This is a genomic window from Polaromonas sp. P1_F2 (assembly GCF_056405735.1).
Genome location: NZ_JBFUBN010000004.1, coordinates 281882 through 337528, shown reverse-complemented (window position 1 = coordinate 337528; position 55647 = coordinate 281882). Strand labels below are relative to the sequence as shown.

The following is a 55647-nucleotide window of genomic DNA, read 5'->3' as shown; positions in this document are numbered from 1 at the left end:
GCACCGTCACCGACAACGTGACCAGCAGCCGGTTGGCGCGCTGCGTGCGGCCACCGCCGTCAAAGTCGCCGGCCGTGTTGACGCTGGTCTGGGCTTTGGTATCGCCGCGGTGGCTCAGATCCGCCGATAGGCTGTTTTTCCTGCGGGTGTCGGTGTCCGCGCTGCTGCTGGCGCTGGAGTTTTCAAAGACCTGGACGGTCAAGACATCGCCCACACGAAAGGCCTTGTTGTCGGCCGTGTAGGGTCGATAGGTTTTTTCGTCGTAGAGGCTCACGCCTTGCGCGTGCGACAGGCCCGCCCACGAGCACAGCATCAGCGCCAGCATCACCCCACGCGCAAACGCGGGGCTGACCCGCAAGTTGTCGCCAGTTTTTGAATTCCGGAAAATCATGGGTACATCTCCACACGGCCCGGGCCTGCGACACGGGCCAGCAAACTGGCGGTGGCATTGACGGGCTTGACTTGAACCATCTGGCCTGCGCGGCCGTCCTGCAACACTTCGGCGCGACTCTGCACATTCAGGCCCGCTTGGCGCGTCTCGAGTACAGCCCAACTCCCGCGAACCACGTCGGGAACAGCTTCGGTATGAGCCGCTGTCAAAGTTTCGCCGGCCCGGATTGGGCGGCGTAGGCGCTGGCCGTCCGAAAATTGACGGGCAGGATTTTTCTGGGAGGGCGCGGCCGCCGCCATGTTTTGTTCGCGTACCTCCACGTCGCCGGGCAAGAGAGACGCGCCGGTCGGGATATCGCGTGCTGCGACCGCCACCGGCCCATAGACCGCGACTTCAAAAACGACAGCCACCGATCTTTGTACCTTGCCGGCGCTGCCGACATCAATCCAGACCGTCATCCGGGGCGCCAGCGACGTACCACTCATGGGGCGGGGGTTGAGTTCCAGCTGTTCATCCGCCACCGCGAGGTCCCGCGGCAAAGTCACCGGCTGCAATTCAATGCGGGTGCCGGCCGGCAGCTGGCCGGCCAGTTGGCGCCGCAAGGCCTTGTCAGCGAGGGTAAGGATGTCGTCGCCCGGTATGTCGCGGCTGCGCAGGCTGATGTCGGTGAATGCCGCGCCCTGCCAGGTGATCTGGTCGCCCTGAAGGCCCGCATGGCTGCGTACCCACCGTGCAAGCACGTCGCGCTCCAGCACAAAGGACTGGCCGGCACGCGGCGCGCGGCCCAGCGGCAAGTCCATCAGGCGGCGCAAGGTCACCGGGTCCGGGCTGGCTAGGCTGGCAACGTCGCCCAGGCGCACATCGCTCTGACTGACCTGCACATGGTCCGGCAGGCTGATGCGCGCCAGGCTCGCAGGCATCTGCGCATGCAGCGGCCGAGCAAGGGTGGCCAGCACCAACAGGCACAGGCCTGCCGTGCCGGCGCCGGAAGGCAAAAAACGGGAACGGAAAACAGGCATGGGCGCGTTCTACCGGCGCAGTGAATTGACCATGCCGAGCATTTCGTCGGAGGCCTGCACCACCTTGACGCTGGCTTCGTAAGCACGCTGCGCGATCATGAGGTTCACCATCTCGTCGACCAGCTTGACGTTGGATCCCTCCAGGAATCCCTGGGCCAGCCGGCCCAGGCCCTCTTCCCCGGGCTTGCCGACAACAGGATCGCCCGCGGCTTCGGTGGGCCGGTAGAGGTTGTCGCCTTGCGCCAGCAGGGCTTGCGGATTTGAAAACCGCACCAGGTCAATTTTTCCGATGTCCACGGGCGTGGCCTGGTTGGCCAGGCGCACGCGCACGGTGCCGTCCGGGTCGACCAGCAAAGCCTGGGCGTTGTCGGGAATGTTCAGCCCGGGCTTGAGCGCGTAGCCCGCCTGGGTGGCCAGCATGCCTTCCTTGTTGACCCTCAGCGTGCCACCGCGCGCATACGCCTGCGACCCGTCGGGCATGGTCACTTCCATGAAACCGTCGCCTTCAATCGCGACGTCGAACGCGGACTCGGTTTTCTTGAGGTCGCCCATGTCGAACAGTTTGGCCATGCCGCCTATGCCGACCCCTGCGCCGACCCGGTTCACCGCGTCCAGCAGGCCGGCCGGCGCGCCGGCATTGGCCGACGGCAGCGGCGTGGCTGAACGCGTGACCAGGTCGGAGAACGTCAACCGGCCTTTTTTAAAACCCGTGGTGTTGACGTTTGCCAGGTTGTTGGCGATCGTGTCCACATTCATCTGCTGGGCCTGCATTCCGGTGGCACCGATATAAAGCGCGTCGAACATAGAACTCCTCTGGTTTGTGTACTAAAAAAACGGCTCAGGCGAGATCGCCGAGTTTTCGGATCGCGGTCCCCATCATTTCGTCGTAACCCGTCGCGACTTTTTGCATGGACTCAAAATGCCGCATGGTTTGCATCAGCTGCACCATTTCCTGCATCGACGAAACATTGGAGTTTTCGAGAAAGCCCTGGCGTACCTGGACATCCACGTCATTCACCATGCCGGCCGGGCTCTCAGAGGCGACCATGCCCTCCCCGATATGCTGAAGCGCCAGCGGCGCTTCGAACTGCATCACCTTGAGCTGGGCAACCGGCTCCTGGCCCGCCGCGCGATTGGCGGCAAAACCGGCCGTGCCGGGCGCGAGGCTCTCAAAAACATAGCCGCGTGAATCAATCGATGGATTGGGCGTCTTCAAGAAGATGGCGCCGGCCTTGCCCATCACCGGATAGCCCTGGGCATTCACCAGCCGCCCCTGGCCGTCCAGGTGAAAGGATCCCTGCCGCGTGTACGCCGGTCCCGATACGGTGGCGACTTCGAAAAAACCATCGCCGGCCAGCGCGAGGTCCAGGTTCTGCCCCGTGGATTTGAGCGTGCCGGGGCGAAAATCCGTTTGTGCCTGCAGCGTGCCGCCGGTCGCGTCCGCCTGCAGGGCCAGCGCATTGACCTGCGCGGTGAAGGACGCGCCCAGCTGTGAATAGGGGGTGGGCTGGACGGAGACCACTTCGCGCTTGTAGCCGGTGGTCAATGCGTTGGCCAGGTTCATGCCGACCTTTTCAAGGCGGACGCTGTCCTGGTGCATGCTTTGCAAGGCGATGGCGAGGATGTTGGTCATGCTGTATCGGTCTGGGTTGGATTGTGGGCGGGAAAGGCTGGATTGTTTAGAAGCTCACCACGCCATACGACTTGAGTTCGATGTTGTGCGGAATCTCGGCCATGGACAGCACACGCAGGTGCGGCATCACCCGCTCGGACAGGGCACGCACATGCCGGCGCAGCTCGGGTGAGCAGAGCAGCACCGGCAGCAGGTTGCTTTTCATCATCTTTTCCGCCTGCTGCACCAGCTTGCCGATGAATTTTTCAGCCATTTGCGGCTCCAGGACAAACTGGCCCGCGGCTTGCCCCGAACCTTCCGCGCGCGAGTTTTGCACGCCCTGGAGGAACCGGCTTTCAATGGCCGGATCGAGTGTGAGAACGTGCAGCGCATTGGCTTCGCCCAGCAAACCCTGGCATATCGCGGATCCCAGCCTGTGGCGCACGATCTCCGTCAGGTAGCCGGTTTCCTTGGACTGCCGCCCGGCGTCCGTGAGGGTCTCCAGGATCGCCTCCATGTGCCGTATCGAAACCTTCTCCCTGAGCAGGTTCTGCAGCACTTTCTGGATGTCGCTGATGGAAAGAACCGTGGGCACAAGCTCTTCAACCAGGCCAGGCTGGTTTTGCCGAACCCGCGCCAGCAGGCGGTCGGTTTCAGCCCGGGTCAGCAGCGTGGAGGATTCACGCCGCAAAACCTCCGTCAGGTGCGTCATGAAAACGCTGGGGGCATCCACCAGCGTGAAGCGCGCGCGGACGGCGGCATCCCGCTGCGACTCCTCTATCCAGATGGCGGGCAGGCCGTACGTGGGATCTTTGGTGACCTCCCCGGCAATGGCCGTCACGTCACCCTGGGGGTGAATCGCAAGCAGCCGGTCCGCGCGCGCCTCGCCCTTGGCGTTGAGGGCACCGTCAAGGTAGATTTCGTAGCGGTCCGGCCCGAGGCGCGGCGCGTCTTTGAAGCGTATGCGCGGCAAGACAAGGCCCAGTTCCTGGGCATGCTGGTGGCGGAAGGCGGCGATTCTTTCGAGAAACGAGCCGCCCTTGTCGTTCACCAGCGGAACCCATCGGGAACCCACCTGGACTTCTATGGGTTCGACCGTCAGGTGCGCGTATGGATCGTCTTTGCCGCCCGCATCAGTCGCCTCCGCCGGCTTGCCTTCCGGTCCCGCCGCCTGCGCAGCGGCGCCGGCCTGCGCACGCGACCCGCGATACACCATCCAGGCGGCCAGCCCCGAGAGGCAAAGCAGTATGAGCGTGGGGATCGCCGGAATGCCGGGCAGCACCAACAGGCCGGCCAGGGCCGCGGCCACCAGCAAAAGCGTTTTGGGGAATGAAGTAATCTGCCGCAAAGCCTCTTTGCTCAGGTGGGCGTCCGAGGCCGACCGGGTGACGATAATCCCGGTCCCCAACGCAATGACCAGCGCGGGCACCTGGGTCACGATTCCATCGCCGATGGTCAGCAAGGTGTAGGTCTTGAGCGCCTCGCTCCACGGCAACCCGCGCTGCATGATGCCGATCAGCAAGCCGCCCACGATGTTGATGAGCAGTATCAGAATGCCCGCAATCGCATCGCCCTTGACGAATTTGCTTGCGCCGTCCATCGCGCCGTAGAAGGCCGCTTCTTTCTCGATGTTCTTGCGGCGGCGCTGTGCTTCAGCCTGGTCGATGAAGCCCATGTTCAGGTCCGCATCCACACTCATCTGGGCGCCGGGCATGCTGTCCAGCGTGAACCGGGCGGCCACTTCAGAGACGCGCTGCGCGCCGCTCGTGATCACCACATACTGGACGACGATCAGGATCAGGAAAATGATCAGGCCGATGACGTAGTTTCCCCCGACGACATAAGAACCCACGGCGGCGATCACCCGGCCGGCGTCGCCGTCCGAAAGGATCAGGCGGGTCGCGGCGACGTTCAGCGACAACCGGAACAGGGTGGCGATCAGCAGCAGCGAAGGGAAGGTCGAAAATTCCACGGGCCGCGCCATATAGAACGTCAGCATCAATATCAAAAATGCGAAGCTGAAGTTCAACAGGATCAGGAAATCCAGCAGCGGACTCGGTATCGGCGCAAACAATACCACCAGGACGCCCAGCACCAGCAGCACCATCACGATGTCGCTGTGTTTGGCCAGGAAACCCTGCAGGGCCTTCACGCGGCGGCCATCCCTTGCCGCCGTTCGCGCATGGCGAAGACCCAGACAATGATCCGGGCCACTTCGGCATACATGGCTTGGGGCACATGCTGTTCCACGGCAAGCTCGCGAAACAGCCTGCGGGCCAGCGCGGGGTTTTGCACAATGGGGATGTTGTTCTCGCTTGCTATTTTTCTCATGGCGCCCGCGGCCTTGCCCGCGCCCTTGGCCACCATTTGCGGAGACGACATTTCCCCATGCCTGTAGCGCAGGGCCACCGCCACATGCGTAGGATTGGTCAGCAGCACATCGGCATTTTTGGTGTTGCGCACCGTCAACGTCCGCTTCAGGGCCTCCCGGCGCAACTCCCTGAGCCGCGCACGAATTCGGGGGTCCCCCTCCCGGCTTTTTGATTCATCCTTGAGCTCCCGGCGGCTCATTTTCATTTTTTTGGAAAATTCGCGCCGCGTGTACATCCAGTCCACGGCGGCGATCATCACCAGAAGCAAGGCCATCTTGATGCTCAGTGACGCCGCATCCTGCAGCAAGGTGCGAAGGTAGGCCAGCGGGGAGAGGCTGGCGACCCCGAAAAAGTGCGGCGCCAGGCTCTTGAGCGAAAAGTAGGAAACCGCGGCAAGAAGAACCAGCTTGACGCAAGCCCTGGCCGCGTCGAACAGGGTTCTCATCGAAAACACCTTCTTGAAGCCATTGACCGGGTTGAGCCTGTCGAAATCCGCCTTGATCGGTTCCGTCGTGAACATCGGGCCCGTTTGCACCACATTGGCGAGAACCGCCGCAAGCATGATGACGGTGAAAAAAGGCAGCAATTGGCTCATCGCTTCCATGGCCATCCGGGATGCGAGCGGCCAAAGCGCCCCGCCATCGGGGTCCAGCCCCGCCATGCGAAGCAACAGGCTCTGGTCGAAGATGAATTGTTCCCTGACGCTGTCCCAGCCCTTCCAGGTCAGATAAACGGCGGCCGCCGTCCATACCAGCGCCGAGATGACTTCCGCGCTTTTGGCGACCTGCCCCTTTTCTTGCGCTTTGAGAAGTTTGAAAGGAGTTGCGGCCTCATTGCGATCGAGATCTTGCTCATCGGCCATGGACAGCCTCCGGCGTCACCGCGCTTCGGGGAACATCCATGGACAGCATGGAATTCCAGGTCGTGTAGATCTCCCGGTAAACCCGGGTCATGACGCCGCCTACGCCGGTAAACCACAGAGACAGCGTGACCAGCCCGACAACGATTTTCACGGGAATGCCGATGGCGAACATATTCATCTGCGGCAGGTTTCTCGCAACGACGCCAAGTGCCATTTCCACCATAAAAAGGCAAAACACAACAGGTGCCACCAGAGCGAATCCCAGCGTGAACAAGGCTCCCACCTGCTTGAGCATGGCGGATAAGCCGTAGGCCGCGGACCATTGGACCGCTACCGGGAAACGTTCAATGCTGAATGCGATGCCCCGTAGCAAGGCATGGTGGCCGGCCAGCAGGAAAAACAGCAGGACGGCGAAAGTGTTGAATGCAGAGGTCAGGATAGGCACCTGGCGCCGGGTAACGGGGTCAAACACCTGTGCGATGCCGAACCCGATCTGGATGTCAAGAAACCGCCCGGCGATGTCAAAAGCCGCAAACGCCAGCAGCACGCCAAGACCCAGAGTTGCACCCAACGCAAGCTCCGCCAGGGCGGACGTCAACATCGAAGCGCTATCAACGGCCTGGCCGCCTGCCGCTGGCGCAAAGCCCAGCGCAATGACGAATGACAGCGACAGGAGCATGAGAACCCGCACCGTCGTCGGGATTGGCATGGCGTAGAAAATCGGCGTCAGGACAAAGACCCCCGCAACCCGTATTGAAAGCAGAATGACTGCCTCCAGGGGCGGCAACGCCCATGCCCGGGAAGCCCAGGACCAGCCAGCTTCAAGTTCGGCAATCACGCTTGTCGGCCCGGCTAGAACATGGCAGGAATGCCAGCCCACAGCTGAGTAAAGTAGGTGCTGAGCTTACGCAGCATCCAGGGACCAAATACGACAAGCGCGATGCCGGCGGTCATCAGCTTGGGGACAAACGTCAGGGACATCTCCTGCACCTGCGTCACCACCTGAACGATGCTGATCAGCAAGCCAATCAGCATGGTCAATCCAAGAACGGGCAGGCACACCAGAAAGCCCATCCAGAAAAGATCGGCCATCATTTTCAAAGCCAGGTCAGCGTGCATTGTTGTTGCGTGCTCTCGCACTCCCCATCGCCATCGTTATTGATATCCCTCGCATCGGCGCGCCCTGATTTTGTGGCGTCTTATTCGCAAATGCGACGAAATGTTAATTGAAATATCCTGCCTGCACCGATGCCTGAAAAAATATCGCGATGCAAGTGCGCTTCCTCCTGCATTTGCAGGAGAAGGCGATCTTCAGCTTGTAGGTCGGAAGTTACAAACACGGCGACAAAGCCGTCATCCATCAAGAATGTCACCGAGGCGACTTCGGCAGTCCGGTTTTCCTCAAGGGTCCGGTGCCGTGGCCGAGGTCCTGCGTGTGGAATCTGATTCGCCAAAAAAAAAAGCCGCTACTGAATTTCAGTAGCGGCTTTCTCGTCGTGATGGTGGTGGAGCTGGGGGGATTTGAACCCCCGTCCGCAAGCCTTGTTCGGGCAGATCTACATGTTTAGCGGTCTGATTTGAGTCTCGCCACCTGTGTCGCGCAGTCGCACGCTACACAGGACGCCAGCACCCTATTTTCTCGCCCCGGGTTAAGGTACCCAGCCCGGAGCCAGCCGATGAAATTATCTTTACAGCCGGGAGCGTTTAACTTGCGTTAAACACCCCTTGCCCAGCCCATCGGCCTGCTGTTGTAAAGCTCACCGGCAATTAAGCAGCGAGTGCGAAACGTTCGTCGTTTGCAGTTAGTTTGTTTGAATCTGTTTTACGAGCACACTCAGCTCGACATGCACCACACCGCGTCCGAACCCACGTCGAAACCAATGCAGCCCCAGGAGGCCTAGTTTACGCCATTCGCAGCAAATTCAAGAGCGCGCCGGGCACGGCGATGGTCGCGTCGGCTTTCCAGCCTCCGGTGTCAGCAGTTTTACCCAGGTAACCGTAAGCGGCTGCCACTGTGGGCATGCCGGCAGCCCGGCCGGCCACGATGTCGCGCTCGTCGTCACCGACGTAAATACAGCGTTCGGGGGCGACATCAAGCTGGCGGGCCGCCTCCAGCAAGGGCGCCGGATGCGGCTTGGCATGCGGCGTGGTGTCGCCGCTGACGATGGTCCGGGCTGTATTGAAGAGCGGCATCGCCTTGGTCAGCGGGACGGTAAAACGGGCTGATTTGTTGGTCACCACGCCCCAGTGGAAGCCAGCCCGGTCGATGTCGGCGATCAATTCGGCCACGCCGTCAAATACCGTGGTGTGCTCGGTCATGCGGGATTCGTAATTGCGGAAGAACTCTTCTCTGAGATCGGCAAAACGGGCATCGTCCGGCGTCAGGCCGAAGGCCACGCCAATCATGCCGCGCGCACCCGCGCCCGCCATGGGTCGGTAAAGCGCCAGGGGTAGCGACTCGAGCCCCCTGTCGGTGCGCATCTTGTCGGCCGCGGCGCCGAGGTCGGGCGCGCTATCTATCAGGGTGCCGTCCAGGTCGAACAGCACGGCAGCGATGTCTTTGAACATGTCGGGATAGTGAATTTTGAGGGGGACAACCGGGATTTCAGCTTTTCCGGGTGGCCAACAGGTAATTGACGCTGGTGTCGGCGCTGAGCCAGTAGTGGCGCGTCAATGGGTTGTACTCCATGCCGCGGGTCTGCTGCAGTGACAGCCCTGAGGCACGGCAGTAGCCGGCCAGTTCGCTGGGTTTGACCAACTTGGCGTACTCGTGGGTGCCGCGCGGCAGCATGTTCAGCACGTATTCCGCGCCTACGATCGCAAACAGAAAGGCTTTGGCATTGCGGTTGATGGTGGAGAAAAACACATATCCGCCAGGTTTGACCAATGCCGCGCAGGCTTTGACGATAGACGAGGGGTCAGGCACGTGCTCCAGCATTTCCATGCAGGTGACAACATCAAAGCTGCCCGGCTGCTCGGCCGCCAGCGCCTCGGCGCTGATTTCCCGGTATTGCACGCCCTCGGTTTGGGCTTCCAGCGCGTGAAGCTGGGCGACCTTCAGCGCTTTGGTTGCTAGGTCTATGCCCAGAACTTCCGCGCCTTTGCGGGCCATGGAGTCCGCCAGAATGCCGCCGCCACAGCCCACGTCCAGCACGCGCAGGCCCTTGAGTGGGACTTGGCTGTCAATCCAGCCGAGGCGTAGCGGATTGATTTGATGCAGGGGGCGAAACTCGCTTTCGGTGTCCCACCAGCGATGGGCGAGATCGGAGAATTTGGCCAGTTCGGCGGGGTCAAAGTTATCGCTTGTAGACATGAGGCATTATCGTTGAGGCATAAAAAAACCGCGCCTGAGCGCGGTTTTTGAAGCGATCCCGAAGGATTACTTGTTGGCGCGAGTACCAACCACTTCGATTTCGACGCGGCGGTTCTTGGCGCGGCCTTCGGCGGTCTTGTTGTCAGCAACTGGCTGTTTCTCGCCCTTGCCTTCAGTGTAGACGCGGTTTTTCTCGATGCCCTTGGACACGAGGTATGCCTTGACGGCTTCCGAACGGCGAACCGACAGCTTCTGGTTGTAAGCATCGCTACCGACGGAGTCGGTGTGACCCACGGCGATGATGACTTCCAGGTTGATGTCCTTGATCTTGCCGACCAGGTCATCCAGCTTGGCTTTGCCTTCTGGCTTGATCACAGACTTGTTGAAGTCAAAGAAAGCGTCAGCAGCGTAGGTAACCTTCGTTGCGGCAGGAGGAGGAGGGGTAGGAGTAGCAGCGGGCTGCGCAGGCTGGCCAGCAACCGGAGGAGCAGCAGGAGCCATCGCAGGGGCAATTGCGCCGTCGCAACCAGGCGCTGCGGTAGCAGGCGTCCAGTTGGCATCACGCCAGCACAGTTCGTTGGTACCGTTTTTCCAGACCAGCTCACGATTGCCGTTCATCCAGTTGTCGATAGTTTGTGCACCAGCGGCGGTAACAAGCGCTGCGGAAGCAAACAACATTGCCACTTTGTTGAGTTTCTTCATGGTTCTCCTCTAGAGAAAAGCCGCAGACTTGCTGCGATTAGTAATTTACACGCCGTGAGTGACCATCACTCAAAGCGTTACATCGATTGTGCCACACCTGTCTCAACCTTCAAGCACGCTATCGGCTTCGTCTGACACGGACATAAGATTCTTGAGCATTTGTTGCTGCCCCGCCACAGGTAGGCGCTTTAAACTCAAGCCTTAAAATCGCTGGCTTTCCTCAAGAATCTCGAAATCCCAACCAGGCCGCTCATGACCCAGTTCGCTAAAGAAACCCTGCCCATCAGTCTTGAAGAGGAAATGCGGCGCAGCTATCTCGATTACGCCATGAGCGTGATCGTGGGCCGGGCCCTCCCCGATGCCAGAGACGGCCTCAAGCCCGTGCACAGGCGCGTGCTGTACGCGATGCACGAGTTGAACAACGACTGGAATCGGCCTTACAAGAAGTCGGCCCGTATCGTCGGCGACGTGATCGGCAAATACCACCCGCACGGGGACCAGTCGGTCTACGACACCATCGTGCGCATGGCCCAGGACTTTTCCCTGCGCCACCTGCTGGTTGACGGCCAGGGTAATTTCGGCTCCGTGGATGGTGACAACGCGGCCGCCATGCGGTATACGGAAATCCGCCTGTCGAAAATCGCCCATGAACTGCTGGCCGACCTGGACAAGGAAACCGTCGACTTCGGCCCCAACTATGACGGCAGCGAGCAAGAGCCGCTGGTCATGCCGACCCGGCTGCCCAACCTGCTGGTCAACGGATCCGGCGGGATCGCGGTGGGCATGGCAACCAACATCCCGCCCCACAACCTCAACGAAGTGGTCGACGCCTGCCTGCACATGCTGAAGAACCCAGAGGCCACCATCGATGAATTGATGGAAATCGTGCCGGCGCCGGACTTCCCCACCGGCGGCATTATTTACGGCATCAACGGCGTCAAGGACGGCTACCGCACCGGCCGCGGCAAGGTGGTGATGCGCGCCAAGTGCCACTTCGAGGACATCGACAAGGGCCAGCGCCAGTCCATCATCGTCGACGAGCTGCCCTACCAGGTCAACAAGAAGACGCTGCAGGAGCGCATGGCCGAGCTGGTGCACGAGAAAAAAATCGAGGGCATCAGCCACATCCAGGACGAGAGCGACAAGTCCGGCATGCGCCTGGTCATCGAGCTCAAGCGCGGCGAAGTGCCCGAGGTGGTGCTGAACAACCTGTACAAGCAGACCCAGCTGCAGGACACCTTCGGCATCAACATGGTGGCGCTGGTCAACGGCCAGCCCAAGCTGTGCAACCTGAAAGACCTGGTCCAGGTCTTCCTCTCGCATCGCCGCGAAGTGGTGACGCGCCGCACGGTGTTCACGCTGCGCAAGGCCCGCGAACGCGGCCACGTGCTCGAAGGCCTGGCAGTCGCCCTGGCCAACATCGACGACTTCATCGCCATCATCCGTAACGCGCCCACGCCGCCCGTGGCCAAGGCCGAACTGATGCTGCGCCCCTGGGACAGCAGCCTGGTGCGCGAAATGCTCACCCGCACGCGGGCCGACGGCGGCATCGTCAACGCCGACGACTACCGCCCCGACGGCCTCGAGAAGGAGTTCGGCATGGGCAACGATGGCCTGTACCGGCTGTCGGAAACCCAGGCCCAGGAAATCCTGCAGATGCGGCTGCAGCGCCTGACCGGCCTGGAGCAGGACAAGATCGTGGCCGAGTACAAGGAAGTGATGGCCGAGATCGACGACCTGCTCGACATCCTTGCCAAGCCCGAGCGCGTGTCCATCATCATCGGCGAGGAGCTCTCCGCGATCAAGCTGGAGTTCGGCCAGACCAAGCTGGGTGCGCGGCGCAGCCATATCGAGCACAGCTCCTTCGACCTCAGCACCGAAGACCTGATCACCCCCACCGACATGGTGGTGACGCTCTCGCACACCGGCTACATCAAGAGCCAGCCGCTGTCGGAATACCGGGCGCAAAAACGCGGCGGCCGCGGCAAGCAGGCCACCGCCACCAAGGACGACGACTGGGTCGACCAGCTCTTCATCGCCAACACGCACGACTACATTCTGTGCTTCTCCAATCGCGGCCGGCTCTACTGGCTCAAGGTCTGGGAAGTTCCCGCAGGGTCGCGTGGCTCCCGTGGCCGGCCGATAGTGAACATGTTCCCGCTGCAGGAAGGCGAAAAAATCACCGTGGTCCTGCCGCTGACAGGTGAAAAGCGCAGCTTCCCGGCCGACCAGTACGTCTTCATGGCCACCTCCATGGGCACCGTGAAAAAGACCGCCCTCAACGAGTTCAGCAACCCGCGCAAGGCCGGCATCATCGCCGTGGACCTGGATCCGGGCGACTACCTGATAGGCGCGTCGCTGACCGACGGCAAGCACGACGTGATGCTGTTCAGCGACGGCGGCAAGGCCGTGCGTTTCGATGAGAACGATGTGCGCCCCATGGGCCGCAACGCGCGCGGCGTGCGCGGCATGATGCTCGAAGACGGCCAGGGCGTGATCGCCATGCTGGTGGCCGAGGACGAGCAGCAAAGCGTGCTGACGGCCACCCAGAACGGCTTCGGCAAACGCACCTCCATCACAGAGTACACGCGCCACGGCCGCGGCACCAAGGGCATGATCGCTATCCAGCAGAGCGAGCGCAACGGCAAGGTCGTGGCCGCCACGCTGGTCCACGTCGACGACGAGATCATGCTGATCACCGACAAGGGGGTGCTGGTGCGCACGCGCGTCAGTGAAATCCGTGAGATGGGCAGGGCTACACAGGGTGTTACTCTGATCGGCCTGGATGAGGGCTCACAATTAAGCGGCCTGCAGCGCATCGTCGAAAACGATGCCACGCTGGACGATATCGACACCGAAAACGACACCGGCACAGACGCCTCCAACACGGAAAGCAATTGATGAAAAAACTGATCACCACCCTCGCGATCGCCGGCCTGGCTTGCAGCGCCGCAGTCCACGCCCAGACCGACCCCAAAACCGAACTGGCCAAAAAAGTGGTCGCCCTGCAGCAAGGCCCCGAGCTCGACCGCCTGGTCGGCCAGTTGGCCGGCAGCACGGCCCAGGAGTTGATCATGAAATGGGGCCCTCAGCTGGAGGCCAACGTCCCAAAGGCCAAGCAGAAAAAAGCCTCGGAAGACCTCAACGCCGAGCTCAAGAAGTACGCCGACGACGCCAGCCAGCTGATCGGCAAGCAGGTCGGCAAGGTCAGCACCGAATCGCTGGTGCCCGCCTATGCGGAGCGTTTCACCCTGGAAGAACTGCAGCAGATCGCCGCCTTCTTTGAATCTCCCGCCATCAAAAAATACCAGGCCACGGCGCCTGAACTCGGCAATGTTTTCGTGCAAAAACTGGTCGAGGCCTCGCGCACCGACGTGGTGGCGCGTATCAAGCAGTTCGACGAAACCGCGGTGAAGATCGTCGGTACCGGCCCTGCCCCCGGAGCAGCCAAGCCACCCGCGAAGAAATGACCCGTCCCTTCAATTTTTCCGCCGGCCCTGCCAACCTCCCCGAGGAGGTCTTGCAGCAGGCGGCGGGCGAAATGCTGGACTGGCGAGGCAGCGGCATGAGCGTGATGGAGATGAGCCATCGCGGCAAGGAATTCATCTCCATCTATGAAGCCGCTGAAGCCGATTTCCGCGAACTCATGGCCATTCCGGCCCACTTCAAGATCCTGTTCATGCAGGGTGGCGGCCTGGCCGAAAACGCCATCGTCCCCCTGAACCTTTCGCGCGGGCGTTCCGCCGATTTTGTGGTGACCGGCAGCTGGAGCGACAAGTCGCAAAAAGAAGCACGCAAGTACTGTGACGTGCAGGTCGCCGCCAGCAATGCGGACAACGGGCACACGCTGCTGCCTTCGCCGTCGGGCTGGAAGCTGCGGCCGGATGCGGCCTACGTGCACCTGTGCACCAACGAAACCATCAACGGCGTGGAATTCCAGAGCCTGCCCGACCTCAAGTCGCTGGGAAGCGACGCACCCCTGGTGATTGACTTCTCGTCCCACGTGGCATCCCGGCCCGTCGACTGGTCCCGCGTCGGCCTGGCGTTCGGCGGGGCACAAAAAAACCTCGGCCCCGCCGGCGTGACGCTGGTGGTCATCCGTGAGGACCTGCTCGGCCACGCCTTGCCGGCCTGCCCCAGCGCCTTCGACTACAAGACGGTCGCGGACAACCAGTCGATGTACAACACGCCGCCTACCTACGCCATCTATATCGCGGGCCTGACCTTTCAGTGGCTCAAGCGCCAGAAAGAGGGCTCGGCCACCGGCATCGCGGCCATGGAAAAACGCAACCTTGCCAAGGCGCAACTGCTTTACGACGCGATCGACGGTTCGCAGTTCTATGTGAACAAGGTCGGCAAGGATTGCCGTTCGCGCATGAACGTGCCTTTTTTCCTGCGCGACGAGTCGCGCAACGACGTTTTCCTGGCCGGCGCCAAGGCCGGCGGCCTGTTGCAGCTCAAAGGCCACAAGTCGGTAGGCGGCATGCGCGCCAGCATCTACAACGCCATGCCGCTCGCCGGTGTGGAGGCGTTGGTGGCGTACATGCGAGAATTCGAACAAAAACACGCCTAGGATGAAATACCCCCATGCCCGCCGCGTTCACTGCCCCTGAGGGGCGTTCAGTGCACCTGGCGCGGCCGGACGGCCCCTGATATGACTGCCAACCTCGCTGATTTACGCGTCCAGATCGACGCCCTGGACAGGGAATTGCTTGCCCTGCTGAACCGCCGTGCCCAGGTCGCCGAACAGGTGGGCGAGGTCAAGAAACGCGAAGGCACACCCTTCTTCCGCCCCGACCGGGTCGCCCAGGTGATCGAGCAGATCCAGAAGGCCAACCAGGGCCCCCTCAAGAACGAGCACGTCGCCGCCGTCTGGCGCGAAATCATGTCGGCGTGCCTGGCCCTGGAGTCCCCGGTGCGCGTCGCCTACCTGGGCCCCGCCGGCACCTTCAGCGAGCAGGCGGCGCTGCAATTTTTCGGCGCCAGCATCGAGCACGTGCCTTGCGTCAGCATCGACGAGGTTTTTCGCGCCACCGCGGCCGGTAGCGCCAGCTATGGTGTCGTGCCGGTGGAAAACTCCACCGAAGGCGTGGTGTCTCGCTCGCTCGACCTGTTCCTGAACTCTCCCCTGCACATCGTCGGCGAAATCAGCCTGATGGTGCGCCACAATTTACTGCGGCTTTCGGAATCCCTGGACGGCATAGAAGCCGTGTATGCCCACCCCCAGGCGCTGGCCCAATGCCAGGGCTGGCTGACGACCCACCTGCCCAATGTGGATCGCCGCACAGCCTCCAGCAACGCCGAAGGCGCGCGGCTGGCCACCACCAACCCGGCCTGGGCCGGCATCGCCGGCGAGCGCGCCGCCACCCAGTTCGGCCTTTACACGGCAGCCCACGCCATCCAGGACGATGCCTTCAACCGCACGCGTTTTGCCGTGGTGTGCCTGCCCCAGACATTGCCCTCCCCGCCCGCTTCTGGCAAGGATTGCGTCAGCCTGGTGGTGTCCGTGCCCAATCGCCCCGGCGCCGTCCACGACATCCTGATGCCGCTGAAGGCCCACGGCGTCTCCATGACCCGTTTTGAATCGCGCCCGGCGCGGTCCGGCCAGTGGGAATACTACTTTTATATTGACCTGCAAGGTCACCCGTCCCAGGACCATGTCAAAGCCGCGCTGGCCGATCTGCAGCAGCTGTGCGCCTTTTACAAGGTCCTCGGAACCTATCCCATCGGCGATTAATGCAACGACTCACAAACCTCCTGGTGCCACGACATGTTTGAACAATTAGGTCTCATTGGATGCGGCCTGATGGGTGGCTCTTTCGCGCTGGCGCTCAAACGCGCCGGCCTGGTCAAGCGCGTCGTCGGCTACAGCAAATCCCCTTCCACCACGGAGCGGGCGCGCCAGATGGGCGTGATCGACGTCGAGGCGCCCTCGGCGCTTCTGGCGGTCTCGGGCGCCGACATCGTGCTGCTGGCCGTGCCGGTTTCGGCGACCGAGGCCACCTTCAAGGCGATCCGCCACCTGGTCGGCCCCAACACGCTGATCATGGACGTCGGCTCGACCAAACGCGACGTGGTGGATGCGGCACGGCGCGTCCTGGGCAGCAACGTTGGCTCTTTTGTGCCCTGCCACCCGATCACCGGCAAGGAGGTTTCCGGCGTCGAGCATGCCGACGTCGACCTCTACGCCGGCAAGCAGGTCATCCTGACGCCCATAGAGCGTACTTTCACGGTCCAGCTCCAGAAAGCCACCGACGTCTGGACCGCCCTGGGTTGCCACGTCCTCAAGATGTCGCCCCAGGCGCATGACGCGGCCTATGCCGCCGTCAGCCACCTGCCGCATCTGATCGCTTTCGCCCTGATCAACGGTATCACCGGGCAGGAGCACGGCAAGGACTACATGTCGCTGGCCGGCCCGGGCTTCCGGGACTTCACGCGCATCGCCGCCAGCGACCCGAAAATGTGGCGCGACATCCTGATCGCCAACCGCGAAGAACTGCTGGCCCAATCCAAAATTTTCCAGGAGACCCTGCAGTCGCTCGAGCAGCTGATTTCCAGCAGCAGCGGCGACGCCCTGGAAGCCATGATCGAGCAGGCCAGCGAGACCCGGGCCAACTGGCGCATCTCTTCGCAAAAATCGCACAAATAATCCGCGGTCCATGTTCGATACCGAGTTCCTGGACATTCCGCCTCTGGGCAGCGCGGGCGGCACCGTCCGCCTGCCCGGCTCCAAAAGCATTTCCAACCGCGTGCTGCTGCTGGCCGCCTTGAGCCACGGCGACACCACGGTCCACGACCTGCTCGCGTCCGACGACACCGCCGTGATGCTGGCCGCGCTGAGGCAGCTCGGCTGCAGCGTCAAGCAAGACGGCAACACCGCCATCATCAGCGGCCTGGGCGGCAAACCCGTCCAGACCCCGGCCAAACTGTTCATGGGCAACGCCGGCACGGCCATGCGTCCCCTGACGGCGGCCCTGGCCCTGCTGGGCGGGGAGTTCGAATTGTCCGGCGTGCCGCGCATGCACGAGAGGCCCATAGGCGACCTGGTCGACGCGCTCAGGCAACTGGGCTGCGCCATCGACTACCTCGGCAACGAAGGTTTTCCGCCGCTGCGCCTGCGCCCCGGGCAACTCCAACTGCAAGAACCGATACGGGTGCGCGGCGACGTGTCCAGCCAGTTCCTGACGGCCCTGCTGATGGCCCTGCCGCTGGTCGCCAAACAGGACATTCGCATTGAAGTCGTCGGCGAGCTGATTTCCCGGCCCTATATTGAAATCACGCTCAAGCTGCTCCAGCGCTTCGGCATCGACGTCCGCCGCGAAGGCTGGGAACGCTTCACCATCCCCGCCGGCAGCCGCTACCAGTCTCCGGGCGAGATCCATGTCGAGGGCGATGCCTCGTCGGCCAGCTATTTCATCGCGCTGGGCGCCATCGCGGCCGCGTCTCCGGGCCACGCCGGCATCGAAATCCTGGGCGTGGGCGCGGCCTCCATCCAGGGCGACATCCGCTTCGTCGAAGCCGCAGAAATGATGGGCGCGCGGGTCGCCAGCACGCCCAACTCCCTGCGCATCTCGCGCGGTGCCTGGCCGCTCAAGGCCATAGACCTGGACTGCAACCACATCCCCGACGCCGCCATGACGCTGGCCGTGATGGCCTTGTACGCCGACGGCACCACCACCTTGCGCAATATCGCCAGCTGGCGCGTCAAGGAAACCGACCGAATCGCCGCCATGGCCTGCGAGCTGCAAAAGTTCGGCGCGATGGTCGAGGAAGGCGCCGACTACCTCAAGATCACCCCGCCCGCCCGGTGGACGACAGGCGCGATCCATACCTACGACGACCACCGCGTGGCCATGTGCTTTTCGCTCGCGGCCTTCAATCCGGGGCAGTTGCCGGTGCGTATCCTGGATCCCAAGTGCGTCGCCAAGACCTTTCCCGACTACTTCGAAGCCCTGTTCGATGTGGCCCAAGCCGGCGCCGCGCACATTCCCGTCATCTGCATTGACGGCCCGACCGCATCCGGCAAAGGCACGCTGGCGGCCCTGGCGGCTCATCGGCTGGGCTACCACTACCTGGATTCCGGCGCGCTCTATCGCCTGAGCGCCCATGCCGCGGCGCTGGCCGGTGTATCCCTGGACGACGGACCCGGCGTGGCCCGCGTGGCGCGCACCATGCCGGTGCACTTCCAGGGCGACCGCATTTTCCTCGGGCCACAGGACGTGTCCGACGCCATCCGCACCGAAGCCGCCGGCATGGCCGCCTCCCGCGTGTCAGCCCATCCCGAGGTCCGCACCGCCCTGCTGGAGCTCCAGCACAGCTTTCGCAAGCTGCCCGGCCTGGTCGCCGACGGCCGGGACATGGGAACCGTCATCTTCCCCGACGCCCCGCTCAAGGTTTTCCTGACGGCCAGCGCCCTGCACAGGGCCGAACGTCGGCATAAGCAGTTGATTTCAAAGGGAAATTCGGTTACAATCGCCGAGATTCAGCAGGATTTGGAGGCACGCGATGCGCGCGATTCGTCGCGAAAAGCCGCTCCTTTGAAACCCGCTGATGACGCCAAACCGCTGGACAATTCCTATCTGTCGATTGAAAAATCGGTGGACCAGGTGATTGAATGGTGGCAAGGCACCCGGCCCTTCTGACCCCCGACGCGCAGCCTGCGCTTGGGTCAGCAGGTTCATCAACGTAACCCGCGGCCTTACCAGACGTCTGGCCGCAAAACACCGCCGCAAGCAGCTATAAAAACAATGGCAATCCCGCTATTGGAACCCTGTTGTGTGGACTAGGAAAATCATGTCTGAATCTTTTGCCGACCTATTTAACGAATCGCTCCAACGCTCTGAAATGCGTACCGGTGAAGTCATCACCGCTGAAGTCGTTCGCATCGACCACAACCACGTCGTCGTCAACGCCGGACTGAAGTCCGAGGCCTATGTGCCGCTCGAAGAATTCAAGAACGACCAGGGCGAACTCGAAGTCCAGGTCGGCGATTTCGTCTCCGTGGCCATCGACTCCGTCGAAAACGGCTATGGCGACACCCTGCTGTCCCGCGACAAGGCCAAGCGCCTGGCTTCGTGGATGAGCCTGGAAAAAGCCCTGGAATCCGGCGAATTCGTCACCGGCCAGACCAGCGGCAAAGTCAAGGGCGGCCTCACCGTCCTCGTCAACGGCATCCGCGCCTTCCTGCCCGGCTCGCTCATCGACACCCGCCCCATCAAGGACTTGTCTCCGTACGAGAACAAGACCATGGAATTCAAGGTCATCAAGCTCGATCGCAAGCGCAACAACGTGGTGCTGAGCCGCCGCGCCGTGGTCGAAGCCAGCATGGGCGAAGAACGCGCCAAGCTGATGGAAACCCTGAAAGAAGGCACTGCCGTCAAGGGCGTCGTCAAGAACATCACCGAATACGGTGCCTTCGTTGACCTCGGCGGCATCGACGGCCTGCTGCACATCACCGACATGGCATGGCGCCGCGTGCGTCACCCAAGCGAAGTGGTGACGGCTGGCCAAGAGATTGTTGCCAAGATCCTGAAGTTCGACACCGAAAAGAACCGTGTCTCGCTGGGCCTCAAGCAAATGGGCGACGACCCATGGATGGGCGTGAACCGCCGCTACCCGCAAGGCACGCGCCTGTTCGGCAAGATCACCAACATCGCCGACTACGGCGCGTTCGTTGAACTCGAACCCGGCATCGAAGGCCTGGTCCACGTGTCCGAAATGGACTGGACCAACAAGAACGTGGCCCCGAGCAAGCTCGTGGCCCTGGGCGACGAAGTCGAAGTCATGGTCCTCGAGATCGACGAAGACAAGCGCCGCATCAGCCTGGGCATGAAGCAGTGCAAGGCCAACCCATGGCAAGAGTTCGCGCAGGAAACCAAGCGCGGCGACCGCGTCAAGGGCCCGATCAAGTCGATCACCGACTTCGGCGTCTTCGTGGGCCTGGCTGCCGGCATCGACGGCCTGGTGCACCTGTCCGACCTCTCGTGGAACGAACCCGGCGAAGCCGCCGTTCGCAACTACAAAAAGGGCCAGGAAGTGGAAGCCATCGTGCTGGCAGTCGACGTCGACCGCGAGCGCATCTCCCTGGGCATCAAGCAGCTGGATTCCGATCCGTTCACCACGTTCGTGTCGATCAACGACAAGGGCGCGATCGTGACCGGCAAGGTCAAGACGGTTGACGCCAAGGGCGCTGAAATCGACCTCGGCGAAGACATCATCGGCTATCTGCGCGCCAGCGAAATCAGCCGTGACCGCGTTGAAGACGCGCGCAACGTGCTGAAGGAAGGCGACGAAGTCTCCGCAGTCGTGGTGAACGTGGATCGCAAGACCCGCAACATCCAGCTGTCGGTCAAGGCCAAGGACAACGCCGACCAGCAGGAAGCCATGGCCAACCTGAGCCAGCAGTCTTCCCGCGAAAACGCCGGCACGACCAGCCTGGGCGCCCTGCTGCGCGCCAAGCTGGACAACAACGAAAAGTAAGGCAACCGTGCAGCGGTGTGATGCGCCCCCGGGCGGGTCGCATCGCTGTGCAGCTACTTGATCCATGACCCGAAGCGACCTTGTCGAAGAACTGGCGGCCCGATTCAGCCAGCTGACGCACCGCGACGCCGAATATGCCGTCAAGACGATTCTTGATGCCATGAGCGACGCGCTGGTGCGCGGCCACCGCATTGAAATCCGGGGTTTCGGCAGCTTCTCCATCAACCGGCGCCCGCCCCGCATGGGGCGCAACCCGCGCTCCGGCGAGAGCGTGGCCATCCCGGAAAAACGGGTGCCGCACTTCAAACCCGGGAAGGCATTGCGCGAAGCCGTCGATGCCCGCACCCAGGAATTGCTGGCGGTCACGGAACCCAAGTAAGGTCTTGCTGGTTTCCCTCGGTGGTCTGGCTACAATCGTCAGACCACCCGGGGGATTACCAAGTGAAATACCTCATGTGGCTGCTTAAAGCAGCCATTTTTTTTACGCTCTTCGCTTTCGCACTGAATAACCAGCAGACGGTTTCGGTGTATTTCTTTTTTGGCACCATATGGCAAGCACCCCTGGTGCTGGTTGTGCTGACTGCCTTCGCCTGCGGGCTGGCGCTCGGCATTTTTGTCATGATGCCGCGCTGGTGGAAAAAACGCCGGTCGGGCAGATACGCCTCCTCTACTGTCGGCCCCCACACCGTAAGCGAAGACCCGTCCACGATGCACCATGGAATTTGACTTCACCTGGGTCTTGCTCGGGTTCCCTATTGCCTTCACGCTCGGCTGGCTGGCCTCACGGCTGGACTTGCGGCAACTGCGCATCGAAAACCGCCAGGCCCCCAAGGCCTATTTCAAGGGCCTGAACTTCCTGCTCAACGAGCAGCAGGACCAGGCCATCGACGCCTTCATCGAGGCGGTGCAGAACGACCCGGACACCTCCGAGCTCCACTTCGCCCTGGGCAACCTGTTCCGCCGCCGCGGCGAATACGAGCGCGCCGTGCGCGTGCACGAACACCTGATGTCGCGCGGCGACCTCACGCAGCCCGAGCGCGACCGCGCCCAGCACGCCCTGGCGCTGGACTTCCTCAAGGCCGGCCTGCTGGACCGCGCCGAAGCCGCCTTGCGCAGGCTTGAGGGCACGCCCTTTGAAGAAGAAGCCCGCCTGGCCTTGCTGTCGATCTACGAGCGATCACGCGACTGGGGCAATGCCACTGAAATCGCCGCCCGCCTCGGCAGCTCCAGCCACGGCAGCTTCAGCGCCCGCCAGGCGCACTACCTGTGCGAGCAGGCCGGCGCCTCCGTGGCCGCCGGCGACACCACCCAGGCGCTCAGCGCCCTGCAGCAAGCCATCGCCATGGCGCCGGCCCTGGCCCGCCCCCTGATCGATCTGGCGAAACTGCAAAACCAGCTGGGCCGCACGCAAGACGCCCTGCAAACCCTGCTCAAGCTCGAAAAAACCGCGCCGCAAGGCTTGCCGCTCGCCGCCGGCCTGCTGGCCAACATCGCGCAGGCCGGCGGCCAGGAAGCCACCGCGCTGGAGCTGCTCAAGGCCAGCTATGCCAACATGCCGTCCATCGACGTGATCGAGGCCATCGTCAAGCTCGAGAAAGACCCGGCCACGGCGCGGCAATGGTATGTGAAGCACCTGGAGCGCCAGGCCTCCCTGGTCGCGGCAGGCAAGTGGATTGCAGGCGAAAAACTGCAGGACGAACAGCACCACACCCTGGTCCAGCGTGCCCTCGACCAGGCCACCAAGCCCCTGATGCGCTATCGCTGCGCCGCCTGCGGTTTTGAGGCCACCCAGCACTTCTGGCACTGCCCCGGTTGCCAGGCCTGGGACAGCTACCCGACGCGCCGCATCGAAGAACTATGAACACCCCCGTGGCTACGCTTCGCTCCGCCTCCCCCCTTGCAGGGGGCGGCACTGGCGGCCCGGCAAAGCCGGTTCCGCGGTGCCCGCTTGGCAAGAAAAGCGCTCACTGAGCGTTGAGCCGTTTTAGAGCAGACATACATGACAGTTCCAAATCTATCTCCTGAAAAGATTTCCAAAGCCCGCGTTCTCGTGGTCGGCGACGCCATGCTGGACCGCTACTGGTACGGCGCGGTGGACCGCATCTCACCGGAAGCGCCGGTTCCCGTGGTGCGCGTCACGCGCACCGAAGAGCGCATAGGCGCCGCGGCCAACGTGGCCTACAACATCGTCACGCTGGGCGCACAGGCTTCGCTGCTGAGCGTGGTGGGCGACGACGAAGCCAGCCACCAGCTCGAGGCGCTGGTTGCCAAGACCGGTATCACGCCCTATTTCGGCCGCGACGCCCAGCTCAAGACCACCGTCAAGCTGCGTGTCATCGGCCGCCAGCAGCAGCTCATACGCCTGGATTTCGAGAACACGCCGGAAAACGAAGTACTGGCCTCGCAGTCCGCCACCTTTGAAAAACTGCACACCGAACATGACGCCGTGCTCTTCTCCGACTACGGCAAGGGCGGCCTCGCGCACATCGTGCTGATGATCGCCCAGGCCCGCGCCGCCGGCAAGGTGGTACTGGTCGACCCCAAGGGCTCCGACTACGCGCGCTACAAAAACGCCAGCGTCATCACGCCCAACCGCGCCGAACTCGAACATGTGATCGGCGCCTGGAGCAGCGAAGCCGACCTGCGCGCCAAGGCCCACAACCTGCGCGCCGCGCTCAATCTCGAAGCCCTGCTGCTCACGCGCAGCGAAGAGGGCATGACCCTGTTCGATGCCGAGGGCGAGCTCAACGTTCCCGCCGTGGCGCGCGAGGTGTTCGACGTCACCGGCGCCGGCGACACCGTGATCGCCACGCTGGCCGCCATGACCGCCACCGGCATGCGCCTGCGCGACGCCGTGCCGATCGCCAACCGCGCGGGCGGCATCGTGGTCGGCAAGTTCGGCACCGCCACCGTCAACTATGGCGAGCTGTTCGCCAAGGATTCGTCATGAAAATCGCAGTCACCGGCGCCGCCGGCTTCATCGGCAGCAACATCATCAAGGGCCTCAATGCCCGCGGCGTCGACGAAATCATCGCCGTCGACGACCTGACTCACGGCGACAAGTTCCGCAACCTGGCCGACCTGAAGATCGCCGACTATGTCGACGCCGACGATTTTTACGACCTGTTTTCCGAAGGCGCCTACGGTCAGGTCGAGGCCGTGTTCCATGAAGGCGCCTGCAGCGACACCATGGAAGCCGACGGCAAGTACATGATGGACAACAACTACACGCTGTCCTGCGAGTTGTTCCATGCCTGCCAGGACCAGGGCACGCGCCTGCTCTACGCTTCCTCGGCCGCCACCTACGGCGGCTCCGCCACTTTCACCGAGTCGCCCGAGTTCGAGCGCCCGCTCAACGTTTACGGCTACTCCAAGCTGCTGTTCGACCAGCGCATGCGGCGCGAGCTCGGCGCCCGCTTTGAGAACGCCGCCACCCAGGTCGCGGGCTTTCGCTACTTCAACGTCTACGGCCCGCGCGAGCAGCACAAGGGCCGCATGGCCAGCGTCGCCTTCCACCAGTTCAACCAGTTCCAGGCCGAGGGCAAGGTCAAACTCTTCGGCGAGTACGGCGGCTACGGCGCCGGTGGCCAGATGCGCGACTTCATCTTCATCGACGACGTGGTGGCCGTGAACCTCTGGTTCTTCGACAACCCAGGCAAGTCCGGCATCTTCAATCTCGGCACCGGCCGGGCCCAGCCTTTCAACGACGTGGCCCTGGCCGTCGTGAACACCCTGCGCAAAGGGCAGAACGCCGCGGCGCTAAGCCTCGAAGAAGCCGTGCGCGGCGGCCTGATCGACTACATCGCCTTCCCGCCCGCGCTGGTCGGCAAATACCAGAGCTACACCCAGGCCGACCCGCGCGCCCTGCGCGCGGCCGGTTGCGACCATGTCTTCGCCGATGTGCAAACCGGTGTGACGGCTTACATGCAGGCCCTGAGCGCCGCCGCGGGCTGAGGCCAAACCCCCTGGTGCCTCACTAGGGTTTTCCTGGCCTGAAAGGCTGCAGCGGCCGTCAACGCCGCCTCCCACAGGCCGTTATGAAGAAGACATCCTTCTTCACAAGGATGGATCACGTGCTTTCACATCAATCCAATCTTTGAGGAGTTTTCTCATGTTCAAAAAAATACTGGCCTTCGTCGCCGCCATGTACATGGCCGTGTCGTTCGCCGCCGTTGACGTCAACAAGGCCACCGCGGCCGAACTCGACGGCATCAAAGGCATAGGCCCCGGCATCTCGGGCAAGATCCTGGACGAGCGCAAAAAAGGCAGCTTCAAGGACTGGAGCGATTTCATCGAACGCGTCAAGGGCGTGGGCGAAGGCAATGCCGCCAAGTTTTCCGCCGAAGGCCTGACAGTGGGCGGCTCCAGCTTCAAGGGCGTGGCTGCAACCCCGGCCGCCAAGAAAGACGAAAAACCCGCAGCCGCCGCGAAGAAGGATGACAAGCCCGCCGCCAAGGCTGAAGAAAAGAAAGCCGAAGCCAAGCCGGCCGCGCCTGTCGCCGCCGCGCCGGCTCCCGTAGCAGCCGCCGAGAAGAAAGACCCCAAGGCCGAGGCCAAAGCCAAGGCCGACGAAGCCAAGGCCAAGAAGGAAGCCGACAAGAAGGCCAAGGCTGACGAGAAGAAAAAGAAGGCTGATGAAGCCAAGGCCAAGGCCGACGCTGAAAAAACCGCCAAAGCCGATGCCAAAAAAGCCAAGGACACCAAGCCTGCAGCCAAGGATGAGAAGAAAGACGCCAAGGCCGACGCCGCCAAGCCAGCCGCCAGCGCCGCAAAAAAATAAAGGCCCAAGCTCCGAGCCTCGCAAAACCCGCCATCCGGCGGGTTTTTTTATGCCTTCGCGTGTTCCATCAATGCGCAGCAGCCTGCGCCCGGCCCGCTCACACCAGCGCGATCAGGTCGGTCACTCCCACCGTGCCGCCGGCCTGCGTGACCAGCGTGCTGGCCTGGCCCCTGTGGTGCGTCTGGTGGTTGAAGAAATGCGTGATCCCCATCCAGGCCGCATGCTCGCGCGGCACGCCTTTTGAATTGGCGTAACGCATGGTGAGTTGCGGATAGGCGTCCGGCATGTCGGCGGCCCACTGCTCGATCGCGGCATCCAGTTGCACACGTTTCGCCTTCAGCTCCGCCCAGCCCTCAAACAGCACCATGTCCAGCGTGTAGGCCTCGGGCATGTCCAGCACGTCCGGGCCCAGCGACGTGAAAGCCATACCGTTGTCGGCCCCGCATTGCACGAAGCGCCTGAGCCAGACCTGGTCGGCCAGCACCACGTGGCCCAGCGTGTGGTGGATGGAGCCGAAAAAGGCGCCGCGCTGCTGCTTGCGCGCTTCGTCCGTCAACGCCGCACAGGCTTCGTACAGGCGCTCGTTGATCCAGCGGTTGTAACGGGCCAGGAGGCGGTAGTTGTTGCAAAATTCATGGGTCATCGAAGGCGCTCCAGGGAGAAGTGGCGGCCGGCATGCGTCACCGGGCTCCCGGTATTTTGCATCTGCTTTCAGCAAGGGCGTGGCAGCGCCAATCCCGGCGGGTAGGATGGTGGCGCCATGAAAGAACGCCTGTTCCTGCGCCTGGCCGACGACACCATCTGCGGCCCGGAGACCACAGTACCCGCCGCCACGCTGCGGGCCTTCCCCGTGAGCCCGCCGCTGCGCGGCCACGTCTCCCAGGTCCTCGCCTACCGCGAGACGCTGCCCGTGGGCGAAACCGTGACGGAGCGCGTACTGCCGGACGGCGCGGTGCGCCTGATGTTCGACTTTGCCGATCCCCCGTCGAACGGGCCTTCGGTGCGCGTAGCCGGGGCCTCGACGTCGCCCACCGTCCTGCGGCTCAGCGGGCGCGTGGAAGGCCTGTCCGTGGCCTTGCACCCCGGCGCGGCGGCCGCGGTGCTGGGCCTGCCGGCCGGCGAGCTCCAGGGCCATGCCTTGCCCCTGCAGGCGCTCTGGGGCGCGCAGGCCGTCACACTGGCGGCGCAAATGGCCGAAACTGCGGACGACGCGGCGCGGGCCGCGCTGCTCATGGCGGCGCTGCAGCGCCGCTTTGCGACGGGTGCATCTCTACACCAGCAAAGAGCCCGCCATGCCGCGCGCCTGCTGGCCGGCGCACAGGGGCGGCTGTCTCTGCGGCAGACGGCTGCCGCCGTCAATGTCGGCGAGCGCCGACTGCAGCAGTTGTTCTTCGAGCATGTGGGCCTTTCCTTCCGTGCCTGGGCCCGGCTGTCGCGGCTGCACGCCTGCCTGCGCCTGATCCGGCAGCAAGCCGCGCCCGCCTGGGCCGAGGTCGCGGTGGACGCCGGTTTTTACGACCAGGCGCACCTGGCCAATGAATTCCGCGCGCTGTGCGGGCTGTCACCGACCTTGTTCCTGCAGCGCGGCATTGCGCAATCTTCCAAGACAGGCGATTGACGCACGGCTATCTTCTGGCCTGAGTGCAACAGACAAGCAAAGGCAAGCCATGGAACAAGACAGCAAGTACAGCCCGCCCCAGCTCAAAGACTGCGTGGCGGTGGTGACCGGCGCCAGCCGGGGCGCGGGCCGCGCCATCGCGGTGGAACTCGGCGCCGCGGGCGCAACGGTCTACGTCACGGGGCGCAGCACACGCGGCCACCCAGCCCGGTCCTATGGCAAGCTGCTGGCGCTGTCCAGCCTGCCGGCCGTGCCCGGCACCATAGACGACACGGCCGACGAGGTAAACCGCATGGGCGGCAAAGGCATCGCGGTGCCCTGCGACCATACGGATGAGAAAGACGTCGCGAGCCTCTTCGCGCGCATCCAGGGCGAGCGGGGGCGGCTGGACCTGCTGGTCAACAACGCCTGGGGCGGCCATGAAACATTCGACGCCGTGTTCGACGCCCCCTTCTGGGAACGCGGCATGGAGCACTGGGACAGCATGATGGACCGCGGCCTGCGCAACCACCTGCTGTCCAGCCGCCTGGCCGCTCCCCTGATGCTGCGGCAAGGCAAAGGCCTGCTGGTCACGACGACGTTCTGGGACCGCGGCCATTACCTCAAAGGCAACCTGTTCTATGACATGGCCAAGGCCGCCATGACACGCCTGGCCTTCGGCATGGCCGAAGAGCTGCGCCCGCACGGCATCGCCTCGCTTGCCGTGTCACCGGGCTGGATGCGCACCGAATTCGTCCTGACCGGGCACCAGACCGACGAAACGCACTGGCACGAACGGTCCGAGCTGGCGCGCACAGAGTCGCCGCGCTACCTGGGCCGGGCCGTGGCAGCTCTTGCGGCCGACCCGGCCGTGATGGCGAAAAGCGGCGGCGTCCACCTGGTGGCCGACCTGGCGCGCGAATACGGTTTCACCGACATAGACGGCCGGCAGCCAGCAGCTTTCGAGATGTAGCTCCGAGCGACCACAACCAGTAGGGGCCGCGGAACTGGCTTTGCCAGGCCGCAGGCGCCGCCCCCTGCAAGGGGGGAGGAGGCTACACGAAGTGAGCCTCAACGGGGGTGTTCTATATCTTCCCGAATCCGCCGCCGCCCGGGGTATGAATCTCAAACACGTCACCGGGTTGCATGTCTGCCTGACCTATGTGGTCCAGCGCCTCGACCTGCCCCTGGGCACGCACTACCAGGTTGCGCCCGACCTGGCCCGGCTCGCCGCCGGCCATGCCGAAGGCCCCGTGCTTGCGGCCGTTGGACAAAATGCTGGCCGTCATGGCCTCCAGGAAGCGCACGCGCCGCACGCCGCCGTTGCCGCCGTGCCAGCGGCCCGCGCCGCCGGAATTCTCGCGAATCTCATAACTCTCCAGCCGCACCGGGAAGCGGAACTCCAGCACCTCGGGGTCGGTCAGCCGTGAGTTGGTCATATGGGTCTGGACCACGCTGGTGCCGTCAAAACCCGACACCAGCTTGCCCGCCTCGTCGAGCTTGCCGCCCGCGCCTGAGCCGCCCGAGATGGTTTCGTAATACTGGTGGCGCGCATTGCCGAAAGTGAAGTTGTTCATGGTGCACTGGCTGGCCGCCATCACGCCCAGCGCGCCATAGAGCGCATTGGTGATGCAGGTGGAGGTCTCCACATTGCCCGCCACCACCGAGGCCGGCGGGTTCGGGTTGAGCATGGATCCCGCCGGGATGATGACCTTGAGCGGCTTCAGGCAGCCCGCATTCAACGGGATGTCGTCATCCACCAGCGTACGGAAGACATACAGCACCGCCGCCATGCACACCGCCGTCGGCGCGTTGAAGTTGTTGCTCTGCTGCGCCGAGGTGCCGGTGAAATCGATCTCGGCGCTGCGGCCTTTGGCGTTGACGCGAATCGCCACCTTGATCTGCGCACCGTTGTCCAGCGGCAGCGTGAATTCACCATCCTTGAGGCGCGTGATCACGCGGCGCACCGACTCTTCCGCGTTGTCCTGCACGTGGCGCATATAGGCCAGCACCACCTCCAGGTTGAAGGTGTCGACCATCTTGCGCAGTTCCTGCACGCCTTTTTCATTCGCGGCAATCTGCGCTTTCAGGTCGGCCATATTCTGCTGCGGGTTGCGGCTCGGGTATTTGCCGCTCTTGAGCAGCGCGATCATCTCGGCCTCGCGCAGCACGCCGCGCTCGACGAGTTTGACGTTGTTGATCTGCACGCCCTCCTCCTCGATGAGCGTCGAGAACGGCGGCATGGAGCCCGGCGTGGTGCCGCCAATATCCGCATGGTGACCGCGCGAGCCCACATAAAACGTCGGTTGCGTGGCCGTACCCAGGTAGACCGGCGTGATGACGGTGATGTCGGGCAAATGCGTGCCGCCGTGGTAGGGGTCGTTCAGCACGTAAACGTCGCCCGGCTGCATGCTGCCGGCATTCTCGCGGATCACCGTCTTGATGCTCTCGCCCATGGAGCCCAGGTGCACCGGCATGTGTGGCGCGTTGGCGATCAGGTTGCCTTCGGTGTCGAAGAGCGCGCAGCTGAAGTCCAGGCGCTCCTTGATGTTGACCGAGTAGGCGGTGTTCTGTAGCTGAAGGCCCATCTGCTCGGCGATGTTCATGAAGAGGTTGTTGAACACCTCCAGCAGCACCGGGTCCACCGTGGTGCCGGCCGCGAAGGTCACGGCGCGCTCGGCCCGGCGGTCCAGCACCAGGTGGTCCAGCGCCGTCAGCGCTGCTTCCCAGCCCGGCTCAACCACCGTGGTGGCATTTTTTTCGGCAATGATGGCCGGGCCTGAAATGATGTCACCCGGCCGCAGGTCCTCGCGCACCACCAGGGCCGCGTCGTGCCACTGGCCGCCCGAATACATGCGCACGGTTTCGCGGCGCGGCACTTCGCGCGGCTCGTGCGTGGCATGGCGCGGCTCGGCCGGTGCATCGCCGGCCACCACGGCCTCGACGGACACCGCTTCCACCACCAGGCCCTTGCCCTGCATCAGGAAGGCGAAGCGCTGGCGGTAGGCGGCCTCAAAGCCGGCCGCTATCTGGTCCAGCGTGCCGAAAGGAACAATCAGCGCGGAATCGCTGCCCTCGTAGCGCACGTGCACGCGCCGGTGCGTGGTGATGCTTCCGGTGCTGACCTGCTGGCGCTGCAGCTCGGCCTGGGCATGGGCTGCCAACTCCTCGAGCTTGCCGGCGATCTCGGGCAGCGCAGCGGCGGAGAGTTTCAATTCCACCGCCTGCTCGCGGATCACGTTCTGGTCGGCCAGGCCCATGCCGTAGGCGCTCAGCACGCCGGCCAGCGGGTGCACAAAAACCTTGGTCATGCCCAGCGCGTCGGCCACCAGGCAGGCATGCTGGCCGCCCGCGCCGCCGAAGCACTGCAGCGTGTAGCGCGTCACGTCGTAGCCGCGTGCCACCGAAATCTTCTTGATCGCGTTGGCCATCTGCTGCACCGCGATGTTGATAAAGCCCTCGGCCACCACTTCGGCGCTGCGGCCGGTCTGGCCGGCCAGTTCGTTGAACTGCGCCTCGACGGCCTCGTAGCTCAGCGGCTCATCGGCATTGGGGCCGAACACCTTGGGAAAGTAGCGCGGCTGGACCTTGCCGACCATCACATTGGCGTCCGTCACTGCGAGGCGCCCGCCGCGCCGGTAGCTGGCCGGGCCGGGGTTGGCGCCCGCGCTCTGCGGGCCGACGCGGAAGCGCTCGCCGTCGAACTTCAGGATGGAGCCGCCGCCCGCCGCCACGGTGTGGATGCTCATCATGGGCGCGCGCATGCGCACGCCGGCCACCTGGGTCTCGAACTCGCGCTCGAACTCGCCGGCGTAATGCGAGACGTCGGTGGACGTCCCTCCCATGTCGAAGCCTATGACCTTGGCGTGGCCGGCAATCGCCGCCGTGCGGGCCATACCCACAATGCCGCCGGCCGGGCCGCTCAGGATGGCGTCCTTGCCCTGGAACACATGCGCGTCGGTCAGGCCGCCCGAAGACTGCATGAAGAACAGGCGCACGCCCGGCATCTCGCTGGCGACCTGCTCCACATAACGGCGCAGGATGGGCGACAGGTAGGCATCGACCACGGTGGTGTCGCCGCGGCTCACGAACTTCATCATCGGGCTGGTTTCATGCGAGGTGCTGATCTGCGTAAAACCGACCTCGGCCGCGATGCGCTTGGCGGCCTTTTCGTGTTCGGTAAAGCGGTAGCCGTGCATGAAGACGATGGCCAGGCTGCGCAGGCCCTTTTCGTAGTGCGCCAGCAATTCCTTCTTCAGCAGCGCTTCATCCAGCGCCTGCAGCACCTCGCCCTGCGCGCCTACGCGTTCCTGGGCCTCGACCACGGCGCTGTAAAGCAGCTCGGGCAGCACGATGTGGCGATCGAACAGCCGCGGACGGTTCTGGTAGGCGATGCGCAGCGCATCGCGAAAGCCGCGCGTGGTGACCAGCAGCGTAGGCTCACCCTTGCGCTCGAGCAGCGCATTGGTGGCCACCGTGGTGCCCATCTTCACGCAGTCGACCACGTCGGCGCGTATCGGCTCGCCGGCCTTGAGGCCCAGCAGGTGGCGTATGCCGGCCACGGCCGCATCGCGGTATTGTTCGGGATTTTCCGACAGCAGCTTGTGCGTGACCAGTGAACCGTCGGGCTTCTTGGCCACGATGTCGGTGAAGGTACCGCCGCGGTCTATCCAGAATTGCCAACGGTCGCCGCCCGGTTTGGAAGTGGTGTCTTGCATGGTTTTTGTGATTTCAGAGTTAACGTGTTTTTTGCGGGTGTCTAGGACTTCAGGACTTCAACACTTCAGGATCTTGGGGCCGAAAAACCGGCCGGCTGTTCCCTGCCAATGTACCCAAGTACCGGCGCCAGTTGCCGGATCTCCGGCGCGCTTTGCAGAGCGGCCCCGGCCGGGCACCAGGGATAGGGAAGGCCGGCTGCCCAGCCCATGACCTCGTCCGCGTGCGAGGCCGGCAGGGTCTGCATGGCCTCTATGGTGATCGAAAGGCTTTCCGCCAAGCATGAAGGCGGCGAAAAACACCAATCGTAACGGCCGCAGCCAACCCGCACGGCGCGGCTGTCCTTTTCCGTCATGGCCACCAGCCAGTCGCAGCGAAACACCTCCGCCTTTCCCGCCGGCGGGGAAGCCAGGCAGAAAGTGTAGACATTCTCATAGGCCTGCCCGAAACGGCGCACCAGCACCTCGGCAACGGCCTCCCGCCCCCTGGACACAGGCGGGAACGAAATCGCGCTGGTATGGACGGTCATCTGCAGCAGGGCATCGTCCGTGAAGGCCCGGGCCAGCAGGTGGGGACGGTTGCCGTCCTTGGCATGAAGGTAGGCGGTGATCGCGCCGGAAGGTGTTTTCATACGGTGTCCCGCCTTATTGCGGCATGTAGTAGGGCACAAAAATGTCATTGGCCTCATTGCCCACGGAGCGTATCCACTCGCGCGAGAACTTCTCGCCCATGCGCTTGATCTCGGTGTCCAGTTCGGGCGAAATGCGCTCTATCTTGACGCCGTTGGCGCGCAGTTCCTCGGTGGCGCCGGCGGCCAGTGCCTGGCTGGCCTGCCAGCCGCGGACCTCCGCCTCGCCCGCCGCCTTGAGCACGGCGGCGCGCGCTTCGGGCTTCAGCGCCTCGAAGGCCTTGGTGTTCACAAACACCGCATTTTTCGGGAACCAGGCGTTGATCTCGTAGTAATACTTGATCGGGCCCCACACCTTGTTCTCCACGCCGGTCAGCGCCGAGGTGATCATGTTGTCCATACGGCCTTCGGCCAGCGCCTTGCCCACATCGACCATGGCCACGTCCACCGGTTTGGCGCCCAGCATCTCGGCGATGCGCAGGGTGGTCTGGTTGTAGGTGCGCATCTGGGTGCCGCGAAAGTCCGCCGGGCCCCGCACTGGTTTGTTCGAATGCAGGCCTTGCGGCGGCCACGGCACGGCGTAAAGAAGTTTCATGCCGCGTTCGTTGAAATGCTTTTCCAGGCCGGGGCGCTGCAGTTTCCAGAGGCGTTGCGCGTCCTTGTAGGAAGTGACGACGAAAGGAATGGAGTCCGCGCCGGCCAGCGGGATGTCCTTCACCATGCTGGACATGATGGTCTCGCCGGCCTCGGTTTTGCCCTGCTGCACCGCCGGGCTGATGTCGCCCAGCTTGAACATCGTGTTATTGGGATGCACTTCGATCAACAACTGGCCGGCCGTGGCCTTTTCCACCTCGCGCGCAAACTGGTAGATGTTCTGCGTATGGAAGGATTCCGCCCGGTAGCCCGTGGCCAGCTTCCAGGTCGTCTGGGCGTGCGCTGCCCCCGCCGCGACGAGCGCGGCTATCAAAACTGCTTTCATGGAGAACTCCTTGGGAGTTGAGGATCAGCCCGGCGGCGGGTGCATGGAACTCACCCTTTCAGGTCGGTCACAAACATCTTGCCCGGCGCATGGGTGATGCACATCGACAAACGGCTTTTCTGGGCAACCCACTGCGGCGTGACACCGCAACCCCAGAACACCGGGACTTCGTCGTCCCTGATGTCGACCGCATCACCGTAATCCGGGCGCGACAGGTCGGTGATACCGATGGCCTCCGGATTGCCGATGTGAACGGGCGCCCCGTGCGCGACGTCAAACCGGCCAGAAATTTCCACCACCTTCGCCACGTCGCGGCTCTTGATGGGCCGCATGGTGACGACCATTTCGCCGCTGAATACACCGGCGGGCTGGCACTGGAGGCTGGTACGGAACATAGCGACATTGCGGCCCTGCTCGACGTGCCTCAAAGAAATGCCGGCCTGCATGACGGCGGCCTCGAAGGAAAAGCTGCAGCCGATCAGGAATGCCACATGGTCGTCCCGCCAGATCGAGCGGATCTCGGCACGCTCTTCCACAAATTCACCGTCGCGATAAACGCGGTAGCCCGGAATGTCGGTCGTGATGTCCGCGCCGGGGGCGCACAGGGGCTCCGTGGCGCCGGCTTTCAGCACCTCCACCAGCGGGCAGGGCTTGGGGTTGCGCTGGCAAAACAGCAGGAAGTCAAAGGCTTGCGCCTGCGGCACGATCATGAGGTTGGCCTGGATGTGGCCGTCAGCGTGCCCCGCGGTGGGCAAGGAAAACTCGCCGCGGCGGCTGGCCATGCGGAGGTCGGCGGGACGATCGAAAATCTTGTTCATGGTGTTGGGGTAAAGCTTGATGGCAATAAATGGGTGGCCAGGTCGGATTTAAAGACCCAGGTAAGCCTTCTTGATGCTGTCGTCATTGAGCAGGTCCTGCCCGCTGCCCTGCATCACGATGCGGCCGGTCTGGATGACGTAGCCGTAATGCGCGATGTTGAGGGCCTTTTGCAGGTTCTGTTCCACCAGCAAAATCGACACGCCGGTGGCGTTGACCTGCTGTATCACTTCCAGCACCTTGGTGACGAACTTGGGCGCGATGCCCCAGGACGGCTCGTCCAGCATCAGCAGTTTGGGCCGTGCCATCAGGCCGCGGGCAATCGCCAGCATCTGCTGCTCGCCCCCGCTCATGGTGCCGGCCAGCTGCGCGGCGCGCTCCTTGAGGATGGGAAACAGCTCCAGCATCTCGGCGATGCCGCGCGCGACTTCGTGCCTGTCCATGCGCGTGAAGGCACCCAGCTCGAGGTTGCGCAGCACCGTCAGCCGCGGAAACAGGCGCCGGCCCTCGGGCACCAGCGACAGGCCCAGCGGCACGCGCTTGTGCGCCGGCATGCGGTGGATATCCGCGCCGTTGAAACTGATGCTGCCGGCCGCGGCCGCATTGAGGCCCGCCACGGCGCGCAAGGTGGTGGATTTGCCGTTGCCGTTGCCGCCCACCAGCGCCACGATCTTTCCGGGCTCCACCTTGAGGCTGACGTCGGAAATCGCCAGCACGTCGTCGTAGCAGACCTTGAGGTTTTTGATCTCCAGCATCTTCAGTCCCCAAGGTAAGCGGTAATGACAACGGGGTCGCTGGAGACTTCTTTCGGCGTGCCTTCGGCAATCTTCACGCCGCGGTCCAGCACCACGATCTTGTCGGCAATCGGCATGATGCCTTCCAGCACGTGCTCGACGATCAGGCAGGAAATGCCCCTGTCGCGGATCTTCAGCACCACGTCGACCGCTTCGCGGACTTCCGACGGGTTGAGGCCCGCCATGACTTCGTCCATCAGCAGGATGCGCGGCTGTATGGCCAGCGCGCGCGCCACGGCCAGGCGCCGCTGCTCGCTGATGGTCATGCTGGCGGCGGGCCTGTCGGCGAAGCGTTCAAGCCCGGCGAAGGCCAGCCACTCCATGGCGGCCTTGCGCGCTTTCGCCACGTTGTGCTGCAGCAGCATGGCCGCCGTCATCACGTTCTCGCAGGCCGTCATACTGGAGAAAGTGCGCGCGATCTGGAAGGTGCGCGCCACGCCGGCCCGGGCACAGGCCTCGGGCGGCAGGCCGGCGATGTTGCGTCCGCCCAGCAGTATGCTGCCCGCGGTCGGCGCGAAATAGCCCGCCACGCAGTTGAACATCGTGGTCTTGCCCGCGCCGTTGGGGCCTATCAGCCCGACGACCTGGCCGGTCTCCACGCTGAAGCTGACGTCCTGGTTGGCCGTCAGCCCGCCGAACTGCTTGCTGACCTGTTTGACTTCCAGCAGCTTCATGAGGCCTCCTTGCCCAGGGTTTGCACCGCGGCCTGCGGCGCGGCCATCTGGCGCCCGGCATGGGCGCGCGCCTCGCGGCGCTCGCGAAAGCTGCGCAGCCAGCCCATCAGGCCCGTGGGGTAGAACACCGCGATCACGATGATCAGGCCCGCGTAAATTATGACGTCGGTGCCGCGCCCGGTTCCGCCGAAAGCGATGCGCGTGAACTCCTCGATGCTGGTCAGCACCACGGCGCCCACCACCGGCCCGAACAGCGTGCCGACGCCGCCCAGAATGGACACCAGCGCCATCTTGATCGAAAGGGCCGTCGACAGCACCGAGTTCGGGTCGATGTACAGCTCCTTCTGCGCGTACAGGCTGCCGCCCACCGCGGTGAAGAAGGCGCTGACCGACAGCGCCACCTGCTTGTAGCGCGCGATGTTGACGCCTATGCTGCGCGCCGCATCCGGCTCGTCCTTGATGGCGCGGAAGTAGTAGCCCAGGTAGCTGCGCTCTATCCACCAGTTGGCGGCCAGCGTGAGGGCCAGCAGGCCCAGCGCCAGCCAGTAATACGGCAGCTTGGTGGCGAAGTTCATCCACAGCCAGCCTTGCCGGTCCATGGGTACATACAGGCCCACCGCGGCGCCGCCGTATTCCCATTCGGTGAAGAAGATCTGCACCAGCTCGGCCACCGCGATGGTCGCCATCGCGAAGTAGTGGCCCTTGAGCCGGAAGCAGGACCAGCCGAAACCCAGGCTCAGCAGTGCGGCGACGAAGCCTCCGGCCAGCACGCCTATCCAGGGGTTGACGCCGAACTTGACCAGCAGCAAGGTCGAGGCATAAGCGCCCAGGCCGTAAAAAGCCGCATGGCCCAGCGACACCTGGCCGGCGTAGCCGCCCACCATGTTCCAGGCGACGCCCAGCTGCGCCGCCATCAGCACCAGGATGGCCATGTTGAGGTGAGAAGCGTCCGTCACGGCGGGGACGGCCAGGGCAATCGCCAGGGCGGTCAAGGCAAAAATAGAGTGTTTCATAACGCTCACGCCTTGCCCATCAGGCCCTGGGGCCGGAACATCAGCACGCCGAGGAACAGCACCAGCACGATGGCCGTCTTGTACTGCGGCCCGAGCAGCAGGCCGCCCATGACCTCGATCACGCCGACCAGGATGCCGGCCCAGAAAGCACCCGAGACGCTGCCGAAGCCGCCCAGGTTGACCACCACGAAGGCCAGCAGGATGAAATTGGCGCCGACGTCCGGAAAGATCGGGAAAAAAGTCGACAGCAGCACGCCGGCCGCGCCGGCGCAGGCCGCGCCTATGCCCCAGGCCAGCGAAAACATCTTGTGCGAATCAATGCCCATGAGGCGCGCGGCTTCCTTGTCGGAGGCGGTGGCCTCCAGGGCCGCGCCCAGCCGGGTCTTGTTCAGGAAGAAGTAGATCAGGCCGGTGACCACGATGGCCCCCACGCCGGCCACCAGCTGCGGCTTGCCCAGCTGTATACCCAGCAGCTTGACCGTGCCGCTGACGGCCGAGTTCTCGATCGAGCGGAAGTCCGGCTTCCAGAGGAACTGGGCCACGCCGCGCAGCAGGATCATGATGCCGAAGGTGGTGAAGATCTGCGACAGCATGGGCGCGTTGATGATGCGCACGATCACCAGCTTGTAGAGCAGCACGCCGAAGGCGAACAGCATGAGGACCGTCAGCGGCAGCGTGATCATGGGGTCCAGCGCATACAGGGCGAACAGCCAGAAGGCCGAGTACATGCCCAGCATCAGGAATTCCCCGTGCGCGAAGTTCACGATGTCCATGACACCGAAAATCATGGTCAGGCCGATAGCCACCAGCGCGTAGATCAGCCCGATCAGGATGCCGGAGGCCAGCGTCTGAAGCAATATTTCCGTGGTCATGGTTGTCTCTTGGCTTTTAAGTCAAAGTCCGCGGCTTACTTGCGCTGGTCCCATTTCGGCATGGGCCAGGTCACTTCACGCGAGGCCATGTCGAAGGGCCAGACCGTGTTGTACTTGCCGCCCATGATCTGCACCAGGATGCCCTGGCCCAGGGTGTTCTGGCCGGTCGCGTCGAACTTCACGCCCTTCCACGGCATGATCAGCTTGCTGCCGGGCATGTCGGTGGCGGCCAGCGCCTTGCGGATGGCCTCGGGTTCGGTGGAGCCCGCGCGGTTGATGGCGTCCGCCATCACCATCAGGCCGGTAAAGGTGCGGGAGGAATTGCCGGTGAAGTTGATCTTGTAGCGGCTGTTGAAGAGATCGTTGACCTGTTTGATCAGCGGGTTGCGGTTGGCCAGGTCCAGTGCCCACACCTCACGCGTGATGATGTAGTCGGCGTCCTTGCCCAGCGTCTTGATGAAGTCGGTGTCGGTAAAACCCGCGTTGTTGGCCAGGATCATGTCCGGCGAGAAGCCCAGCTCCTTGTAGGTCTTGATCGACAGGATGGCATCGGCCGTATAGGATGACTGCAGCACCAGGTTGGGGTTCGCGGCCTTGAGCGTCTGCACTTCGGAAGTCAACTGCGTCGTCTTGGCCGGGTACATCACCTGCTTGACCAGGTTCTGTTTGAACTCGGGCGCCAGCTTGGTTTGCAGCTTGGTGGTTTCCGTGCCCCACAAGCCGTTTTCATTAAGGCTGGCGACCACGCCCGCCTTGATGCCTTTTTTGGCTTCGAGCTCTTTCAGGAAATCAAAGGCGTTGTGCACGAACAGGTCGTCATGCGGCGTGGTGCGAAAGAACCACTTGAAGTTGCGCTGCGTCAGCGAAGCCGACGAGGATTCCGGGTTCAGGAAGGGAATGCCGGCCCGCTCGGCGATCTGGCTGGCCGTGGCCGTCACGGCGCTGTTGTAGGCACCCACGAGGGCCACGACTTTTTCCTGCGTGATCAGGCGCTCGGCTTCCGTCGCGCCGGTTTGCGGGTTGGCCTGGTGGTCTGCGAACACCAGCTTGATCTTCGCGCCCTTCAGGTTGGGCAGACCCTTGCCGGCGGACAGCGGCAGTTCGGACACACCGGGTGCGCCGTTGTTGATGATGTCGGCGGCGAGCTCCAGCGCGCTGCGCAGCTCGGCGCCCACCGAAGCGCCGGGGCCTGTCAGCGGATACAGCACGCCGATCTTGATTTCCTGCTGCGCATGCGCAAGCAGACAGAAGCCCGCGCCGGCCAGTACCGCGGCCACTCGGGCCCACCATGACTTCTTCATTTCGCACTCCTCGTAAAAACATGACAGTTGGATGACATGTGGCGAAGTGTGCGATTTGCAAATGACGAAATCAAACAAGTAATTTTTTGCTTACGTCATAGATTTTTTCGATGATTGGGATTTACCCTGATGCACCTTTTTTGGCGGTTTTCGGGGTTTTGGCGGCCGATTTACGGGCTGTTTTGGTGCCGCCCTCGCCTTCCCCCGCGAACTCCACGGCCGACCTGACCACCGTTTCCACGGTCGACGAGGTCGGGTCCGTGCGGTAGCTGGCATGGATGGGCAGGGCCTTGAGTTTCTTGTCGCAGGTCAGCAATTTGAGGCTGGCAAAGCCCGTCAGCCGCTGCACCGCCGCGCGCGGCAGCAAGGCCACGCCGAAGCCGCCCTGCACCAGCTGGACCATGGCCGAGATCGACGAAATCGCGTGCACCTTTTTGGGCTCCATGCGGTTCTGCTTGAAGAGGTCCAGCAGGGTGACGTGCGGCTGCGAGCCCTTCTGGAAGGTCAGCAGTTCCATCTCCGCGAGTTCGTCGAGCCGGTAATTTCTTTTTTTGTGCAGTGCCGGATTGCCCACAAACGCCATGTCCATGGGCGGCAGGGCCTGGTTGCGCACGCCGTCGGCCGAGGCCGGCAGCACCGCGAACACCAGGTCCAGCGTGCCGCGCTGTACCTGGTCCATCAGGATGGGCGTGGTTTCCACCGTGAGTTCCAGCTCCAGTCCGGGATGGTCGACCCGCAGTTTTTCAAGCCAGGGAATCAGCCAGGAATGCAGCACCGACTCGATCGCGCCTATGCGCATGGACACCGCCATGGGCGCGCCCGAGCCCATCTCCTGCTTGACCTCGCGCTGCAGCTCCAGCAGCTTTTGCGCATAGACCAGGAAGCGCGCGCCCGCCACCGTGAGCTTGAACTGCTTGCCAGCCCGGTCCAGCAGCAGGACGCCCAATTCGTCTTCGAGCGTGGCGATGCGGCTGGACATGGCCGACTGTGTGAGGTAGAGCTTGTCTGCGGCGCGCGAGATGCTTTTGAGCGAGGCCACCCAATAAAAGGCTTCAACAAAGCGCAGGTTCATGGCGGGCCTCAGGGTCGCGAAACGGGTGGGGGCCGGTTTTCGGGGTATGCCCGGTGAACTGGCGCGGGATTTGCGTCTATCCTATTACGACTTATCAATTTCCTGCCCTGGAGCTTTTCATGAAATTCAGAATCACCCTGACGGCCGCCGCCCTCGCCTTCGGCGCCAACGCTTTTGCCCAGACCAAGTGGGACCTGCCCGCCGCCTACCCAGCCAGCAACTTCCACACGGAAAACCTGACGCAATTCGCCGCCGACGTCGACAAGGCCAGCGGCGGCAAGCTCAAGATCACGGTGCATGCCAACGCCTCGCTGTTCAAGGCCAACGAGATCAAACGCGCGGTGCAGGGCGGCCAAGCCCAGATCGGCGAAATCCTGCTGGTCAACTTCGAGAACGAAAACGCGATATTCGGCGCGGACGGCCTGCCCTTCGTGGCCTCCAGTTACGCCTCGGCGCACAAGCTGGCCGAAGCGCAAAAGCCGGCACTGGAAAAGCTGCTGGGCACGCAAGGCATGAAGCTGCTCTACACGGTGGCCTGGCCGCCCCAGGGCATTTACGTCAACAAGGAAATCACCGCCGTTGCCGACATGAAGGGCCTGAAATGGCGCGCCTACAGCCCGGCCACCAGCAAGATCGCCGAGCTGGTCGGCGCGCAACCCGTGACCGTGCAGGCGGCGGAACTGAGCCAGGCCATGGCGACGGGCGTCGTCAACAGCTACATGAGCTCCGGATCGACCGGCTACGACACCAAGACCTATGAAAGCATCAAGTACTGGTACGACGTGCAGGCCTGGCTGCCCAAGAATGCCGTCATCGTCAACAAAAAATCCTTTGACGCACTGGACGCTCCCACCCAGGCCGCCGTCCTGAAGGCCGCCGCCGACGCCGAAACCCGCGGCTGGAAAATCAGCGAGGAGAAGAACGACTTCTACAAAAAAGCGCTGGCCGAAAAAGGCATGAAGATCATGACCCCCTCGCCCAAGCTGGTGGCCGACCTGCGCCAGGTGGGCGGCATCATGAAAGCCGACTGGACCAAGCGCGCCGGCGCCGAGGGCGAAGCGATGCTGTCGGCCTTCGACAAATCCAACGCGGCGAAGAAATAAGCATGCGCCGCGTGCTCGATGCGCTGTACGACGGCGCGGCATGGCTTGGGGCGCTGTTCATGGTCGGCACGCTGCTGTCGGTGCTGGCCGGCGTGCTGGACCGCCAGTTCGCATGGTCCCTGCGCGGGACCGACATGTATGCGGGCTACTGCATGGCGGCCAGCGGCTTCCTGGCGCTGGCCCATACCCTCAAGAAGGGTGAGCATATCCGGGTCACGCTGATCCTTAACGGCCTCCGCGGAAGCGCCAGGCGCGCCCTGGAAATCTGGGCCCTGGCCGCGGCCACGGCGCTTTCCATGCTGTTCGCCTGGTACAGCGTCATGCTGTCGGTCAACTCCTATGCCTTCCACGACATCTCCACCGGAAACGACGCCACGCCGCTATGGATTCCGCAAATCACCATGGGCGTGGGCGCGGTCATCCTGATGATCGCCTTCATCGACGAGCTGGTGCTGGAGATCCGGGGCCGGCGTACCCAGGCAGGCAGCGATGAAGCGCTGCATCACGAATAAATATAGAAAAACAAAGAACCTTCATGTCCGATCTCGCCATCACCTCGCTGCTGATTCTTTCGCTTTTCCTGATCCTGGGCTCCGGCGTCTGGATTGGCCTCACGCTGTCGGGCGTTGCCTGGATAGGCATGCAGCTGTTCTCTTCACGCGCCGCCGGCGACGCCATGGCGGTCACCATCTGGGGATCCTCCTCCAGCTGGACGCTGACGGCCCTGCCCCTGTTTGTGTGGATGGGGGAAATCCTGTTCCGCACCAAGCTCAGCGAAAGCATGTTCAAGGGCCTCGCGCCCTGGGTCAGCCGCTTGCCGGGCGGCCTGCTGCATACCAACGTCATCGGCTGCACCATCTTTGCGGCGGTGTCGGGATCCTCGGCCGCGACCTGCGCCACCATCGGCAAGATGACGCTGCCGGAGCTGGCCAAACGCGGCTACCCGGAAGACATCACGATAGGCTCGCTCGCGGGCGCCGGCACGCTGGGCCTGCTGATCCCGCCGTCCATCATCATGATCGTCTATGGCGTCAGCGCGGACGTGTCCATCGCCCGGCTGTTCATCGCGGGCGTTTTCCCCGGCCTGCTGCTGGCCTCCCTTTTCTCCGGCTACCTGGTCGTCTGGGCCCTGCTGAACAAGGGCAAGATCCCGCCGCCCGATGCCGCGATGAGCTTCGGTGAAAAAATCTACGAATCACGCCACCTGATACCGGTCGTGCTGCTGATCGGCGCCGTGCTGGGCTCCATTTATACCGGCGTGGCCACCGCGACCGAAGCCGCGGCCATCGGCGTTGTCGGCTCGCTGGTGCTGGCCCTGGTGCAGCGCTCCATGAGCTGGAGCACCTTCAAGGAATCCCTGCTGGGCGCGACACGCCTGTATTGCATGATCGCGCTGATCCTGGCCGGCGCCGCCTTCCTGACGCTGAGCATGGGCTACATCGGCCTGCCACGCCACCTGGCCGAATTCGTCTCAAGCCTGGGGCTGAGCCCCTTCATGCTCATCATCGTGCTGAGCATCTTCTACGTCGTCCTGGGCTGCTTTCTCGACGGCATTTCGATGGTGGTGCTGACCATGGGCGTCATCCTTCCCACGGTGCAGGCGGCCGGGCTGGACCTGATCTGGTTCGGCATCTTCATCGTCATCGTGGTCGAGATGGCGCAGATCACGCCGCCCGTGGGTTTCAACCTGTTTGTGCTCCAGGGCATGACCAAAAAAGAAATCACCTACATCGCGCGGGTCACCTTGCCGTTTTTCTTCCTGATGTGCGGCATGGTGCTGCTGCTCTGGTTCTTCCCACAGATCGCGACATGGCTGCCGGGCAAGATGTAGCGGGCTTGCATGGGTCAGCGGCGGCTCATCGCCAAGGACACAGCAGCCGTTCGTCATCCGTCAACGCCCAGGTCTTAAGGCCTGTCGCCGCTTCAATCGCCTGCCGGTAAGGCGGCAGGTTGGTGCATTCCAGCACCACGACCTGCAGCGAAGGTTCGCGCTGTTTGAGCGCCATCGCCGCATCCACCACATCCCGGCGGGCTTTTTCCATATCCAGGCTGTCACGGTTGCCAAGGATGGCCGTCACAAACTCCCCGGTGGGCTCCACGCCCTGAACCACCACATCACCCAGGCGGTCTGACGGCACGCCGGCCGCAAGCAAATGGTCGGGACCCAATGCGGCCACGCTGATGGTCAGCACACCGACCCTGAGCTGGCGTGCCAACAATCCCGGCAGTTGGAGCAGGCTGGAGGTCACCACGGGCACCCGGGCGGCCGCCTGCAGTTCGGCCTGCAGCAGCACCAGGAAGCCGCAGCTCGTGGTGATGGCGCGCGCGCCCTCGGCCTCCAGTGCCTGCACCGCCTCGACAAAGGCCGGCGCCATGCCCGCGGCGCGCAAGCCCTCCGCCGTCTGCACAATCGTGCCGGGCCAGGCGCCCCGCACCACGCGCTGGCGCACCGGCACGCCAAAGGCGTCGGGATGGCCCACGTCGCCGGGCGGCCTGGGGAAACGGGTATCGAGCATGACCACGCCCAGGAAGCCGGTCTCGCCGGAGAGGGATGCAGCGGTTAAAGTCATGGCTGCATTGTCCCGCCAAAGCCAGCCCACCTCCTTCACCTCCCCCACACGCCATGCTGACTGTCCTTGCCATCTCGATAGGCGCCTCGCTGGGTGCGCTGGCCCGCTGGAGCCTCAGCCTCTGGCTCACGCCCGGCGGCATCATTCCCTGGGGCACGCTGGCCGCCAACCTGATAGGCGGCTACCTGATAGGTGTCTGCATCGCGGCTTTCCAGGCCATGCCGCACCTGGACCCGGTCTGGCGCCTGGCGCTGGTGACCGGATTCCTCGGCGGGCTGACCACCTTTTCCTCGTTTTCGGCCGAGGTGGTGGTCTTCCTGATGGACGCGCGTTACGGCCTGGCGGCCCTCACGGCCACGGCGCACGTGCTGGGTTCGCTGCTGATGACGGTGGCGGGCCTGAAGTCCGCGATGTTCCTGATCGCCGCCAACGCCCGCTGAATCTCTCCGTGAACCCCGGCCTTTGCCACAGCGGCGCACTCAAGCAATGCCCCTGGCTACCGCAGGCCGCCGGAATTGGCCACAATCGGCCATGGCTTCCATGACCTCCCTTCATCCCGCCCCCGCAATGGGCAGCCAGGACCGGCTGGCGCGCATAGGGCATGCCCGGCAGGCGGTGCTGTATGGCGAAGCCGGGGCCGCCGATGCCATGCCGGCCCTGGAAAGCTGGATAGAGCGCTCCTGGCTGCGTTGCCTCGCCAGCGGCCAGCGCCCCGAACAAGCCCCTTCCTTCGACATCCTTCCGGCCGCCGAAACGCGGCGCCACCAGGATGCCAACCACCAGCTGGTGCAGGCGGCCAAACCCGCGCTGGAGCGGCTGGGGCGCGCGATTGCCGACACCCGCTACTTCGCCATCCTGACCAACCAGGCCGGCGTGGTGGTCGACGTCAACGGCCCCATAGACCGCGGCGACAGCCGCGCCGACGTGATCACGCGCATAGGCACCGACCTGTCGGAAGCGCGCGTGGGCACCACCGCCATAGGCGCGGCGCTGACCGAGCTGCAGCCGGTCTGGCTGCATCGCGGCGAACACTTCTTCGACGCAACCTCGGTCTACAGCTGCGCCGGCGCGCCGCTGTTCGGCCCCGACGGGCACTGCGCCGGCATGCTGGACCTGACAGGCATCGAAGCGGCCGAGCGGCCCGAACTCAAGCACCTGGTCACCCAGTCCGCGCGCAGCATCGAGAACGCGCTCACGCTGGGCCGGCCCCATGCCTTGCTGATCCGGCTCAACTGGCCGGGCCGGGTGCTGGGCGACGACACCGACGGCCTGGTCTGCGTGGACGCCGACGGCTGTGTCACCGGCGCCAACCCGGCGGCGCGGCAAATGGTCTCGCGCCTGGGCGCCACGGCTGACGGCATGCCGCACTGCAGTGAGCTGTTTGCCATGCCCTTTGAAATGCTGTTTGACGCGGCGCAGCGCCGCAGCCCCGCGCAAGGCGGCGTGCTGGAGGCGCCGCTGTGGACCGGCCTGCGCCTGCATGCGCTGCCGGTGCTGGCGGGCCGGGAAGCCGCGCCAGCCTCGCTGCAATTGCCGCTTTCGGGCGACTCGGTCCGGCCGCTCAAGGAACTTGAAACCGCACTGATCCGCAAGGCCGTCAGCGACGCGCGCGGCAATGTGCTGCAGGCCGCCAAGGCGCTGGGCGTAAGCCGGGCCACGGTGTACCGTCGGCTGGGCCCGGGCAAGCGCGGCTAGGGCTAGGCCCTAGTGCTTGTGCTCTGCCGCGGCACCGGTTGCGCCCGGCGCCGCGGTGGCCACCGGCAACTTCAGCTCCAGCCGGCTTTCCACGCCCTTGGCGTCCTTGAACAGCAGGGTCACGGGAACCGTGCTGTCCTTGGCCAGCGGCGCTTTCAGGTCCATCAGCATGATGTGGTAGCCGCCGCCCTGCTTGAGCTCCACCTTTTTGCCGGCCGGCAAGTCCAGCGACGGCAGGCCGCGCATTTTCATGACGTCGCCTTCCATCTTCATTTCATGCACTTCGGCCACGCCCGCGACCGGGGACGCCACGCCGACCAGCCGGGTCGCGTCTTTGGCGGTGAGGCTCATGAAAGCACCCGTGCTCTTTTGCCCCTGCACGGTGGCGCGCGCCCAGGCGCCTTCGACCTGGACGGCGGCGGTCTGCGCCAGGGCGGCCATGCCGCCCAGCAGCAACGAAAACGCGAGTGCGGTTTTTGAAAATTTTGCGGATGTCATGTCAAAGTGTTCCTTCAAACGGTGAACTGGATTTAAAAGAAGAAGGCAGCCCTGGCGCGCTCAGTGATTGTGCTCACCGCCACCGCCCGCGGGCATCAATTCCAGCGCGGCGGCGGGGTTTTGCAGCTCCGACGGTTTCTGGCCCGGCTTGGGCACTTCCGCCCAGTCGACCTTGCCTTCTTCACAGACTTGCATGACCGGCCAGTACAGCATGCCGGCCTTGGCGGGCAGCTTGGCCTGCAGCACAAACTCGTCGTACCAGTCGTTCTGCAGGTAGTCGGCCGGCGTCTTGGCCGTCCAGCTGACGCGGGACACTTCCTCGGTGATGGCCTTTCCGTGGTCCTGCCGCGGCTGGGCCAGTTTTTCACGCGTGACTTCCAGCGTCCAGCCGGCTTTGGGCATGGGCTTGGCGCCCTGCACACCCTCGGGAATGGTGACCACGATCTGCTTGACGGGCGAGTTGCCGCAACCGTGCCCGACCTTGAAGCTCCCCTTGTAATAGCTGCCGGCATTGGCCACCTGGTATTCCAGCGTGACGTGGGCGGCGGCGGGCAGCGAGGCGGCGAGGAACAAGGCTCCCGCCAGGCAGGGACGCGCACAGGCGGCGAGGGTTTTAAGCGTGTTCAGGTGTTTCATGGTTCATCCTTGGTGAGGGTAAAAATTTAAAAGCAAAAAAAGCGGCGGGTCAAAGGCTGAAGTTGAGTTCGGCCATCAAGGTCCGTTGCGGGTAGGGGTGGAAATTCCAGTATTGGTAGTTGTTCAGGTTGTCGATGCCGACGGCCGCGCTCCACTGCTTGCCGGCCTGGTAGCGCACGCGCACGTCGGTCGTGAAGTACTTGCTGGTGCCCTGGTAGGCAAAACCATTGACGTCGCTGTTGTCCAGGCTGGAATATTGCCGGCCGCTGTAGCGCGCGCCCACCGTGGCCGTCCAGGCCGCGTCGAAGCGGTAGCTGGCCAATGCCGTCGCGCGCCACACCGGCACACGCGGCTGGTATTTGCCCAGCGTGTCGCCGGCCACCGCCACAAAGCCGCTGTTGTCCTTGATGCGTGAATCAGCGTAAGTCACGCTGCCGCTCAGGTCCAGCCCTTTTTTCAGCACGTCGTTGCCGCTGAACGCCAGTTCCACGCCCTGGGTCTTGATGCGCCCGACGTTCTGCACGCGGCTGATGTTGCTGTTGGCGACGGGGTCGAAGGTGGTCTGCGAATACAGCGCGTCGCGCGTGTTCTCGGTGAACAAGGTCAGGCGCAGCAAGGCGTTGCCCAGGTCTTTTTCTGCGGTCAGTTCGGTGGTCCAGGATTTCTCGGGCCGCAAATTCGGATCGTTGATGTACTGCGAATTGACGCTGGCCGTCGCGCCGTAAAGCTCACCCACCGTCGGGAAACGCACGGCGCGGCCGGCAGAGGCCTTGAGTGTGGTGTCGGCCGACCACTGGTAGGACAGCGCCGCCTTGGGCGACACCGCGCTCTCGCTGCGCGCCGCATAGCCGGTGTTGGCCGGGTTGCCCGCGCCGAAGCTGGTGAAGCCGCCGGAGGCCGTCCAGCTTTCGAGCCGCGCGCCCAGCACGGTTTTCCATTGGGGCGCGAAGGCCCAGGCATCCTGCGCATAGACGCTGCGCAAGCGGGTCTTGCCGCCCACGTCGCTGACCACCGCGCCCGGCCCGCTACTGAGCCAGTTCGCCGCATTGGATTTGAGGATGCGCAGCGTGTAGCTGTCCTGCTGGAAACCGAAGTCCACGATGTGCGCGCCCTTGACGCCCTCAGGCCGCCAGATGCCCTTGAAGGCCAGCGTGTTCCAGCCCGTGCCGCCCTGGTCCTGCAGGGTGCCGACGCCGCCGTTCAGCGCGCCCGGCTGAGCGGTGGTGGCGGCGCGAACCTGGTCCTTCTGGTAGTCGTACAGGCTGGCCGAAACCTCCCAGTCCCACACGCCCTGCGTGTTCGACTTGACCGACAGTCCGTGCATTACGTGGGTGAGTGCCTCGTTGCTCACGCCGAAGTCGCTGGCCGCCAGCGTGTAGCCCCGGCCGTTGATGCTGACGTTGCCGCTGTACACCGGTGCGCCCGCCGCATCACGCAGATAACTCTGCGAGCGGTTCTCGGCATCATTCTTCCAGTAGCCCAGCGTGTAGCTGGCACGCACCGTGGATGAAAAATCGTAGGCAACCTTGAGCTTGAGGTGCTCCTGCCGCGTCTCGTACTGCGTGGCGCCGCCCAGCAGCAGCCAGGGCACGTTGCGCGTGTTGAGCCCGGGCACCGCGCCGCTCACCACCGTAGCGCCGGCCGCGGGAGCCGCCGCGCTCAGCGTGCGCGTGGCGAAGGTCAGCGGCTGGCCCGCGCTTTCCGTGCGGTTGGCGTTGATGAACCAGGACCAGTCACCGCTGCGGTTGCCCAGCGAGGCGCTGGCCTGGCTGCCGCTAAAGCTGCTGTTGGTGCCATAAAGCTTGAAGTCCTGCGTGAAACCGCTGAGCTTGGCGTGCGCCTCGAACTTTGTGGGCATGCGCGTGACGTAGTCCACCACCGCACCCACCGAGTTGCCCGGGTAGGCCGCCGAGAACGGGCCGTAGAGCACGTCGACCCGCTCGATTTCCTCGGGCGTCACCAGGCCCCAGCGCGGCGCGTAATTGGTGCCATTGGCGATCCCGTTGCCCAGGTAGTTGGACAGCAGGATGCCGTCGGCGTAAACCGCTGAGCGGGCGCTGTTGCCCGTGCCCGAGGCACGGCTGGACAGGATGGCGTGGTTGTAGTCGCCGATATAGCGCTTGCGCACCAGCAGGCTGGGGAAGTATTTGAGCGCGTCCTCGCTGTCGGTGGCGTTGATGGTTTGCTCGATTTGTTCGCGCGTGATGCCTTCAATGGTGGTCGGGATCTGCGTGGGCAGGGAGGTCGGCTGGCCGCTGTTGACGGTGACCACGCCCAGGGATTTTGCCGGCGCGTCGGCCGATGGCGCCTGCGCGAAAGCCGCCAAGGGGAAGGCCAGCGCAGTAGCGCCGCGCCAGGCAAGCGCGCACGGTGTGCGGGAAAGGTTCATGAAAACTCACACTCTGAAATGAACGGACGCGCAGCAACAAGGCCGCGCGCGGGAATGCCTCAGGCGAGGCGGTTCAGATCAGATGAGTGGAGGCCCGCGGCTGAAGGGCAGCCCGGGGACGGCGGCACCGGCGCTTGCCGGAACATCCGCCACGGCAACAAAGTCGCCGGAAGAACAGGGAGCGGCGGCCACCGGCAAAGGCGGCAGCACCAGGCCAGGCGAAGCGCAGAGGTCACAGCGCAGGCCCGTGGAGCCCGCGTCGCCGCCGGCGGCATCACCGCTGGCGCTGGATGAAGCGGTGTTGATGCTGCAGATGCCGCCCAGCTTGCCGGTCTGCACATCCTGGGCCAGCATGGACACCGGTGCCCACAGCGCCGACAACACCGCCAGGAAGGCTAGCCAGGTGGCTAGGCGTTCCCATACGGGGAGGGGTTGGCGGGAGGCTGGGTGGTGGGGCACGGGGCAATTATAGGCAGGCCGGTTCTTGCTCCGGCCTTGCGCTCTTTGCTGAGGGTGGTTGGCCGGGGGTAGCCCGGCGGCTACTCACTTTTCTTTTGCTTCGCCAAAAGAAAAGTAAGCAAAGAAAAGGCGACCCTGGTTGCTGCGTCCCTCCGCTTCGCTACGGGCAACCTGCGGTGCTCGGTTCAGGCGGGGTCTCGCTAAACTCGCCTTCGGCTCAAACAACGCGATCCCTGATCCGCCTGAACCTGCGCTCCTCGGCGCATCCACAAGGGGTGGGGAAGGAATACCAATCCCGAATACCTGAAGAAACAAGGACTCGCCTAGGCGAGTCCTTGTTTGTCTTGGTTTGTTCTTTGGTATTTGCCTTCTGTCCCCGTTCCCGATTGCCCCGTCCTGGCTGGGCCGAGGAGCGCAGACGTAGGCGGATCAGGGATCGCGCTTGTTTGAGCCGAAGGCGAGTTTGCGCGAGACCCCGCCGTAGTCGAGCACCGCAGGTTGCCCGCAGCGAAGCGTAGGGACCCAGACTGCGGGTCGCCTTTTCTTTGGTGACTTTCTTTTGGCGAAGCAAAAGAAAGTTACTTGCTGCCGGGCAACCCCCGGCCAACAGCACTCAGCAAAGAGCACGCCGCCGGAGCAAGACCGGCCCGCCTCCTTAAGGCGCGCCGAAGCCAAATCGGCGAAACACCTCCTGCGCAGTCGCCGACAGCAAGAAGCCGGCAAACTCCCCAGCAGCAACATCCCCACCCCGCACAGTCAACCCATAAGCCGCACTCACCTGCAAGGCGACCGGAATTTGCACCACGCTCATGCGGGGCAGTTCCTTCTGCACCGCAACGGCATTGGTGCAATAAGTCAGGAAGAGGTCGGCGCGGCCTTCGCTGATCAGCCACTCATAGACGCTCCGGCCGGGCGGCGGCGGGGGCGCCTCGAGCGAACCGGTGAGCTTGAGGGCCTTGGCGTCCAGCGCCGCGTAAGCACCGGGCCTGAGGGTATCGGCCTTGCGGAACAGCGCCCAGGCATAGTCACCCGAGGGATCCGCCTTTGGCGTGGAAGTCCCGAGCTTGACGGCCGGGTCCAGCATCAGGTCCAGCAGCCTGCCCGGTTCGGCCTTGAGCGCCGGCACGGCCAGCGCGCACAGCTGGTTGCGCACAAAAAGCGTGGGCTGCAGCCAGCGACCGCCGCCGGCGGAAAGTTCATGCAGGCGCTGGGGATGCTGGGTGTCCGCCGATGCGAACACCTGTGCCGGCTCGCCTTTTTCAATGCGTTCGCGCAGCAGGCCGGACGCGCCAAAGGTCAGCTGGGTTTTGAGGCCCGTGCGTGATTCATAAACGCGCGCAATCTCCGTGAGCGCCTCGCGCAGGCTGCCCGCGGCGTAAACGCGCAGCGGCTCCGCGCTGCCGGGGTTCGCGGGGGACGGCTGGGCATGCGCCATGGGCAAGCTCTCTGAAAAAACAAGCACCGCAGCAATCCAGGCCAGCAGGCGCCGCGGGACTGGCTTTGCCAGACCGCAGGCGCCGCCCCCTTGAGGGGGGAACAAGCTACACGCAGTGAGCATGGACAGGGGGGAACTCATTTGTTCGCGTTGGGGAAGAACAGCTGTTCGCCGCCAATCTTGTAGCCCGCAATCACCCCCTGCCCCGCGGGTGAAATCACCCAATCCACAAATTTCTGCGCCTCGGCTGCCTTGGTCTGCGGGTGCTTCGCAGGGTTCACCACCATCACGCCGTACTGGTTGAACAGCCGCGTGTCGCCCTCGACCAGCACGGCCAGGTCGCCGCGATTCTTGAAGGACAGCCAGGTGCCGCGGTCGGCCAGCACATAGCCGCCGCTGCTGGCCGCAATGTTGAGCGCCGGGCCCATGCCACAGCCGCAGGCTTTGTAGTTGGCAAAGGCCGGCTTGTCGGCCGGTGTTTCGATGCCGGCACTTTTCCAGTAGCGCAGTTCGGCGGCATGCGTGCCGCTCTTGTCGCCGCGCGAGACAAAATTGGCATTCGCCGCGCTGAGTTTTTTCAGGGCCTCGACGATGTCCTTGCCTTTGGCTTTGGCCGGGTCGGCCGCTGGGCCTACCAGCACGAAGTCGTTGTACATGACCGGAAAGCGCTTGATCGCAAAACCTTCGGCCACGACCTTCTCTTCGGCGACCTGGTCGTGCACAAAGAGCACGTCGGCGTCGCCGCGCCGGCCCATGTCGATGGCCTGACCGGTGCCGACGGCGACCACCTTGACGTCTATGCCCGTGGCCTTCTTGAATTCGGGCAGCAGGTAGGGAAACAGGCCCGACTGCTCGGTCGAGGTGGTGGACGCCATCACGATGGTGCCGGTTTGCGCCGCGGCCAGCGTGGCCGCCATGGCCAGCGGGACCAGAACGAGTGTCCTGAGGGTCTTCAAGGTGATCATGCGAGTTCTCCTTTTAAAAATGCTTCCGCCGCGGCGGGAACGGGTCCGTTGAAAAATTCCGCCACCGGCAGGTCAGCCACCAGCCGGCCCTGCTCAAGGTAAATCACGCGCTGCGCCAGGCGCTTGACCTGGCCCAGGTTATGGCTGCTGAAGATCAGCGTCATGCCGGCTTCGGCGAACTCGGCCATGAGGCGTTCCACCTCGCGCTTGGCAGAGGGGTCAAGGCTGGCGGTGGGCTCGTCGAGCAGCAGCACCTGCGGCTTGAGCGCCCAGGCCCGCGCCAGCGCCACGCGCTGCTGCTGGCCCCCAGACAAGGCCTTGGCGTTGCGCGTGGCCAGGCCTTCGAGGCCCACGCGCTCCAGCGCGGCCCGCGCGTTCGCCTTGGCATCCGGCCAGCGCACACCGCCCAGCCACAGGCCCAGGGCCACGTTGTGCAGCACGCTGGCGCGCAGCATGTAGGGCCGCTGGAACAGCATGGCCTGGCGCGCCTGCGTGTCATGCTGCAGGCTGCCGGCCACGGGACGGACCAGGCCGTTAAGGGTCCGCAGCAAGGTGCTTTTGCCGCTGCCGTTGGAGCCCACCAGCGCCAGCCGTTCGCCGGCCTGGATGCGCAGTGTGCAATCGCTAAGCGCCTGCACACGGCCGAAGCGCACACCGACGCCGTGCAGGTTGAAGACCTGCGTCATACCGGCCCTCCCTGCGCGGCCAGGCTGGCCGGGTCGGGCAGGCGGTCGTCGAACTGTTCGCGCCAGCGCCGCACACAAGCAATCAGGATGTTGAGCAGCAGCACCACGCCCAGCAGCACGATGCCAAGCGCCAGTGCCAGCGGCAAGTCGCCCTTGCTGGTTTCCAGCGCGATCGCGGTGGTCATCACGCGCGTGAAGCCGTCGATGTTGCCGCCCACCACCATCACCGCGCCGACTTCCGACACGGCGCGGCCGAAGGCGGCGATCAGCACCGTCAGCAAGGCATAACGCTCGTCCCACAGCAGGATCAGGCCGCGCACGAAGCGGCCCGCGCCCAGTGACTGGAACTGCTCGCCATGGGAGCGGTCGGCATCCTCGATCGCCTGGCGCACCAGCGCGGTGACCACCGGCAGCACCAGCACGGCTTGCGCCAGCACCATGGCCTTGAAGGAAAACAGCCAGCCCAGAAAGCCCAGCGGCCCGGTGCGCGACAGCAGCAGATAGACCACCAGCCCGACCACCACCGAGGGCAGAGCCAGCGCGGTGTTGAGCAGCGCCAGCACCGCGCCGCGGCCGCGAAAGTGCGACACGCCCAGCCAGGCGCCCAGCAGCAGGCCGCCACCGCAGGCGATCACGCAGGCCGACGCGCTCACGGCCAGCGAACGGGCGACGATGCCGGCCAGCACAGGATCGAGCGAGGTGATGAGGGAGAAGGCCGTAGCGGCGCTGTCGGAGAAGGTGTTCATTGAGGAATTTGGAGAGCACTCTAGCCTAGGGCCTAAGTCCTTGATTTACATCAGGAATCATCGCTATGAACGGGTTTGCATAGGTTGCACGAGCATCGATCCTTCGCCTCCCTGCCCCGCCGGCCCCTGCACTCATAATCAGTGCACTTACCGTTTGCCATGCACAAAGTCGAACTCTCCTACCTGCTGACACCGCAGCGCGGCAAAAGCGCGCTGATACGCAACCCGCTGATGGACCTGCTCCACGCGGTGCGTGAGCAGGGCTCCATCTCCAAGGCTTCCAAGGCGCTGGACCTGTCTTACCGCCACGTGTGGGGCGCGCTCAAGGACTGGGAGCAGACGCTGGGGCGCGAGCTCATCGTCTGGGACAAGGGCCAGCGCGCGCGGCTCACCGAGTTCGGCGAAAAACTGCTGTGGGCCGAGCGCCAGGCGCAGGCCCGGCTGGCGCCGCAGATCGAAGCCCTGACCAGCGACATAGAACGCGCGTTTTCCACCGCCTTCGACGACGATGCCCATGTGCTCACGCTGTATGCCAGCCACGACGCGGCGCTGTCCGCCCTGCGCGAACAGGCTGCCCCGCGCGGGCTGCACCTGGACATCCGCTTCATGGGCAGCGTGGACGCGATCGCGGCGCTGAACGCCGGGCGCTGCATGATGGCCGGCTTCCACACGCTGGAGCAACCGGGCAGCCATTCCGTCACCGCGCGCAGCTACCGCAACCTGCTCAAGCCCGGCCTGCACAAGCTGATCGGCTTCGCCCACCGCACCCAGGGCCTGATCGTGGCCAAGGGCAACCCGCTGGGCATCACCGGCATCGCCGACCTGGCGCGGCCCGGCCTGCGTTACGTCAACCGCGCCGAAGGCACGGGCACGCGTGTGCTGCTCGACGAGCTGCTGGCCAAGGCCGGCATGGCCGCCTCATCGGTCGCGGGCTACCTGCGCCAGGAGCCTTCGCACACGGCCGTGGCCCAGGCCGTCGCCAGCGACGCGGCCGACGCGGGCCTGGGCATCGAGGCGGCGGCGCGTGAAAAAGGCCTGGGCTTTGTGGCGCTGGCGCAGGAGCGCTACCACCTGGTCTGCCTGAAGTCCGAGCTGCCCACACCACAGGTGCAGGCGCTGCTCAAGGAACTGCAAAGCCGCGACTGGCAGGCCACGCTGGAGGAACTGCCCGGCTACAGCGGCAAGCAAGCCCAGAGCGGCAAGGTACTGTCCCTGCGCGCCACCCTGCCCTGGTGGACCTTCCGCAAGGAAAAGCCCGGCAAGGCCGCCTGAACCGCCCGAACCACGTAAGCCGCGCACGCCGCGCCTCCCGTTTTCACAGCGCGCAGGAACGGAAGCCGCAGAACAAATCGTCCCGGCCCGGCAGGGCAAAGCCGCGGTGCTTCGGGTTTTTCATGCGCGCGCGCGTCGCGAAGGATGCGCCGCGCAGCACCTTGTGCGTGCCGAAGCGCGGCTGCGAATAGGCCTGCCAGGGGCCGGGCGCAAAACCCGGATAAGGCCTGAAGCTGCTGCCCATCCACTCCCAGACATTGCCCCAGTGGAAACCGCGCCGCGCCGCCGCGTGCGCGGCCAGTTCCCACTCGACTTCGGCAGGCAGGCGGCGCCCCGCCCAGCGGCACCAGGCATCGGCCTCCCACCAGCTCACATGCATGGCGGGTTGCGTGCCCTGCATACGGCGCGGCACGCCGAAACGGTTCTGTATCACCGCGCCGCTGGAGATGCCGATCTGGTCCACATAACGCGGGCCGCGCCGGCCCTCGCCCGCGGCCTGGCCCTGCAGCCAGCGCCAGCCGTCCGGGTGCCAGAGCTCCTCGCGGTCATAGCCGCCGTCGCCGACGAACTCCACATACTGCGCCCAGCTGACGGGTTGGGCGTCGATCTCGAACTCCGGCACGCTGACGGCGTGCGCCGCCTGTTCATTGTCAAACGCAAAACCCGCGCCACCCACGCCACCATCGCTGCCCATCCGCCACACCGCGGCCGGGACCAGCAGGGGATCGCGCAGCGCCATGGGCGCCGGCGTGAAGGCCTCCTGCAGGGGTTTGTCCAGCGCCAGGCCCAGGGTCTGCGCGCCGCGCACCAGCGCTTCGCCGCGCATATCCTCGAAGAACAGGCACAGGCGGTAGAAGTACAGCGCGTCGTCGCCGGCTTCGCCGCCCCGGCCGGCAGGCGCGGTTTTTTCGAGCAGCTCCAGCGTGGCTTCCAGCGTGTCCAGCAGGTAGGCCCGGCAATTCGCCATGTCGGGCAGGTCCAGTGTCCAGCGCATGGCGTGCGGCACCTGCGCGCCCCACCAGCGATCCGCGTTCGGTTCAATGGACGCCAGCCGGGTCTGCCCGGGCTCGCAGCGCTCACCGAGGGCGCGCTGCATGTTGCGGGCAATCCACCACTCCTGGAACCAGCCCACATGGCCGAGTTCCCACAAGGGCGGGTTCACGTTGGCCAGCCGCGGCAGGCTGAAGCCGGCCTCCAGCGC

General features: G+C 64.2%; 54 protein-coding genes and 1 other RNA gene (2 of these 55 only partly in view). 21 read left to right on the top strand and 34 right to left on the bottom strand.

Annotated features, from left to right (window positions below; all coding sequences use genetic code 11):
• The 13 genes from AC1D0O_RS11245 to ompA all read right to left on the bottom strand — a co-directional run.
• Positions 1-391, bottom strand: the 5' portion of a protein-coding gene (locus AC1D0O_RS11245) for a flagellar basal body L-ring protein FlgH (protein WP_477653604.1). The gene continues 239 nt to the left of window position 1, outside the view; only the first 391 of its 630 coding nucleotides appear in the window; it begins with the start codon at positions 389-391; its stop codon lies off the left edge, out of view.
• The gene (gene flgA / locus AC1D0O_RS11240; RefSeq protein ID WP_477653603.1) at positions 388-1410 is read right to left on the bottom strand and encodes a flagellar basal body P-ring formation chaperone FlgA; all 1023 of its coding nucleotides are present in this window, start codon (positions 1408-1410) and stop codon (positions 388-390) included. Before flgA ends, AC1D0O_RS11245 begins: the two co-directional genes overlap by 4 nt.
• Positions 1411-1419: 9 nt before the next feature.
• Positions 1420-2214, bottom strand: coding sequence for a flagellar basal-body rod protein FlgG (flgG, locus tag AC1D0O_RS11235; protein WP_477653602.1), 795 nt, complete (start codon positions 2212-2214; stop codon positions 1420-1422).
• Positions 2215-2248: 34 nt separating this feature from the next.
• Positions 2249-3043, bottom strand: a complete 795-nt coding sequence (locus AC1D0O_RS11230) for a flagellar hook-basal body protein (protein WP_477653601.1) — start codon at positions 3041-3043, stop codon at positions 2249-2251.
• 46 nt (positions 3044-3089) lie between these two features.
• Positions 3090-5129 carry a flagellar biosynthesis protein FlhA gene (gene flhA, locus AC1D0O_RS11225; protein WP_477653677.1) on the bottom strand — a complete coding sequence of 680 codons (2040 nt, stop codon included), beginning with the start codon at positions 5127-5129 and terminating at the stop codon, positions 3090-3092.
• 41 nt (positions 5130-5170) lie between these two features.
• Entirely contained in the window at positions 5171-6256 is a 1086-nt protein-coding gene (locus tag AC1D0O_RS11220) for an EscU/YscU/HrcU family type III secretion system export apparatus switch protein (protein ID WP_477653600.1), read from the bottom strand.
• Positions 6246-7094: a flagellar biosynthetic protein FliR gene (locus AC1D0O_RS11215; RefSeq protein ID WP_477653599.1), complete on the bottom strand. Its 849-nt coding sequence runs from the start codon at positions 7092-7094 to the stop codon at positions 6246-6248. Before AC1D0O_RS11215 ends, AC1D0O_RS11220 begins: the two co-directional genes overlap by 11 nt.
• A gap of 14 nt (positions 7095-7108) precedes the next feature.
• Complete coding sequence (locus tag AC1D0O_RS11210) at positions 7109-7375, bottom strand: flagellar biosynthetic protein FliQ (RefSeq protein ID WP_477653598.1); 267 nt, start codon at positions 7373-7375, stop codon at positions 7109-7111.
• Between the two features lie 80 nt (positions 7376-7455).
• The gene (locus AC1D0O_RS11205) at positions 7456-7617 is read right to left on the bottom strand and encodes a hypothetical protein (RefSeq protein ID WP_477653597.1); all 162 of its coding nucleotides are present in this window, start codon (positions 7615-7617) and stop codon (positions 7456-7458) included.
• 142 nt (positions 7618-7759) lie between these two features.
• Positions 7760-8146, bottom strand: a transfer-messenger RNA (tmRNA) gene (gene ssrA, locus AC1D0O_RS11200).
• Between the two features lie 12 nt (positions 8147-8158).
• Positions 8159-8824: a phosphoglycolate phosphatase gene (gph, locus tag AC1D0O_RS11195; RefSeq protein ID WP_477653596.1), complete on the bottom strand. Its 666-nt coding sequence runs from the start codon at positions 8822-8824 to the stop codon at positions 8159-8161.
• Positions 8825-8861: 37 nt separating this feature from the next.
• Positions 8862-9569: a bifunctional 2-polyprenyl-6-hydroxyphenol methylase/3-demethylubiquinol 3-O-methyltransferase UbiG gene (gene ubiG / locus AC1D0O_RS11190; RefSeq protein WP_477653595.1), complete on the bottom strand. Its 708-nt coding sequence runs from the start codon at positions 9567-9569 to the stop codon at positions 8862-8864.
• A 66-nt stretch (positions 9570-9635) separates the two neighbouring features.
• On the bottom strand, positions 9636-10271 hold the full coding sequence (gene ompA / locus AC1D0O_RS11185; protein WP_477653594.1) for an outer membrane protein OmpA: 636 nt from the start codon (positions 10269-10271) through the stop codon (positions 9636-9638).
• Positions 10272-10523: 252 nt separating this feature from the next.
• On the opposite strand from ompA, the gene gyrA reads away from it, so the two are divergent.
• The 13 genes from gyrA (at position 10524) to AC1D0O_RS11120 (ending at position 25530) form a co-directional block, all read left to right on the top strand.
• Positions 10524-13172: a DNA gyrase subunit A gene (gene gyrA, locus AC1D0O_RS11180; RefSeq protein ID WP_477653593.1), complete on the top strand. Its 2649-nt coding sequence runs from the start codon at positions 10524-10526 to the stop codon at positions 13170-13172.
• Complete coding sequence (locus tag AC1D0O_RS11175; protein ID WP_477653592.1) at positions 13172-13741, top strand: DUF2059 domain-containing protein; 570 nt, start codon at positions 13172-13174, stop codon at positions 13739-13741. The genes gyrA and AC1D0O_RS11175 overlap by 1 nt, the downstream gene beginning before the upstream one ends.
• Positions 13738-14844, top strand: a complete 1107-nt coding sequence (serC, locus tag AC1D0O_RS11170; protein ID WP_477653591.1) for a 3-phosphoserine/phosphohydroxythreonine transaminase — start codon at positions 13738-13740, stop codon at positions 14842-14844. Before AC1D0O_RS11175 ends, serC begins: the two co-directional genes overlap by 4 nt.
• A gap of 81 nt (positions 14845-14925) precedes the next feature.
• A complete protein-coding gene (gene pheA / locus AC1D0O_RS11165) occupies positions 14926-16008 on the top strand; it encodes a prephenate dehydratase (RefSeq protein WP_477653590.1) in 1083 nt (360 codons plus the stop codon).
• A 33-nt stretch (positions 16009-16041) separates the two neighbouring features.
• Positions 16042-16920 carry a prephenate dehydrogenase gene (locus AC1D0O_RS11160; RefSeq protein WP_477653589.1) on the top strand — a complete coding sequence of 293 codons (879 nt, stop codon included), beginning with the start codon at positions 16042-16044 and terminating at the stop codon, positions 16918-16920.
• Positions 16921-16930: 10 nt separating this feature from the next.
• Complete coding sequence (locus AC1D0O_RS11155; RefSeq protein WP_477653588.1) at positions 16931-18913, top strand: bifunctional 3-phosphoshikimate 1-carboxyvinyltransferase/cytidylate kinase; 1983 nt, start codon at positions 16931-16933, stop codon at positions 18911-18913.
• A gap of 151 nt (positions 18914-19064) precedes the next feature.
• Complete coding sequence (rpsA, locus tag AC1D0O_RS11150; protein WP_007869489.1) at positions 19065-20750, top strand: 30S ribosomal protein S1; 1686 nt, start codon at positions 19065-19067, stop codon at positions 20748-20750.
• 64 nt (positions 20751-20814) lie between these two features.
• On the top strand, positions 20815-21129 hold the full coding sequence (locus AC1D0O_RS11145) for an integration host factor subunit beta (protein ID WP_007869491.1): 315 nt from the start codon (positions 20815-20817) through the stop codon (positions 21127-21129).
• A 62-nt stretch (positions 21130-21191) separates the two neighbouring features.
• Complete coding sequence (locus AC1D0O_RS11140) at positions 21192-21476, top strand: LapA family protein (RefSeq protein ID WP_477653587.1); 285 nt, start codon at positions 21192-21194, stop codon at positions 21474-21476.
• Positions 21466-22611 carry a lipopolysaccharide assembly protein LapB gene (gene lapB / locus AC1D0O_RS11135; protein WP_477653586.1) on the top strand — a complete coding sequence of 382 codons (1146 nt, stop codon included), beginning with the start codon at positions 21466-21468 and terminating at the stop codon, positions 22609-22611. The genes AC1D0O_RS11140 and lapB overlap by 11 nt, the downstream gene beginning before the upstream one ends.
• Positions 22612-22749: 138 nt before the next feature.
• Positions 22750-23700, top strand: a complete 951-nt coding sequence (gene rfaE1, locus AC1D0O_RS11130) for a D-glycero-beta-D-manno-heptose-7-phosphate kinase (RefSeq protein WP_477653585.1) — start codon at positions 22750-22752, stop codon at positions 23698-23700.
• Entirely contained in the window at positions 23697-24704 is a 1008-nt protein-coding gene (rfaD, locus tag AC1D0O_RS11125; RefSeq protein ID WP_477653584.1) for an ADP-glyceromanno-heptose 6-epimerase, read from the top strand. The genes rfaE1 and rfaD overlap by 4 nt, the downstream gene beginning before the upstream one ends.
• A gap of 157 nt (positions 24705-24861) precedes the next feature.
• A complete protein-coding gene (locus AC1D0O_RS11120; RefSeq protein ID WP_477653583.1) occupies positions 24862-25530 on the top strand; it encodes a ComEA family DNA-binding protein in 669 nt (222 codons plus the stop codon).
• Positions 25531-25627: 97 nt separating this feature from the next.
• On the opposite strand, the gene AC1D0O_RS11115 is transcribed toward AC1D0O_RS11120, so the two are convergent.
• Positions 25628-26173 (bottom strand): DinB family protein, encoded by a 546-nt coding sequence (locus tag AC1D0O_RS11115; protein WP_477653582.1) that lies wholly within the window; start codon positions 26171-26173, stop codon positions 25628-25630.
• Between the two features lie 117 nt (positions 26174-26290).
• Here AC1D0O_RS11115 and AC1D0O_RS11110 point away from each other — a divergent pair, with 117 nt between their 5' ends.
• Entirely contained in the window at positions 26291-27148 is an 858-nt protein-coding gene (locus tag AC1D0O_RS11110; protein ID WP_477653581.1) for a helix-turn-helix domain-containing protein, read from the top strand.
• Positions 27149-27197: 49 nt separating this feature from the next.
• Positions 27198-28100, top strand: a complete 903-nt coding sequence (locus AC1D0O_RS11105) for an SDR family oxidoreductase (protein ID WP_477653580.1) — start codon at positions 27198-27200, stop codon at positions 28098-28100.
• A gap of 112 nt (positions 28101-28212) precedes the next feature.
• On the opposite strand, the gene AC1D0O_RS11100 is transcribed toward AC1D0O_RS11105, so the two are convergent.
• From AC1D0O_RS11100 to AC1D0O_RS11055, 10 genes are all read right to left on the bottom strand, one after another.
• Positions 28213-31845 (bottom strand): hydantoinase B/oxoprolinase family protein, encoded by a 3633-nt coding sequence (locus AC1D0O_RS11100; RefSeq protein ID WP_477653579.1) that lies wholly within the window; start codon positions 31843-31845, stop codon positions 28213-28215.
• A 65-nt stretch (positions 31846-31910) separates the two neighbouring features.
• The gene (locus AC1D0O_RS11095) at positions 31911-32474 is read right to left on the bottom strand and encodes a nuclear transport factor 2 family protein (RefSeq protein WP_477653578.1); all 564 of its coding nucleotides are present in this window, start codon (positions 32472-32474) and stop codon (positions 31911-31913) included.
• 13 nt (positions 32475-32487) lie between these two features.
• The gene (locus AC1D0O_RS11090; RefSeq protein WP_477653577.1) at positions 32488-33450 is read right to left on the bottom strand and encodes a TRAP transporter substrate-binding protein; all 963 of its coding nucleotides are present in this window, start codon (positions 33448-33450) and stop codon (positions 32488-32490) included.
• Positions 33451-33500: 50 nt separating this feature from the next.
• The gene (locus tag AC1D0O_RS11085; RefSeq protein ID WP_477653576.1) at positions 33501-34268 is read right to left on the bottom strand and encodes a putative hydro-lyase; all 768 of its coding nucleotides are present in this window, start codon (positions 34266-34268) and stop codon (positions 33501-33503) included.
• A 48-nt stretch (positions 34269-34316) separates the two neighbouring features.
• Positions 34317-35021, bottom strand: a complete 705-nt coding sequence (locus AC1D0O_RS11080; protein ID WP_477653575.1) for an ABC transporter ATP-binding protein — start codon at positions 35019-35021, stop codon at positions 34317-34319.
• Positions 35022-35023: 2 nt separating this feature from the next.
• A complete protein-coding gene (locus tag AC1D0O_RS11075; protein ID WP_477653574.1) occupies positions 35024-35734 on the bottom strand; it encodes an ABC transporter ATP-binding protein in 711 nt (236 codons plus the stop codon).
• Positions 35731-36747 (bottom strand): branched-chain amino acid ABC transporter permease, encoded by a 1017-nt coding sequence (locus AC1D0O_RS11070; protein ID WP_477653573.1) that lies wholly within the window; start codon positions 36745-36747, stop codon positions 35731-35733. Before AC1D0O_RS11070 ends, AC1D0O_RS11075 begins: the two co-directional genes overlap by 4 nt.
• 5 nt (positions 36748-36752) lie before the next feature.
• A complete protein-coding gene (locus tag AC1D0O_RS11065) occupies positions 36753-37619 on the bottom strand; it encodes a branched-chain amino acid ABC transporter permease (RefSeq protein ID WP_477653572.1) in 867 nt (288 codons plus the stop codon).
• Between the two features lie 35 nt (positions 37620-37654).
• Positions 37655-38920, bottom strand: a complete 1266-nt coding sequence (locus AC1D0O_RS11060; protein ID WP_477653571.1) for an ABC transporter substrate-binding protein — start codon at positions 38918-38920, stop codon at positions 37655-37657.
• A gap of 121 nt (positions 38921-39041) precedes the next feature.
• The gene (locus AC1D0O_RS11055) at positions 39042-39992 is read right to left on the bottom strand and encodes a LysR family transcriptional regulator (protein ID WP_477653570.1); all 951 of its coding nucleotides are present in this window, start codon (positions 39990-39992) and stop codon (positions 39042-39044) included.
• Positions 39993-40111: 119 nt separating this feature from the next.
• On the opposite strand from AC1D0O_RS11055, the gene AC1D0O_RS11050 reads away from it, so the two are divergent.
• From AC1D0O_RS11050 to AC1D0O_RS11040, 3 genes are read left to right on the top strand one after another with little or no spacing between them, the layout of a single operon-like run.
• The gene (locus AC1D0O_RS11050; RefSeq protein WP_477653569.1) at positions 40112-41095 is read left to right on the top strand and encodes a TRAP transporter substrate-binding protein; all 984 of its coding nucleotides are present in this window, start codon (positions 40112-40114) and stop codon (positions 41093-41095) included.
• Positions 41096-41097: 2 nt separating this feature from the next.
• Entirely contained in the window at positions 41098-41607 is a 510-nt protein-coding gene (locus AC1D0O_RS11045; protein WP_477653568.1) for a TRAP transporter small permease, read from the top strand.
• Between the two features lie 23 nt (positions 41608-41630).
• Positions 41631-42926 carry a TRAP transporter large permease gene (locus AC1D0O_RS11040; protein ID WP_477653567.1) on the top strand — a complete coding sequence of 432 codons (1296 nt, stop codon included), beginning with the start codon at positions 41631-41633 and terminating at the stop codon, positions 42924-42926.
• 25 nt (positions 42927-42951) lie between these two features.
• Here AC1D0O_RS11040 and AC1D0O_RS11035 read toward each other — a convergent pair whose 3' ends face one another.
• Positions 42952-43665, bottom strand: coding sequence for an aspartate/glutamate racemase family protein (locus AC1D0O_RS11035; RefSeq protein ID WP_477653566.1), 714 nt, complete (start codon positions 43663-43665; stop codon positions 42952-42954).
• Positions 43666-43718: 53 nt separating this feature from the next.
• Here AC1D0O_RS11035 and crcB point away from each other — a divergent pair, with 53 nt between their 5' ends.
• Together crcB and AC1D0O_RS11025 are read left to right on the top strand one after the other, a co-directional pair.
• Positions 43719-44105, top strand: coding sequence for a fluoride efflux transporter CrcB (gene crcB, locus AC1D0O_RS11030; RefSeq protein WP_477653565.1), 387 nt, complete (start codon positions 43719-43721; stop codon positions 44103-44105).
• 91 nt (positions 44106-44196) lie between these two features.
• On the top strand, positions 44197-45360 hold the full coding sequence (locus AC1D0O_RS11025; RefSeq protein WP_477653564.1) for a helix-turn-helix domain-containing protein: 1164 nt from the start codon (positions 44197-44199) through the stop codon (positions 45358-45360).
• 9 nt (positions 45361-45369) lie between these two features.
• On the opposite strand, the gene AC1D0O_RS11020 is transcribed toward AC1D0O_RS11025, so the two are convergent.
• From AC1D0O_RS11020 to AC1D0O_RS10985, 8 genes are all read right to left on the bottom strand, one after another.
• Entirely contained in the window at positions 45370-45858 is a 489-nt protein-coding gene (locus AC1D0O_RS11020) for a copper chaperone PCu(A)C (protein WP_477653563.1), read from the bottom strand.
• A gap of 60 nt (positions 45859-45918) precedes the next feature.
• The gene (locus AC1D0O_RS11015; RefSeq protein WP_477653562.1) at positions 45919-46494 is read right to left on the bottom strand and encodes a YcnI family copper-binding membrane protein; all 576 of its coding nucleotides are present in this window, start codon (positions 46492-46494) and stop codon (positions 45919-45921) included.
• Between the two features lie 49 nt (positions 46495-46543).
• A complete protein-coding gene (locus AC1D0O_RS11010) occupies positions 46544-48883 on the bottom strand; it encodes a TonB-dependent receptor (RefSeq protein ID WP_477653561.1) in 2340 nt (779 codons plus the stop codon).
• A gap of 78 nt (positions 48884-48961) precedes the next feature.
• Positions 48962-49342: a DUF2946 family protein gene (locus AC1D0O_RS11005; protein WP_477653560.1), complete on the bottom strand. Its 381-nt coding sequence runs from the start codon at positions 49340-49342 to the stop codon at positions 48962-48964.
• A 655-nt stretch (positions 49343-49997) separates the two neighbouring features.
• Complete coding sequence (locus AC1D0O_RS11000; RefSeq protein ID WP_477653559.1) at positions 49998-50777, bottom strand: molybdate ABC transporter substrate-binding protein; 780 nt, start codon at positions 50775-50777, stop codon at positions 49998-50000.
• Positions 50778-50914: 137 nt separating this feature from the next.
• On the bottom strand, positions 50915-51742 hold the full coding sequence (locus AC1D0O_RS10995; protein ID WP_477653558.1) for an ABC transporter substrate-binding protein: 828 nt from the start codon (positions 51740-51742) through the stop codon (positions 50915-50917).
• Positions 51739-52428 (bottom strand): ABC transporter ATP-binding protein, encoded by a 690-nt coding sequence (locus AC1D0O_RS10990; RefSeq protein WP_477653557.1) that lies wholly within the window; start codon positions 52426-52428, stop codon positions 51739-51741. The genes AC1D0O_RS10995 and AC1D0O_RS10990 overlap by 4 nt, the downstream gene beginning before the upstream one ends.
• Positions 52425-53174: an ABC transporter permease gene (locus tag AC1D0O_RS10985; RefSeq protein WP_477653556.1), complete on the bottom strand. Its 750-nt coding sequence runs from the start codon at positions 53172-53174 to the stop codon at positions 52425-52427. The genes AC1D0O_RS10990 and AC1D0O_RS10985 overlap by 4 nt, the downstream gene beginning before the upstream one ends.
• 159 nt (positions 53175-53333) lie before the next feature.
• Here AC1D0O_RS10985 and AC1D0O_RS10980 point away from each other — a divergent pair, with 159 nt between their 5' ends.
• Positions 53334-54446, top strand: a complete 1113-nt coding sequence (locus tag AC1D0O_RS10980; RefSeq protein ID WP_477653555.1) for a substrate-binding domain-containing protein — start codon at positions 53334-53336, stop codon at positions 54444-54446.
• Positions 54447-54489: 43 nt separating this feature from the next.
• Here the strand turns inward: AC1D0O_RS10980 and senA are convergent, their stop codons facing one another.
• Positions 54490-55647, bottom strand: partial view of a selenoneine synthase SenA gene (gene senA / locus AC1D0O_RS10975; protein WP_477653676.1) — the 3' portion only. Its footprint extends 87 nt past the window's final position; 1158 of the gene's 1245 nt are visible here — the last part of the coding sequence; its start codon lies off the right edge, out of view — the gene reads right to left on this strand; its stop codon occupies positions 54490-54492.

Coding starts and splice junctions, on each gene's coding strand:
- flgA (WP_477653603.1), bottom strand. CDS start 1,410: ATGCCTGTTTTCCGTTCCCGTTTTTTGCCTTCCGGCGCCGGCACGGCA.
- flgG (WP_477653602.1), bottom strand. CDS start 2,214: ATGTTCGACGCGCTTTATATCGGTGCCACCGGAATGCAGGCCCAGCAG.
- AC1D0O_RS11230 (WP_477653601.1), bottom strand. CDS start 3,043: ATGACCAACATCCTCGCCATCGCCTTGCAAAGCATGCACCAGGACAGC.
- flhA (WP_477653677.1), bottom strand. CDS start 5,129: ATGGTGCTGCTGGTGCTGGGCGTCCTGGTGGTATTGTTTGCGCCGATA.
- AC1D0O_RS11220 (WP_477653600.1), bottom strand. CDS start 6,256: ATGGCCGATGAGCAAGATCTCGATCGCAATGAGGCCGCAACTCCTTTC.
- AC1D0O_RS11210 (WP_477653598.1), bottom strand. CDS start 7,375: ATGCACGCTGACCTGGCTTTGAAAATGATGGCCGATCTTTTCTGGATG.
- AC1D0O_RS11205 (WP_477653597.1), bottom strand. CDS start 7,617: ATGGATGACGGCTTTGTCGCCGTGTTTGTAACTTCCGACCTACAAGCT.
- gph (WP_477653596.1), bottom strand. CDS start 8,824: ATGTTCAAAGACATCGCTGCCGTGCTGTTCGACCTGGACGGCACCCTG.
- ubiG (WP_477653595.1), bottom strand. CDS start 9,569: ATGTCTACAAGCGATAACTTTGACCCCGCCGAACTGGCCAAATTCTCC.
- ompA (WP_477653594.1), bottom strand. CDS start 10,271: ATGAAGAAACTCAACAAAGTGGCAATGTTGTTTGCTTCCGCAGCGCTT.
- gyrA (WP_477653593.1), top strand. CDS start 10,524: ATGACCCAGTTCGCTAAAGAAACCCTGCCCATCAGTCTTGAAGAGGAA.
- AC1D0O_RS11175 (WP_477653592.1), top strand. CDS start 13,172: ATGAAAAAACTGATCACCACCCTCGCGATCGCCGGCCTGGCTTGCAGC.
- serC (WP_477653591.1), top strand. CDS start 13,738: ATGACCCGTCCCTTCAATTTTTCCGCCGGCCCTGCCAACCTCCCCGAG.
- pheA (WP_477653590.1), top strand. CDS start 14,926: ATGACTGCCAACCTCGCTGATTTACGCGTCCAGATCGACGCCCTGGAC.
- AC1D0O_RS11160 (WP_477653589.1), top strand. CDS start 16,042: ATGTTTGAACAATTAGGTCTCATTGGATGCGGCCTGATGGGTGGCTCT.
- AC1D0O_RS11155 (WP_477653588.1), top strand. CDS start 16,931: ATGTTCGATACCGAGTTCCTGGACATTCCGCCTCTGGGCAGCGCGGGC.
- rpsA (WP_007869489.1), top strand. CDS start 19,065: ATGTCTGAATCTTTTGCCGACCTATTTAACGAATCGCTCCAACGCTCT.
- AC1D0O_RS11145 (WP_007869491.1), top strand. CDS start 20,815: ATGACCCGAAGCGACCTTGTCGAAGAACTGGCGGCCCGATTCAGCCAG.
- lapB (WP_477653586.1), top strand. CDS start 21,466: ATGGAATTTGACTTCACCTGGGTCTTGCTCGGGTTCCCTATTGCCTTC.
- rfaE1 (WP_477653585.1), top strand. CDS start 22,750: ATGACAGTTCCAAATCTATCTCCTGAAAAGATTTCCAAAGCCCGCGTT.
- rfaD (WP_477653584.1), top strand. CDS start 23,697: ATGAAAATCGCAGTCACCGGCGCCGCCGGCTTCATCGGCAGCAACATC.
- AC1D0O_RS11120 (WP_477653583.1), top strand. CDS start 24,862: ATGTTCAAAAAAATACTGGCCTTCGTCGCCGCCATGTACATGGCCGTG.
- AC1D0O_RS11115 (WP_477653582.1), bottom strand. CDS start 26,173: ATGACCCATGAATTTTGCAACAACTACCGCCTCCTGGCCCGTTACAAC.
- AC1D0O_RS11110 (WP_477653581.1), top strand. CDS start 26,291: ATGAAAGAACGCCTGTTCCTGCGCCTGGCCGACGACACCATCTGCGGC.
- AC1D0O_RS11105 (WP_477653580.1), top strand. CDS start 27,198: ATGGAACAAGACAGCAAGTACAGCCCGCCCCAGCTCAAAGACTGCGTG.
- AC1D0O_RS11100 (WP_477653579.1), bottom strand. CDS start 31,845: ATGCAAGACACCACTTCCAAACCGGGCGGCGACCGTTGGCAATTCTGG.
- AC1D0O_RS11095 (WP_477653578.1), bottom strand. CDS start 32,474: ATGAAAACACCTTCCGGCGCGATCACCGCCTACCTTCATGCCAAGGAC.
- AC1D0O_RS11090 (WP_477653577.1), bottom strand. CDS start 33,450: ATGAAAGCAGTTTTGATAGCCGCGCTCGTCGCGGCGGGGGCAGCGCAC.
- AC1D0O_RS11085 (WP_477653576.1), bottom strand. CDS start 34,268: ATGAACAAGATTTTCGATCGTCCCGCCGACCTCCGCATGGCCAGCCGC.
- AC1D0O_RS11080 (WP_477653575.1), bottom strand. CDS start 35,021: ATGCTGGAGATCAAAAACCTCAAGGTCTGCTACGACGACGTGCTGGCG.
- AC1D0O_RS11075 (WP_477653574.1), bottom strand. CDS start 35,734: ATGAAGCTGCTGGAAGTCAAACAGGTCAGCAAGCAGTTCGGCGGGCTG.
- AC1D0O_RS11070 (WP_477653573.1), bottom strand. CDS start 36,747: ATGAAACACTCTATTTTTGCCTTGACCGCCCTGGCGATTGCCCTGGCC.
- AC1D0O_RS11065 (WP_477653572.1), bottom strand. CDS start 37,619: ATGACCACGGAAATATTGCTTCAGACGCTGGCCTCCGGCATCCTGATC.
- AC1D0O_RS11060 (WP_477653571.1), bottom strand. CDS start 38,920: ATGAAGAAGTCATGGTGGGCCCGAGTGGCCGCGGTACTGGCCGGCGCG.
- AC1D0O_RS11055 (WP_477653570.1), bottom strand. CDS start 39,992: ATGAACCTGCGCTTTGTTGAAGCCTTTTATTGGGTGGCCTCGCTCAAA.
- AC1D0O_RS11050 (WP_477653569.1), top strand. CDS start 40,112: ATGAAATTCAGAATCACCCTGACGGCCGCCGCCCTCGCCTTCGGCGCC.
- AC1D0O_RS11045 (WP_477653568.1), top strand. CDS start 41,098: ATGCGCCGCGTGCTCGATGCGCTGTACGACGGCGCGGCATGGCTTGGG.
- AC1D0O_RS11040 (WP_477653567.1), top strand. CDS start 41,631: ATGTCCGATCTCGCCATCACCTCGCTGCTGATTCTTTCGCTTTTCCTG.
- AC1D0O_RS11035 (WP_477653566.1), bottom strand. CDS start 43,665: ATGACTTTAACCGCTGCATCCCTCTCCGGCGAGACCGGCTTCCTGGGC.
- crcB (WP_477653565.1), top strand. CDS start 43,719: ATGCTGACTGTCCTTGCCATCTCGATAGGCGCCTCGCTGGGTGCGCTG.
- AC1D0O_RS11025 (WP_477653564.1), top strand. CDS start 44,197: ATGGCTTCCATGACCTCCCTTCATCCCGCCCCCGCAATGGGCAGCCAG.
- AC1D0O_RS11020 (WP_477653563.1), bottom strand. CDS start 45,858: ATGACATCCGCAAAATTTTCAAAAACCGCACTCGCGTTTTCGTTGCTG.
- AC1D0O_RS11015 (WP_477653562.1), bottom strand. CDS start 46,494: ATGAAACACCTGAACACGCTTAAAACCCTCGCCGCCTGTGCGCGTCCC.
- AC1D0O_RS11010 (WP_477653561.1), bottom strand. CDS start 48,883: ATGAACCTTTCCCGCACACCGTGCGCGCTTGCCTGGCGCGGCGCTACT.
- AC1D0O_RS11000 (WP_477653559.1), bottom strand. CDS start 50,777: ATGGCGCATGCCCAGCCGTCCCCCGCGAACCCCGGCAGCGCGGAGCCG.
- AC1D0O_RS10995 (WP_477653558.1), bottom strand. CDS start 51,742: ATGATCACCTTGAAGACCCTCAGGACACTCGTTCTGGTCCCGCTGGCC.
- AC1D0O_RS10990 (WP_477653557.1), bottom strand. CDS start 52,428: ATGACGCAGGTCTTCAACCTGCACGGCGTCGGTGTGCGCTTCGGCCGT.
- AC1D0O_RS10985 (WP_477653556.1), bottom strand. CDS start 53,174: ATGAACACCTTCTCCGACAGCGCCGCTACGGCCTTCTCCCTCATCACC.
- AC1D0O_RS10980 (WP_477653555.1), top strand. CDS start 53,334: ATGCACAAAGTCGAACTCTCCTACCTGCTGACACCGCAGCGCGGCAAA.